This window comes from Saccharopolyspora taberi (genome assembly GCF_039534165.1).
Classification (GTDB): domain Bacteria; phylum Actinomycetota; class Actinomycetes; order Mycobacteriales; family Pseudonocardiaceae; genus Saccharopolyspora_D; species Saccharopolyspora_D taberi.
This window is the reverse complement of sequence record NZ_BAAAUX010000011.1, coordinates 541,439-599,109: the sequence shown is the minus strand read 5'-3', so window position 1 is coordinate 599,109 and position 57,671 is coordinate 541,439. Positions and strand designations below refer to the sequence as shown.

General features: G+C 68.4%; 48 protein-coding genes and 1 pseudogene (1 of these 49 cut by a window edge). 26 read left to right on the top strand and 23 right to left on the bottom strand.

What is annotated here, in order from left to right; genetic code table 11:
* The first annotated feature begins 529 nt into the window (after positions 1-529).
* Entirely contained in the window at positions 530-1,435 is a 906-nt protein-coding gene (locus ABD691_RS11820) for an RHS repeat domain-containing protein (RefSeq protein WP_344679625.1), read from the top strand.
* Between the two features lie 398 nt (positions 1,436-1,833).
* On the opposite strand, the gene ABD691_RS11815 is transcribed toward ABD691_RS11820, so the two are convergent.
* Positions 1,834-3,876, bottom strand: coding sequence for an NACHT domain-containing protein (locus ABD691_RS11815; protein WP_344679624.1), 2,043 nt, complete (start codon positions 3,874-3,876; stop codon positions 1,834-1,836).
* Between the two features lie 329 nt (positions 3,877-4,205).
* On the opposite strand from ABD691_RS11815, the gene ABD691_RS11810 reads away from it, so the two are divergent.
* From ABD691_RS11810 to ABD691_RS11800, 3 genes are all read left to right on the top strand, one after another.
* Positions 4,206-4,415, top strand: coding sequence for a hypothetical protein (locus ABD691_RS11810; RefSeq protein ID WP_344679623.1), 210 nt, complete (start codon positions 4,206-4,208; stop codon positions 4,413-4,415).
* 217 nt (positions 4,416-4,632) lie between these two features.
* Positions 4,633-5,502, top strand: a complete 870-nt coding sequence (locus tag ABD691_RS11805; protein ID WP_344679622.1) for an SGNH/GDSL hydrolase family protein — start codon at positions 4,633-4,635, stop codon at positions 5,500-5,502.
* 254 nt (positions 5,503-5,756) lie between these two features.
* A complete protein-coding gene (locus ABD691_RS11800; protein ID WP_344679621.1) occupies positions 5,757-8,045 on the top strand; it encodes an ATP-binding protein in 2,289 nt (762 codons plus the stop codon).
* A gap of 126 nt (positions 8,046-8,171) precedes the next feature.
* Here ABD691_RS11800 and ABD691_RS11795 read toward each other — a convergent pair whose 3' ends face one another.
* The 3 genes from ABD691_RS11795 to ABD691_RS11785 all read right to left on the bottom strand — a co-directional run bounded on the left by ABD691_RS11795 (position 8,172) and on the right by ABD691_RS11785 (position 11,340).
* Positions 8,172-8,867: a cutinase family protein gene (locus ABD691_RS11795; RefSeq protein WP_344679620.1), complete on the bottom strand. Its 696-nt coding sequence runs from the start codon at positions 8,865-8,867 to the stop codon at positions 8,172-8,174.
* Positions 8,868-9,002: 135 nt separating this feature from the next.
* Complete coding sequence (locus tag ABD691_RS11790; RefSeq protein ID WP_344679619.1) at positions 9,003-10,394, bottom strand: APC family permease; 1,392 nt, start codon at positions 10,392-10,394, stop codon at positions 9,003-9,005.
* Positions 10,395-10,404: 10 nt separating this feature from the next.
* Positions 10,405-11,340, bottom strand: a complete 936-nt coding sequence (locus tag ABD691_RS11785; RefSeq protein WP_344679618.1) for a carbon-nitrogen hydrolase family protein — start codon at positions 11,338-11,340, stop codon at positions 10,405-10,407.
* Positions 11,341-11,477: 137 nt separating this feature from the next.
* Between ABD691_RS11785 and ABD691_RS11780 the strand changes: the two genes are divergently transcribed.
* Positions 11,478-12,221, top strand: a complete 744-nt coding sequence (locus ABD691_RS11780; RefSeq protein ID WP_344679617.1) for a FadR/GntR family transcriptional regulator — start codon at positions 11,478-11,480, stop codon at positions 12,219-12,221.
* A gap of 391 nt (positions 12,222-12,612) precedes the next feature.
* Here the strand turns inward: ABD691_RS11780 and ABD691_RS11775 are convergent, their stop codons facing one another.
* The 4 genes from ABD691_RS11775 to ABD691_RS11760 all read right to left on the bottom strand — a co-directional run bounded on the left by ABD691_RS11775 (position 12,613) and on the right by ABD691_RS11760 (position 19,305).
* Positions 12,613-13,029, bottom strand: a complete 417-nt coding sequence (locus ABD691_RS11775; RefSeq protein WP_344679779.1) for a pentapeptide repeat-containing protein — start codon at positions 13,027-13,029, stop codon at positions 12,613-12,615.
* Between the two features lie 104 nt (positions 13,030-13,133).
* Positions 13,134-13,490: a hypothetical protein gene (locus ABD691_RS11770; protein ID WP_344679616.1), complete on the bottom strand. Its 357-nt coding sequence runs from the start codon at positions 13,488-13,490 to the stop codon at positions 13,134-13,136.
* A 236-nt stretch (positions 13,491-13,726) separates the two neighbouring features.
* Positions 13,727-14,824: an integrase core domain-containing protein gene (locus tag ABD691_RS11765; protein ID WP_344679615.1), complete on the bottom strand. Its 1,098-nt coding sequence runs from the start codon at positions 14,822-14,824 to the stop codon at positions 13,727-13,729.
* A 1,013-nt stretch (positions 14,825-15,837) separates the two neighbouring features.
* Positions 15,838-19,305 (bottom strand): NACHT domain-containing protein, encoded by a 3,468-nt coding sequence (locus ABD691_RS11760; protein ID WP_344679614.1) that lies wholly within the window; start codon positions 19,303-19,305, stop codon positions 15,838-15,840.
* Positions 19,306-19,455: 150 nt separating this feature from the next.
* Here ABD691_RS11760 and ABD691_RS11755 point away from each other — a divergent pair, with 150 nt between their 5' ends.
* A complete protein-coding gene (locus ABD691_RS11755) occupies positions 19,456-19,746 on the top strand; it encodes a hypothetical protein (protein WP_344679613.1) in 291 nt (96 codons plus the stop codon).
* A gap of 23 nt (positions 19,747-19,769) precedes the next feature.
* On the opposite strand, the gene ABD691_RS11750 is transcribed toward ABD691_RS11755, so the two are convergent.
* The 7 genes from ABD691_RS11750 to ABD691_RS11720 form a co-directional block, all read right to left on the bottom strand.
* The gene (locus ABD691_RS11750; RefSeq protein ID WP_344679612.1) at positions 19,770-20,171 is read right to left on the bottom strand and encodes a VOC family protein; all 402 of its coding nucleotides are present in this window, start codon (positions 20,169-20,171) and stop codon (positions 19,770-19,772) included.
* Between the two features lie 64 nt (positions 20,172-20,235).
* On the bottom strand, positions 20,236-21,222 hold the full coding sequence (locus ABD691_RS11745; protein WP_344679611.1) for a glycerate kinase family protein: 987 nt from the start codon (positions 21,220-21,222) through the stop codon (positions 20,236-20,238).
* Positions 21,219-22,202 (bottom strand): 2-hydroxyacid dehydrogenase, encoded by a 984-nt coding sequence (locus ABD691_RS11740; protein WP_344679610.1) that lies wholly within the window; start codon positions 22,200-22,202, stop codon positions 21,219-21,221. The genes ABD691_RS11745 and ABD691_RS11740 overlap by 4 nt, the downstream gene beginning before the upstream one ends.
* The gene (locus tag ABD691_RS11735; RefSeq protein WP_344679609.1) at positions 22,199-23,140 is read right to left on the bottom strand and encodes a beta/alpha barrel domain-containing protein; all 942 of its coding nucleotides are present in this window, start codon (positions 23,138-23,140) and stop codon (positions 22,199-22,201) included. The genes ABD691_RS11740 and ABD691_RS11735 overlap by 4 nt, the downstream gene beginning before the upstream one ends.
* The gene (locus tag ABD691_RS11730) at positions 23,137-24,369 is read right to left on the bottom strand and encodes a CaiB/BaiF CoA transferase family protein (RefSeq protein ID WP_344679608.1); all 1,233 of its coding nucleotides are present in this window, start codon (positions 24,367-24,369) and stop codon (positions 23,137-23,139) included. The genes ABD691_RS11735 and ABD691_RS11730 overlap by 4 nt, the downstream gene beginning before the upstream one ends.
* Before the next feature lie 29 nt (positions 24,370-24,398).
* Complete coding sequence (locus ABD691_RS11725; RefSeq protein ID WP_344679607.1) at positions 24,399-25,745, bottom strand: GntP family permease; 1,347 nt, start codon at positions 25,743-25,745, stop codon at positions 24,399-24,401.
* Positions 25,746-25,863: 118 nt separating this feature from the next.
* Positions 25,864-26,676 (bottom strand): IclR family transcriptional regulator, encoded by an 813-nt coding sequence (locus ABD691_RS11720; protein ID WP_344679606.1) that lies wholly within the window; start codon positions 26,674-26,676, stop codon positions 25,864-25,866.
* A gap of 265 nt (positions 26,677-26,941) precedes the next feature.
* On the opposite strand from ABD691_RS11720, the gene ABD691_RS11715 reads away from it, so the two are divergent.
* From ABD691_RS11715 to ABD691_RS11670, 10 genes and pseudogenes are all read left to right on the top strand, one after another.
* Positions 26,942-28,033 (top strand): serine hydrolase domain-containing protein, encoded by a 1,092-nt coding sequence (locus ABD691_RS11715; RefSeq protein ID WP_344679605.1) that lies wholly within the window; start codon positions 26,942-26,944, stop codon positions 28,031-28,033.
* Positions 28,034-28,178: 145 nt separating this feature from the next.
* Positions 28,179-28,310, top strand: coding sequence for a hypothetical protein (locus ABD691_RS11710; RefSeq protein WP_344679604.1), 132 nt, complete (start codon positions 28,179-28,181; stop codon positions 28,308-28,310).
* 18 nt (positions 28,311-28,328) lie between these two features.
* Entirely contained in the window at positions 28,329-29,081 is a 753-nt protein-coding gene (locus ABD691_RS11705) for a lipase family protein (RefSeq protein WP_344679603.1), read from the top strand.
* 240 nt (positions 29,082-29,321) lie between these two features.
* Entirely contained in the window at positions 29,322-29,558 is a 237-nt protein-coding gene (locus ABD691_RS11700; protein ID WP_344679602.1) for a hypothetical protein, read from the top strand.
* 56 nt (positions 29,559-29,614) lie between these two features.
* Positions 29,615-29,824: pseudogene (locus tag ABD691_RS11695) on the top strand (helix-turn-helix domain-containing protein); the annotation flags it as partial.
* Between the two features lie 255 nt (positions 29,825-30,079).
* Complete coding sequence (locus tag ABD691_RS11690; protein WP_344679601.1) at positions 30,080-31,042, top strand: iron-siderophore ABC transporter substrate-binding protein; 963 nt, start codon at positions 30,080-30,082, stop codon at positions 31,040-31,042.
* A gap of 326 nt (positions 31,043-31,368) precedes the next feature.
* Positions 31,369-33,813, top strand: a complete 2,445-nt coding sequence (locus tag ABD691_RS11685; RefSeq protein ID WP_344679600.1) for a PEP/pyruvate-binding domain-containing protein — start codon at positions 31,369-31,371, stop codon at positions 33,811-33,813.
* A gap of 362 nt (positions 33,814-34,175) precedes the next feature.
* On the top strand, positions 34,176-35,582 hold the full coding sequence (locus tag ABD691_RS11680; protein ID WP_425565045.1) for a TrkH family potassium uptake protein: 1,407 nt from the start codon (positions 34,176-34,178) through the stop codon (positions 35,580-35,582).
* A complete protein-coding gene (locus ABD691_RS11675; protein WP_344679599.1) occupies positions 35,575-36,249 on the top strand; it encodes a potassium channel family protein in 675 nt (224 codons plus the stop codon). The genes ABD691_RS11680 and ABD691_RS11675 overlap by 8 nt, the downstream gene beginning before the upstream one ends.
* A 242-nt stretch (positions 36,250-36,491) precedes the next feature.
* Positions 36,492-38,504, top strand: a complete 2,013-nt coding sequence (locus ABD691_RS11670; protein ID WP_344679598.1) for an oxygenase MpaB family protein — start codon at positions 36,492-36,494, stop codon at positions 38,502-38,504.
* 127 nt (positions 38,505-38,631) lie between these two features.
* Here ABD691_RS11670 and ABD691_RS11665 read toward each other — a convergent pair whose 3' ends face one another.
* From ABD691_RS11665 to ABD691_RS11655, 3 genes are all read right to left on the bottom strand, one after another.
* The gene (locus ABD691_RS11665; protein ID WP_344679597.1) at positions 38,632-39,600 is read right to left on the bottom strand and encodes a hypothetical protein; all 969 of its coding nucleotides are present in this window, start codon (positions 39,598-39,600) and stop codon (positions 38,632-38,634) included.
* An 85-nt stretch (positions 39,601-39,685) separates the two neighbouring features.
* Positions 39,686-40,576 (bottom strand): helix-turn-helix transcriptional regulator, encoded by an 891-nt coding sequence (locus tag ABD691_RS11660; RefSeq protein WP_344679596.1) that lies wholly within the window; start codon positions 40,574-40,576, stop codon positions 39,686-39,688.
* A gap of 156 nt (positions 40,577-40,732) precedes the next feature.
* Positions 40,733-41,428 (bottom strand): SDR family NAD(P)-dependent oxidoreductase, encoded by a 696-nt coding sequence (locus ABD691_RS11655; protein ID WP_344679595.1) that lies wholly within the window; start codon positions 41,426-41,428, stop codon positions 40,733-40,735.
* Positions 41,429-41,530: 102 nt separating this feature from the next.
* Between ABD691_RS11655 and ABD691_RS11650 the strand changes: the two genes are divergently transcribed.
* Positions 41,531-42,409: a helix-turn-helix domain-containing protein gene (locus ABD691_RS11650; RefSeq protein WP_344679594.1), complete on the top strand. Its 879-nt coding sequence runs from the start codon at positions 41,531-41,533 to the stop codon at positions 42,407-42,409.
* Between the two features lie 119 nt (positions 42,410-42,528).
* Here the strand turns inward: ABD691_RS11650 and ABD691_RS11645 are convergent, their stop codons facing one another.
* From ABD691_RS11645 to ABD691_RS11635, 3 genes are all read right to left on the bottom strand, one after another.
* Positions 42,529-43,071: an SMI1/KNR4 family protein gene (locus tag ABD691_RS11645; protein WP_344679593.1), complete on the bottom strand. Its 543-nt coding sequence runs from the start codon at positions 43,069-43,071 to the stop codon at positions 42,529-42,531.
* Positions 43,071-43,901 carry a poly(ethylene terephthalate) hydrolase family protein gene (locus ABD691_RS11640; protein WP_344679592.1) on the bottom strand — a complete coding sequence of 277 codons (831 nt, stop codon included), beginning with the start codon at positions 43,899-43,901 and terminating at the stop codon, positions 43,071-43,073. The genes ABD691_RS11645 and ABD691_RS11640 overlap by 1 nt, the downstream gene beginning before the upstream one ends.
* A gap of 210 nt (positions 43,902-44,111) precedes the next feature.
* Positions 44,112-45,512 (bottom strand): MFS transporter, encoded by a 1,401-nt coding sequence (locus ABD691_RS11635; protein WP_344679591.1) that lies wholly within the window; start codon positions 45,510-45,512, stop codon positions 44,112-44,114.
* A 261-nt stretch (positions 45,513-45,773) separates the two neighbouring features.
* On the opposite strand from ABD691_RS11635, the gene ABD691_RS11630 reads away from it, so the two are divergent.
* Positions 45,774-46,811, top strand: a complete 1,038-nt coding sequence (locus tag ABD691_RS11630) for a nucleoside hydrolase (protein WP_344679590.1) — start codon at positions 45,774-45,776, stop codon at positions 46,809-46,811.
* A 34-nt stretch (positions 46,812-46,845) separates the two neighbouring features.
* On the top strand, positions 46,846-47,805 hold the full coding sequence (locus tag ABD691_RS11625) for a ribokinase (protein ID WP_344679589.1): 960 nt from the start codon (positions 46,846-46,848) through the stop codon (positions 47,803-47,805).
* A gap of 114 nt (positions 47,806-47,919) precedes the next feature.
* Here ABD691_RS11625 and ABD691_RS11620 read toward each other — a convergent pair whose 3' ends face one another.
* Positions 47,920-48,237, bottom strand: a complete 318-nt coding sequence (locus ABD691_RS11620) for a LysR family transcriptional regulator (protein ID WP_344679588.1) — start codon at positions 48,235-48,237, stop codon at positions 47,920-47,922.
* 225 nt (positions 48,238-48,462) lie between these two features.
* Positions 48,463-48,972, bottom strand: a complete 510-nt coding sequence (locus ABD691_RS11615; protein ID WP_344679587.1) for a MarR family winged helix-turn-helix transcriptional regulator — start codon at positions 48,970-48,972, stop codon at positions 48,463-48,465.
* A 258-nt stretch (positions 48,973-49,230) separates the two neighbouring features.
* On the opposite strand from ABD691_RS11615, the gene ABD691_RS11610 reads away from it, so the two are divergent.
* The 7 genes from ABD691_RS11610 to ABD691_RS11580 form a co-directional block, all read left to right on the top strand.
* A complete protein-coding gene (locus ABD691_RS11610) occupies positions 49,231-50,277 on the top strand; it encodes a 2,5-dihydroxypyridine 5,6-dioxygenase NicX family protein (RefSeq protein WP_344679586.1) in 1,047 nt (348 codons plus the stop codon).
* The gene (locus tag ABD691_RS11605; protein WP_344679585.1) at positions 50,274-51,080 is read left to right on the top strand and encodes a maleate cis-trans isomerase family protein; all 807 of its coding nucleotides are present in this window, start codon (positions 50,274-50,276) and stop codon (positions 51,078-51,080) included. The genes ABD691_RS11610 and ABD691_RS11605 overlap by 4 nt, the downstream gene beginning before the upstream one ends.
* Before the next feature lie 231 nt (positions 51,081-51,311).
* Positions 51,312-52,583, top strand: coding sequence for an FAD-dependent oxidoreductase (locus ABD691_RS11600; RefSeq protein ID WP_344679584.1), 1,272 nt, complete (start codon positions 51,312-51,314; stop codon positions 52,581-52,583).
* A 37-nt stretch (positions 52,584-52,620) separates the two neighbouring features.
* The gene (locus ABD691_RS11595) at positions 52,621-54,042 is read left to right on the top strand and encodes an MFS transporter (RefSeq protein ID WP_344679583.1); all 1,422 of its coding nucleotides are present in this window, start codon (positions 52,621-52,623) and stop codon (positions 54,040-54,042) included.
* Between the two features lie 49 nt (positions 54,043-54,091).
* Positions 54,092-54,991, top strand: coding sequence for an FAD binding domain-containing protein (locus ABD691_RS11590; RefSeq protein WP_344679582.1), 900 nt, complete (start codon positions 54,092-54,094; stop codon positions 54,989-54,991).
* On the top strand, positions 54,991-57,453 hold the full coding sequence (locus ABD691_RS11585) for a xanthine dehydrogenase family protein molybdopterin-binding subunit (RefSeq protein WP_344679581.1): 2,463 nt from the start codon (positions 54,991-54,993) through the stop codon (positions 57,451-57,453). The genes ABD691_RS11590 and ABD691_RS11585 overlap by 1 nt, the downstream gene beginning before the upstream one ends.
* A protein-coding gene (locus tag ABD691_RS11580) for a (2Fe-2S)-binding protein (RefSeq protein WP_344679580.1) crosses the window boundary here: on the top strand, positions 57,450-57,671 show its beginning. Its footprint extends 327 nt past the window's final position; 222 of the gene's 549 nt are visible here — the first part of the coding sequence; it begins with the start codon at positions 57,450-57,452; the stop codon falls past the right edge of the window. Before ABD691_RS11585 ends, ABD691_RS11580 begins: the two co-directional genes overlap by 4 nt.

The following is a 57,671-nucleotide window of genomic DNA, read 5'->3' as shown; positions in this document are numbered from 1 at the left end:
TTCATCGCACATGCGTCCACTCGCCCCCCTGCGCAAGCTGCTCAGGATCGCTAACAGCGGTTGATTGACTGAGCATTCGACTTGCCGTCCGCCCTAGCGGAAGAAACCCCCTGGGAACATGCTGCGCAACGGAAACGCGGGCCGCTCGTCGAGAAGACCTGCTTCGGGCCGTCGTCAGCTATTGGTGTGACGTGAAGGGCACGCGCCGCGCAAGCAACGGCATGCGGTCACCGCGCCGGTGGAGACGTTCGTGCTCAGCCCCACCAGCCCGGTATGGTGGCCTTCTTCGAAGGCCACGTCCATGCACTGGCTCTGGGCGGGGTTCCGCTGTTACGACAACCCCAAGGCCGCCGTCGCCCTTGCTAGGGCCGAGCCGGGCGAGGGTAGAGACCGACCGGTGGATCGTGTTCAGGTGGCACTTCGGGATCGAAAGCTTCTATTGCCGGCCCGGTGTTGGCGGCGCTCACGAGAAGGGCGAGGTCGAAGGCCAGATCGGCTACTTCCGCAGCAACCACTTTGTCGCGCCAGATTGCCGCGGATCGCCGCGGCGCGCGAGACCTCCGCAGCGTCGGGATGGACCGAGCGCTATGCCAGGCTGCTGGAGCAGATCGAGTTCATCTGGGACGGCCCGGTCCTCGCAGAGCAGGCCCACACCGACGGAGCCCCAACGGCCCCCACTTCAGCGGAACTGATCAACGATCAAGGCGGAATCGTCTGGTGCCACCGCACCACTCTCTGGGGAGTCACAACACACCAAAGCCGAGCAGGCGCCTCCACGCCGCTGCGCTTCGCTGGCCAGTACGCAGACCCCGAAACCGGATTCCACTACAATTTCCGTCGCCGGAGCCAACGGAAAGAGCCCGGCCGAACTGGCGTCGAGAATCCACGTAGGCGATCTGAAGATGGCGAGCACAATCCTTCACTTCAATTTCGTCAGGTAGATATGGTGCACAAGTTTCTGGTGAAGCCGGCGAGCAGCCTCGCCGGCACCCTCACCTACTCCGAGTCCGACCACGGGTTCGCATTCCGCCCCGAAAATGTCGAGGACCTCGTTGAACGAGTGGGCGCGGAGGGGCGGACCAGCCTTGTCGCCGACACCCTGCAGCTGGAAGTCGCCGTGGGAACCGGACGTGCCCTCTACGTGTGGGGCTACCTGCCGAAGACCTCCTGGAATCCGGCGAACCTGAAACTTCCCGAGTCCAAACCCGCCGAGGTCATTGTTCAGATTGACGACCCTCCGCTTGAAGAGTCCATTTCTGTATCCATCGCACGGGTGAACTGGGATGCCTTCTTTGACAAGAGAACTGGACTGGTTCGCGTCACGCGTAACCACATTTGCTCGGAGGAACTGGTTGAGATCGCCGAAGGTGTCCATCTCGGTCTGAGCGGCACAGATTTGAACTCGTTCTGGCTCAAGCCGGAATTCATCGCATAGATCGAAGAGGTTGCAGGATCCGTGAGTGTTTGCCGTGTCGTGGCTACGCGGGGCGGTGCTGGTGGTCTCCCGGGCGGCGCAGGTGCTGCCAACCGTCGAAGTCGACCGCGACGTTGAGCTGTGCTTGCGATGGCAGAAGCGACTGTTCCCAGAGGAGTCGTTTGTCCGGATTGGCGAAAGCTTGCATTGAGTTCCTCAACCAGGCCCACGAGCAGAACCCTGTCGCAGTCAAATCTGCCGGGAGTCAGTTCACCGGCGAGGCGAGAACTTCCCTGAAGCTCTCCAACATCCGCCCCTATGCCCGCTGCCGGAATCCGCGAACACCGCATCGATTGGGACGAACCGATCAAGGTGTGGGCCTGAGATGGTCATGTGGCGATCCACGATGCGCTGCAGGGCTAGCTTTGGCCTTGAGCGGCGAGGTGGTCGCGGAGTCGTGCGTGGCGGAATTGGTAGGCCGAGCCCGCTCGGCGCAGCACGCCGCGGTCATAGGCGTCTACGAGGAATCGTTTTAGGCGCCACGGTAGGCGGCAGGTCAGCGGTAGCCAGAGGCGTGTGAACAGCAGCCAGCTTCCCCATGCCGAGAATGCCAAGCGAACTGGTGCGATGACGAGCCCGAACCCGAGTCCGAACAGGAGTCCGCGCGCTGTCTCGAGCCCGATCCCGGTCGCGATCCCGACCACGAGCGCCATCGTGAGCACCGCCGCCGCGGCCGTTCGGGCGAGTGTGATCGTTCGGTCACGGTTCAAGAGTGTCCACGGATCAGTGGCGTGGAGGTCGTAGGCATCTCCGAAAGCTGACACGACAACTCCTGCGAGCCCGTTCGCGATCCCAATCGCGATCCCGATCGTGATCCCAAACGTGAGCGCGATCGCGATTCCGATCCCGATCTCGCCCCCGAGCGCGAGCGCGAGTCCGAACGCGAGCCCGTATCCGAGCCCGAGCCCGACCCCGACCGCCACACCGCTGGTGAACTCGGACACGGATCTTTTGCGGGGCAACCAGGAGAGTGACTTCGGGGCTCTCCGGCGCAAACTCAGGCGTAGTCGTTCCGGTTCCCGCCCTGTAGGCCCGCGGGAGAATCCCACTTCGTTGGTGAGTCCGACCGCGAGCCCGCCCACGGGCCCGACCGCGATCCCCACCGTGATTCCTGCCGTGAGTCCGACCAAGGGCCCGATCGCGGGCCTGACGGCGAGGCCGTAGACGATCCCTACCGCGAGCCCGACCACAACTGTGGTGATGAGGATGCGGGAGCGCCTGTGCAGGGTCGCGGGCAGATTCCACCAGGTGAGGTCGTGCGTGTCGCGTTGGGTGAGGTGGGTGGCGATGTAGCCGAGCCAGCGACGTGCTTGGTCGGAGTCCCAGTTCGTACGTCGTGTTCGGCGCGTGTAGACGGTCGTGAGGTAGGCGTCCAGGAGGTGGTCTTCCAGGGCCATGGCGGTGGGGAAGCGTTCGATGTTGAGGAGCTCGCCGGGGTCAAGGCCCTGGTTGTCGTTGTAGACGGTGCGGGCGAGCATGACCATCAGCGGCATGGTCAGCATGGCGGTGAGATTCCGGTTCGCGGGCTCATCGGGCGCGGTGCGCAGCTGGTTGAACACCGCATCCCAGGCAGGGCCACGGCGTTTGCCTGTGCTCTGGCGCAGGTATTGGTGGGTCTCGTCGAGGGTGAGGTCTTCGAGCGTGATGGCCGCGGCGCCGCCGATCGCTTTGATCTCGTGGGCGGCGCGGGAGTATTCGCCGGGGCGGCTGGTGAGAATCAGCGGCAGGTCGAGAGTGCTGATCTGGCGGATCGCGCTGGGGTGGTGGTCTGCGGGGATCTCGTCGAAGCCGTCGAGGACGGGCAGGATGAGCCCGCGTTCGACGAAGACCTCGGCCAGCTTCTTCCCGGCTACGTCCGGGGTGTCCAGGAACAGGAAGTCACGGGCGAGGTGCTCGGCAAGCCACGCCCGCAGCTCAGTTGCGGGGTTCCAGTCGCCGAGGCTGAACAACACCGGCACCGGGCCGGTGGGGTTGTTGGTGAGCAGGTCGAGGATGAGGCGGTGGGCGAGCACGGTCTTGCCGGCACCGGCCCGCCCGAGGATCACCAGCCGCCGGGATTCGACCGTCTCGTAGGTGTGCCGGATCGTGGTGAACCGCCCGTCCAGCGATACCGGTGCCCCGTCGTCCTGGATCTTCGTCCAGTGGTCGAACAGGTCGTCCGTGGCGGTGTGCCAGCGCACCGGCAACGCGTCCCGGTCACGGAGTCCCCACTTCTCCAGTTCCCGATCGCAGGCCGAGCGCACCTCAGCGGCGAGGTCCCGCAACCGTCCTTCCCTCGCGTCCTCGGCACTCGACCGCGCCGGTGAACCGACGAACCAGATGGTGCCCTTGTTGACGCCGAACTGAACGTTGGTCCCGGCCGGGCCACTGGAGTGGTTGTGGATCTCGTACTCCGCTGCCACGCCGCACAGTGTGCCGCACACGCTGATGCACCTGTGCGTGATCCAGCCGATCTTCGACGAGCAGCCGGGTCCTCTCTGCCTTCGTGCCACGCGCAGCGAAGGCAACCTTGGTGGTACGGGTGCTCTACGGCCTTCGTGCCGACGAGCCGGAAGACTCCGGACTCCGCCGCGTGCGCGGCATCGCCGCCACCAACAGCGCTGGCGCTGGAACAGGCAGGGCAGGGAACGATCCCGCAGGTCTCGGCCGAAGCGATCAGCGCAGCGTGCCACGTCGACCGTCTGGACCTGGCGCCCGGGTACGGGACGGAATCCGACGACGCAGCCACCCGTTGACCCCGCTGATCGAGGAACTGGCCCGCGTGGCCGGAGACGACCACGGGCGCTGGGTGCACTGGGGCGTGACCACGCAGAACGTCACGCAGACCGGCGACGTCCTCGTGCTTGGCGAAGTCCATCGACGGCTCACACGGCTAATGGGCGAGATCCTCACCGGTCTGGCTGATCAGGCACGTCGGACGGCCACCCGGATCCTGAAATGATTCCGGCAAGACCTGTCGAAACCTGTGCGGCTGGCTGGTCGTTCAGCACCAACGCCTACTCATGAGGCGTTCGTGGGGCTGCTCGCGCTGCCGGTAGCGGCTGAATCGGGCCGGACCATGATTTTGCGAAATCTACGCCGTATCACGGATGCCGTACGTACTGGCATTGCGCGAGGCTCCAGGTCGTCGTTTTGCCGCCCCGACTGAGGAGTAAGCCGTGCGCCGAGCACTGCCCAGCCTTGCCGCGATCACCCTGCTGACCACCGCGTTGACCGCAGGGTCCGCCGCCGCGAGCCGTACCGGCTCCTATGATTCCTATGTCGCGCTCGGCGACTCGTACACCTCGGGCACGCTGATCCCGAACGTGATCAACCTGCCGTGCTTCCGCTCCGACCACAACTACCCGTCCCTGGTCACCGCGAAACTCGCACCGCGTTCGTTCACCGACGTCAGCTGCGGTGGCGCGGCGACTCCGGATATGACCAGCAGCCAGCTGCAGTCCGGGAACCCGCCCCAGTTCAACGCGTTGAAGCCGGACACCGACCTGGTCACCGTCGGAATCGGCGGCAACGACATCCCCTTCGGCGAGATAGTGAACAACTGCGGAGCCCGCGGCGCATTCGTGCCACACGGCTCGCCGTGCAAGGACTTCTACACCGGCGGCGGCAAGGACGAACTGGCCGCCAAGGTGCGCGCGGTCGGCCCGAAGGTCGGCAAGGTGCTCGACGGAATCCGTCAGCGCTCCCCGCAGGCCGAGATCGTGCTCGTGGGCTACCCCGCGGTGATGCCCGACTCCGGCGCCAACTGCTGGCCGCTCATCCCTATCTCCGATGGGGATGCGCCCTACCTGCGCGACATCACCAAGCTGCTCAACACGGTCCTGGCCGAGCAGGCCGCCGCACACGACGCGACCTTCGCCGACACCTACACCAGCAGCATCGGCCACGACATCTGCCAGCCCCCGGGCATCAAATGGATCGAGGGCATCCTGCCCACCTCGCCTGCCGGCCCGGTGCATCCGAACGCCGCCGGCACGGACGACCAGGCCCGCCAGGTGCTCGCCGCGCTCACGGCGGCCCGCTCGTAGTCGGCCGCCACCCAGCCACAGCCGGAATCCGCCCGACCCCGTCCGGGGAGCGCGGGTTCCGGCTGGCTTGTGACTCCCGCCGCAGCTTCTTGCCTCCTCAGCGACGCGCTTCGCCCCGGTATGACACGGAATCCTTTGTGGGCTGTTTGGGAACCGCCGCCAAACAGCGTGTCTTGATCGTCCAGGGACTTCGGGCTCGGCTAGATTGGGCGCGTTTCCTAGGGAGCGAGGTGGGAATTCTGTCGTCCGGTCCCGTGAGTTCTGTCGACCGTGCCGGTGAAGCCCGCGTCGCGGCCTCGCCACCGACGGAGCTGACCAGCTACGTCGGGCGAAGTGACGAGGAAGGCGAGGTGCGCCGGTTACTGGGCTCGACGCGGCTGGTGACGTTGACCGGTCCCGGTGGGGTGGGCAAGACCCGGCTGGCGGCCCGGGCGATGCGGGACACGGCTTGCGCGTTCCCGGACGGCGTCGTGTTCGTCGAACTCGCGCAGGTCCGCAACGGTGAGCTGGTGCCGAACCTGGTCGCGGACCGGCTCGGCCTGCACGATCTGCCGGATATCTCGGCGAGGCAGCATGTGATCGATCATCTGCGGGGTCGTGTGCTGTTGCTGGTGCTGGACAACTGCGAGCACCTCATCGACGTCTGTGCCGGGTTCACCGCCGAGCTGCTGGCCGAGTGCCCGCGGGTCAGTGTGCTGACCACCAGCCGCCAGTCGCTCGCGGTGCCCGGCGAGCAGGTGGTGCCGGTATCGCCCTTGCCGATGCCGCAGGCAGTGGAGTTGTTCCTGGATCGCGCCAGGGCAGTCTGGCCGACGGCGGTGGACGACGACCAGAACACTCGCGCCACGCTGACTGAGCTGTGTCAGCGACTGGACGGGCTGCCGTTGGCGATCGAGCTGGCGGCAGCCCGGATTCGTTCACTGTCGCCGGCGCAGATCCTGGACCGCTTGGGCAGCCGTTTCGGCCTGCTGACCTCCGCTCCGCGCACCGCCCCGCAACGGCAGCAGACGCTGCGGGCCACCCTCGACTGGAGCTATGAGCTTTGCACACCGGCCGAACGAGCGGTGTGGACGCGGACGGCGGTGTTCGCCGGATCCTTCGATCTGGACGCCGCCACTTACGTGTGCGGCGACGCCGCCATCGACCCGAGCAGCGTGCTGGAGCTGATCGACAGCCTGCTGGACAAGTCCATCCTGGTCCGCCGGGATCACGGCGACGTGGTCCGCTACCAGATGCTGGAGACACTGCGCGAGTACGGCCAGGAACGTTTGGACCAGGCGGGGGATCGCGACCGGGTGGCTCGATTGCACCGGAACTGGTTCGCCCGGCTGACCGCACAGGCCGACGCGGAATGGTTCAGCGACCGGCAAGCCCACTGGATCACCCGGCTGAGCCGGGACCACGCGAACCTGCGCGCCGCCCTGGACTGGTCACTGTCCACACCGGACGAGGCGGGTGGGGCGCTGTCCATGGCCGGCAACCCGTTCGAGTACTGGCTGCTGCGCGGGCTTCCCGGCGAGGCCCGGACCTGGCTCGATCGAGCCCTCGCCGCCGCACCGCCAGCACACCCCGACCGCGTGCCCGCGTTGTGCATCTGCGCCCTGCACACCCTCTGGCTCGGCGATCTGAACGGTATGGCCCGGCGAATCGACGAAGCCGAATCCCTGACCGCAACCCTCGACGACGAACTGCTCAGGGCCCGCATCCTGCACGTACGCAGCTTCGCAGCCATGCTCACCGTACAACCGGAAACGGTCGATCTGGCCGCCGAAACCTGCGCCGTCCTCCGCGCGCACGGCGACCTGCGAGCCGAAATGCACCCACTGTTCATCCACGGAGTCGCCATCGCCTACCGCGACGGCGACCTCCCAGCGGCACGCCGATCGCTGCGCCGCATGTACGAGCTGTCCACCGAGCGCGGAGAGACCTTCTACCGGGCGATGTCGCTGTTCGGGCAGGCCATGGTCGAGGTCGAGTTCGGCGAGGTCCGTACCGCCACCGACGCGGCTACCGAGGCCCTCCGGCTTGACCTGCACGACAGTGCTCTGCACGGCCGCGCCTACCGGGTCGAAACCCTGGCCTGGATCTCCGACCGCCAAGGTGACCACCTCCGTGCCGCCACCCTGTTCGGCATCGCCGACACCTTCTGGAACCGGATCGGGACCGCGCCGGATTTTGCCGTGTCCGTCCCCCATCGCAAACACATCGAGAACACCCGCAGCTCACTTGGTGATACCCGGTTCGACGAGGCGTTCGCCGCGGGACGCGCACTGCCGGATGCCGACGCGATCCGGTACGCCCTCGGCGAACCGGCCACCGAACCCCTGCCGGCCGCTGCCGCGCCACCAAGCCCGCTCACCCGCCGTGAATCGGAAGTCGCGAAGCTCGTGGCCGAGGGCCTGACCAATCGCGACATCGCCGATGAGCTGGTGATCGCCCTGCGCACCGTCGACACCCACGTCCAGCACATCCTGACCAAACTGGACTTCAAAACGCGAGCCCAAATCGCCGCCTGGATCGCATCCCATTCACGTACCCCGTAGGCCAAAGGCACGGCGTGCCAGCGGATCCGGCATCCCATCAGTCCATTGCGGACCCGCCACCCGGCTCGATCACTGGTACCGCACCGCGGACAGGCTGCTAGCCGCGGTCGTCACCTCGACAGAGTGCTACCCACTCACTCGCTGTGCCTGCACAAAGCGCTGGGCGGCGAAGCGCGCCGCCTGGTCGACGCTTCCGTCGAACGGATACGAGAAGTGACCGAGGCCCGGCCCCAAAGTCCCCTGCCCACCGCACACAAGGTCTGTGGCGTTGCAGATTTCCAGAGCCTTCGGGCCGTAATCCGGGCTGCTGCCCGTGATCGTCTTCTGATACAGACCGCCGAGTGGATTGCCGAAGGCCGCGATCGCGACGACACGGCCGACGAGATTGCTCGGGATTTCCCGGCCGATGCCCAGTCCGGGGATGCCGACAGCGATGTCGGTGACGCTGGCTCCCTGGGAGAAGCCGCCGAGCACGAACTTCGTGTCCGGGCAGGAGGCTGCCCGCTGGGTGACGTGGTTGGTCATGTCCGTGGCACCAGGTCCTGCGCTCGTTTGGTCGAGCGAGGCTGCGTAGTTCACCGCGTATGACCCGACAGACTTCCCCGGAAGTTCCCGCTGCACTGCGGACACCAGCGGCCTGCCGACCGTGCCGAGGCCCGGCAGCTCACCGGTCGCACGCGCGAACACCACCTCCAGATCCGGACATGCAGCAGAACCGCTGAACGGGGCGGCCGAGGCGGATGCCGGCTGTGCCAGTGCGGTCCCGACCACGGCACCGGTGACCAAACCCAGTGCTGCGACAATCCTGCGCGTTCGCGTCATTGCGGCTTTCTCCCTTGCGGCTGGCAGTCTGCGGAGGCTGCCATCCTCGGCCGGTTCGACCACTCCGCTCCATCCAGGAGACTGCGTATTTCTCAGCCGGCCGAGATACGTGACTCGGACAGCACAGCCGGTGCATCAGCCGTTCGCCGGTTTGGGTTCCTCGTGATGTGTGCCAGTGCGGGTTTGTTCGTTGTCGTCGGTGGTGGACAACTCCGGTGGGGGCTTGCGGAAGAGACTGGTGCGGTACGCCAGGTAAGCAATGCCGGCGGCGAGCCAGATGGCCCCGAGTGTGAGCGCGGCGGGGTCGAGATTGATCAGCAGCCAGAGGTCGATCAGTGTTCCGGCGGCGGGGATGAGGACATGGGACCACCATGCCGGTCGGCCGCCGGTGTTGCGTTGCCGGATGAACATGGCGATGACGCTGAGGTTGACCGCGGTGAAGGCGGTGAAGGCCCCGAAGTTGATGAAGGAGGTGGAGGTGGAGACGTCCAGGGACAGGGCGACCAGTCCTACGGCTCCGGTGAGCGCGATGTTGAGTGCGGGCGTGCGGAATCGGCGGTGGAGGAAACCGAAGATCCTGCGCGGCAGGACGGTGTCACGGCCCATGGCGAACAGCAGGCGCGCGGCGCTGGCCTGCGCGGCCAGGCCGGAGGCGAACTGGGCGATGACCAACCCGGCGAGCAGGACCGCGGCGGCGAGGTCACCGGCCATGGCCGTGGCGATTTCGAAGACGGCGGAATCCGGGTCGGCGAAGGTGCTGCCGGGGTGGACCAGCTGGGCGCTGTAGGTGACCAGGACGAAGACGCCGCCGCCGATGAGGGTGATGAGCAGGATGGCCCGGGGGATGGTCTTGCGCGGATTGACGGATTCTTCCGTCAGGGTGGTGACGGCGTCGAAGCCGAGGAAGGAGTAGGCCGCCAAAGCGGCACCGGCGGAGATGCCCGCGGCGGTGGTGGCGGGATTGGCGAACGGGGCCGTGCTGACCACCCCGGCCGCGCCGTGGATGGTGCTGACGTGGCGCAGGCACAGCACGACGAAGATGGCGATCACCAGGAACTGGAAGGCCATGAGCAGGAAGTTGGCCTTGTCGGCGACCTTGATTCCCAGCACGTTCAGGCACGAGGTGAGCGTGATGAACGCGACGATCCAGCACCAGAACGGGACGGAAGGGAACTGCGCCTGCAGGTAGGTGCCGCCCAGCAGCCAGATCACCATGGGCAGGAAGAAGTAGTCCAGCAGCACGGCCCAGCCGACGAGGAAACCCACGCGCGAGTCCAGTGCCCTGCGGGCGTAGGTGTAGGCGGATCCGGCGACCGGGTAGGTGGCAGCCATCTTGCCGTAGCTGAAGGCAGTGAACAGCATCGCGACCAGGGCCAGCAGGTAAGCGGTGGGAACCGCGCCGTGAGTCTCCTCGGCGACGACTCCGAATGTGCCCAGGGCGATCAGCGGGGTCATGTAGGCCAGTCCGAACAGGACGACCGATCTCACGGTCAGCGTCCGTCGCAGCGACGGCGGTACTTCGGGCATGGAAGGGCTCCTAGAAGCTGGCCGCGTCGTTGCGGCGGGAAACCAGCCGAGCGGCTGTGGAGGCAGAGCGCCCGCCCGGGGGCGCCGGATGCCAGGTGCGGGGGTCGATACGCCCCTGGTAAAGCGGTAGCTCGATAGGTGAGTCGGTGTCGCTGAACTGCGACCACATGCGGTTCAGGCCCGCGGTACCGAACGTCCGGACCCGGGCCACGTCATCGAGGTCGACCACGTCGGTGAGCACCTCGGCTCCGCTGCCGGCGGCGTGCTGCCGCAGGCGACCTTCGGGGTCGGCGATCAGGCTGCCGCCGGTACCTACAGGTGCGGCGGCGTTGACGCTGGCAACGAAGACCTGGTTCGCGATCGCGTGCGCCCGGGCGAGCACGATCTCCTGCTCACGGTCGTTGGTCGTGGTCTGCACCGGGTTGATGATCACTTCGGCGCCCATCCACGCCAGATGGCGGGCGACTTCGGGAAACCACGAGTCGTAGCAGATCGAAAGGCCAAGCCGCCCGAATCCGGGCGCATCGAAGACAACGAAACGATCCCCCGGGTCATACGGCTCGTACGGCCGCCACGGGAAGATCTTGCGGTACCAGGCCGCCAAGTCGCCACCAGGCGAAAACGCCAGGGCGGTGTTGAACAGCTGTCCCTTCTCCCCGCGTTCACACACGGTGCCCGGCACCAGCCAAATCCCCAGATCGCCCGCGAGCTCAGCCAGCTGCCGCGTCCGAGGACCCCGTAACGGCTGGGCCGTCTCCTGTAACTGGGCGGTCCGCGCCGGGCCTGTGTCCTCGACACCGCACAGGTGCAACTCCGGATACACAACCAGCCGCGTCTGCGGGTAGCGGGCAACGAGCCGCTGCACCTCGGCGGCGAATGCCGACACCGGTGCGGTCGCCTCCTGCGGCGGCACCTGCGCCAGCGTCAGCGGTAACAGTCGGGACATCCTTACTCGCTTCCTCCTGATTTCGCAGGTCAGAGCGGCGCCTGCCATCGATGGGGACAAAAATAGACCAAGATGAGCAGTTAAACAAGACTGCTCATCTTGAGCAATTTTCGGGTTGATCAGCTACCGTGGATGCCATGCCCGCGGTTCCCGACGACACGCACACCGAGCAGCTGGCGGTGCCGCTGGCTGCCTCCGCGCTTTCGGGCATCCGAAGGCTGTCGGCAGTCGACACGGTCCGCGCCCGGATCTCGTTGGCCGTGGACCTCGGACTGCTCAAGCCCGGGGAATGGCTTCCGGGCAACGACAAGATCGCCGCCGCGCTGGAGGTCTCCGAGATCACCGTGCGGCGCGCACTGATCTCCCTGTGCAAAGACGGCGTCCTGGAACGCCGTCGCGGCCGTGGTGGCGGCACCCGGGTGGTCGATGCGCCTCCGCGCAGTGCTGTCCGGGAAACCCAGGAATACCGTGCCGTCGCCGCGGAGGTGCACGGCCTCATCGACCAGCGCCTGGTCCTTGAATGCGGCATCGCCCACCTGGCCGCCCGAAACGCCGACGACACCGACATCGACCGTCTGGACCAGCTCACGCAGCGCATGGACCAAGCCGCCGACTGGGCCGAGTTCCACAGCTTGGACGAGACCTTCCACCTCACGATCGCAGCCGTAACCGGGCTTGACGCGATCCAGCAGAACTACGCGCGCCTGCTCCGGGAGCTCTACCGCTACTACCTGCCCTACCCCATGCAGTACCTACGCGGCTCCAACTGCGAGCACCACGAACTCGTCGACGCACTGCGCCGCCGCGATCCGGCCTCCGCCGCGGACATCGCCCAGAGGCATGTCGCGGTCTTGCATCAAGACATGTTCGTCGGGCTCTGATCGCCAACGCTGCGCGCGTTGCATCGCTGGCCGTGCGGCAGTGCTGTTGGCAGCCCGCTCGGGGACCTGGACGATGTGACGATGCAGGTGGGGCGTGCACGCGGCAGAGAGCGGTCCGGTGCTGTGGTCGTGAAGAGTCCTTAGCACCGGAGGCCGCCGCCCCCAAAAATGTCGATGAGTGTGGTGTGGCCGGGGGAATCGGCGCGGCTAGGAACCCATCTCGTGGGAGTGGCGTCCCGGCCGTCGGCGGTCACGCGCGTAGGCCACGGTCCGGTTGCGCGGAGGCAGGTAGGTCACGTTATGGCGGGTGTTCGAGACTGTTCAGTGTTCGCTATGGGGAGGAGTGCGGTGGACGTGGCAAGTTCCCGTGCGGCGGCCGGTCTGGCCTCCCTCACCGTGGCGGCCAGCCCGGCGGATATCCCCTGAGGCCCGTGGCCCCCGCCATAGCGCGCTGCAGCTCCTCGGGGGCAACGATGGCGCCCTCGAGGTCGGCGCCGTAGACGTTGGCGAGGGTGAAATCGACGTTGATGAGGCCGGCGCTGCGGAGGTCGGCGTCGCGGAGGGTGGCGAAGCGGAGGTTCGCGTTGGTGAGGTCGGCGTCAGAGAGGTCGGCGCCGGAGAGGTCGGCATAGGAGAGGTCGGCCTCGAGGAGGTGAGCCCAGGTGAGGTCGGCGCCGCGGAAGTCGGCCATGTGGAGTTGGGCTCCGCCGAGATCCGCGTGGTGAAGACACGTGAACGACAGATCGAGCCGAGTTCGCCAGTCCCAGGCGGCGGTGCGGCGGCCAAGGACGGCGAGTGCAGACTGCACATCGCTAGCCACAGGAAGATCTGCGGGACACGGCTTAGGTCGGTCCTCTCCAGGGAGAGGGCGGCGAGACGGGGCCGTGTCGCGGACGAAGGCGGTCAGTACCTCTACCACGACACCTCTACCACGACGGGGTGGTCTCGCTGGGAGTCGCGGGCGAGGCGCTCCAGGGCGTAGATGCCGCCCTGGCGGATCTGGGGCTTGTCCGAGCCCAGCTGCTCGACGGCCTTGCTGAACCGGTCGGTGAGCTGGCCTTGTTCGGCGAGGTGGGCCTGAGACTGGGCGGTGATGTAGCTGGGGACGGCCAGGGCCAGAGTGACCAGCACGGCTCCCAGCGTCAGTAGCTGGGTCAGGTCCACCTGGCGTCGTGGCTGCGGCCCGAGTACGGAGGCGCCGCTGCGACGGGCCGCGGCTCGGTGGCGCCGGCCCGGCCCCGCCGCCCGCGGGATGTGTGGTCGCTTCATGGTCAACACCGTGCCAGCAACCGGCCGCCACGAGGGCCGGTTTCACAACAGGCCCCGCAGTCGGGCATGACCGTTGAGCCTCGAGGGGTGGCAGGGAAGTTCGAAGATCGTCAGGCTAGCCTGCTCGGTCAGCCGCATCCCGGTGCGCACCATCAAGTCGCAGAACGCCGCGTTGCGCCCGGCCCAACGCCCCCGAAACCCGACGTTGCCCTTGCCGAAAACCTCATCCGTGCAGGTCAAGCTGCATGCTCGTACTCGTGGAGGATGCCGCCGAGGCGATCGCGTCGGCGTATGTCGAGGTGGGCGATCTTGTCCGGGTCTGCGATGGGAGTCGGCAATGGGTTCAGCGGGCGGGTGTTCGCGATGCCTTGGTGAGGCCGGTGGGAGTTGTAGAACTGTTCGAACTCACGCAGGGTGTGGAGCAGGTGCCGCTGATTCCAGATCAAAGTGCGGTCCAGCAGCTCACGTCGGCAGGTCTGTACCCACCTTTCCATGATCGAGTTCATTCTCGGCATCTGGACGCCGCTGAGCACTACCTCAATCCTCGAATCCGACAGGACAGTGTCGAATAGGGCGGGAAATTTGCCGTCGCGGTCCCGGACCAGGAACCGCGCCCGGCGGTCGGCGTCCTCGAGGTCCATGACGAGATTCTTTGCGGCTTGGGCGACCCACGCTGCGGTCGGGTGTGCGGTGGCGCCCAGGATCCGAATCTGCCTGGTGGTGTGCTCAATGACTGCGAGGACGTACATCCTCGCCCCGGACAGGGTGACGGTCTCGAAGAAGTCGCACGCCAGCAAGGCATCGGCCTGGGAGCGCAGGAAGTCGGCCCATGTGCTGGAGTTCCGCTCGGGTGCCGGGTCTATCCCTGCTGCCTGCACGATTTCCCATACGGTCGAGGCAGCCACTTTCACTCCCAGGACGAGCAATTCGCCGTGGAGTCGGCGGTATCCCCAGCTTGGGTTCTCCTTCGCCAGGCGCAGCACCAAGGCCCGGACGGACCGGACGGTGCGAGGTCGGCCAGGACGCTTTGGCTTGGAAACAGTCGCGTGGCGGCGCGTGATCAGGTCGCGGTGCCAGCGCAGCACCGTGTCCGGGCGAACCAGCAACCGCAACCTACATAGCAGATTCCGTGGCAGCCGATGCAGTAGCGCCGCCATGAACGCTCGATCCACTGGGGTGAACCGCGCCCTCCCTTGACCGAGCTGACGCTCCAGCACCGTGATCTGATGGCGCAAGGCGAGGATCTCGACGTCCTTGTCCCGGTCACTCATCGGCAGCAGGCGCAGCACGGCGAACGCATTCGCCACACCCAGGTAGGCCAGTCGCAGCAGCACGGTCGATCAGCATGTCGGGTGCTAGACAGCGGCGAAAGCGTCCGGTCGAGCGACTACGGTCGACCTACCCCTACGCCGCGCCCGCCGCGTCTCACCAGGGCGGATGAGGTTATCGGCAAGGGCAGGGTGAGGTTCTGGTGGCGGTCAAGATCGTGCACACGTTGCTGCGGCAGGAGGTGCGCTTCGGGAGCCGAGGGGCGGCAGAACGCTACGCCGCCGAGCACGGTGGCCTTGATGTCTGGTGGGTGCGGGCCGTACCGCTCGCGACGATCTCCAAAACCCCAGCGCACCGGTACCGTGAAACGACAGCCCCCTCACCAGCTCCACGAGCTGGTCACCATTACGGGACTCAGCAGTACAGCCAGGGCTCCTACCTCACCGACTACCTCTCACCAGCCCCGCGAGCTGGTCACCATCACGGGTCTTTCCCGCTCGGCTTGGTGCAGGTGATCGCTCCAGGTTGTCATAGGCGCCGGGCTCGCCCTCACCAGCTCCGCGAGCTGGTCATCCTCACGGGTGCCGCGAAGCGGTGACCCGCGCTCGCCAGCCACCGACCCCTCACCAGCTCGGCGAGCTGCTCACTGCCATGGGATCCGGGCCGTCCCCTGTCGAGCCCATGGCTGTCAGCAGGACGCGGGTTCCGCGGATCGGTGTGTGAGCTAGCCCGACTATTGGCTTACCCCAATTGTGTGGGGAAAGCCTGGGAAGTTTTGACGCTGGCAGTGGGAGGAAAGTGGGAGGATCGGGTCGGTTTGAACCGCGTTGTACTGCTCTCAGCGGTAGCGGACAACACCTAGTTTCCTGGGGTTTCTCTGTTTATGCTGGTGGCCGCCTTGTTCGGTCATAACTGGGGGTCAAGGGGTCGTGGGTTCGAACCCGCCGTCCCGGCGGTCGCAACAGCCCGGCCACCAACACCCCCGCATGCAGCCCGTCCGCTCTCGCTCCGGGGCGCGGAGCGCGATCTGCTCGGGCACCCAACACAGCACCGGGCTGCTCGCAAGGAGGAATTACGGCTAGCCGCGGACATCCCAGGTCTGTAGCACCAGATCAGTCATCATCGGACCGTCTCCTGTGCTGTGGCTGCCCCCAGTAAACGAGTAAACACCCACAAGAGTTCTTCCGTCCTGGCTGAAAGCCACCGCGCTGTACTCACCGGGAACGCCAAGCACCTTGGTGTTGCGTGGTGTTTGATCGCCGCCGAGTTCCTGCACCTCGTCCGCACCGGCCCGGGCGAGGCGAACCCGGTTCTCGGAGAAGACGGCCAGGCCGCATGGCATTGGCGACTCGGGAATGCACTCGACATCGGGGACCGTGCGCGTGAGCGTTCCGGTATGCACGTCCCGAATCTGCAGAGTCGATCCCCCGGCCTCGGTGTCACCGCCGTAGCGGGTGGTGATTGTGGCAATCGTGCGGAGATCCGGACTGAACCAGCTCCAGGACTCCTCGTCAAATTCATCCGTGCTCACCGGCGGTGCACTGTGCGGGAGGACTTGGACGGGTTGGTCGGTGTGGACGTTCCACAGGGCTACTCCGCGTTCTTCATCCCTGATCGCGAGGACTTCACCGTCCTGGCTGAATCCGATCCCTCTGATGTTTCCGGGGTAGTTCAACAGGCCTGGCGTGTGCAGTCGTTGACCGGTGCGCGTGTTCCAGAGCTCCAGCTGAGGAGCTCCGGCGTAGCCGAGCACCGCGAGCAGGTCTCCGTTCGGGCTGAGCGACAAGAACTCGCCGCTGGCCACGGGAAGAAGACGGGTCACCCGACCCTCCGACAGCACCGCTGTTGCGTCGCCAGCGATCACGACGGTGCCACCGTCACGACTGGACGCCGCCTTGTCCAGCACCCCGACATCGTAGAGCGTGAAAGCCGCCACGGTTTGTGGACCGTGAGGCGGGTAGAGGAATGTAAGGGTACCGGCGAGGACGCCGATTCCGAGGGCAGTGCTGACCACGCCTCGCCAGGACGTGCGCTGGAGTGCGGTCGAACCCGGCGCACCGCGGGAGTTCGCCGTCAGGGCGAAGCGGGGCAGGACCTTCCCTTCTGCCCCTCGTTCGGCCAAGTGCGTTCTGAGCCTGTCGTGCCGGAATTGGTACACAGCTCCGACCTGGCGCAGGAGCTCGGCCTCGTGAGCCCTGCCGAGAAACCGAAACAGACGCCAGGGCAGGCATCCCCAGGCGGCAAGCCACAGCCGAGCGATCGTGTAGGACATCCACGCGTTCCCGGAGCCGAAAAGCACAACTGCGGCGACCACGTAACCGATCCCCAGCGGGAACAGCACGTCCGGCCACTGCAACCCCTCCTCGGAAGAAACCGAGGCCAGAACCGACACGGCAAGGATCGGCGCGCTGCTGGCTCCGACCGCCCCGAACAGCGCTGCGCGATCCTTGCCGAGAACCGTGCGCGGTGAACGAGCCGCGTGCTGCACGTCGGGAGTGGTCACCCACCGCGCCACACCAAGCGGAAGCCCGATGAGCAACGCGAAAACACCACTGATCACGCCGACGCCTTCGGGTTCGGACCCAGACCCACGGACGGCACCGCTGGTTGCCTCGATCACGAAGACAAAGCTGATCACGACAACGGCTCCGACCGCCGCGCCTACGACGAGATTCGGTATCAGCGTGCGGAGCCGAGGCGTGCTGCGCTGCGGCATCCCCCCGTGGCGCACCCACAGCACGTTGGCGATCAGACTGACCGCCAACACGACGGCGCCCACTACGACCAGCGCGTCCCGCAACTGCCTCGTCTGCCACGAAACCGCGAGAGAGACCACGGTGCCCTCTGCCGCCTGCGGATCAGCTGTGTAAGAGATCAGCAGGGCGCCAGTGGCGATCACGCAGAACGCCGTGACAAAAGCAGCAAGATCCCGCAATACGCCACCGAGCACCGCCCGCACAGGCCGTTCGGAGGGCCCCACGGCGTACGCTGAACGCCCCAAATTCAGGCCGATCATTCCGGCCACCGCCAGGCAAGTCACCAGCAGAACGGGGAACTCGATCTGATATCCGAGGTCGGTGACGATGCCCAGCACGAGGACTGGCGTAGCCGCGACGCCCGTCAGGACTGCCGCCAGTAGCGCGATCACCCACCGGGGAACGGCGCGGGCGAGCTGCCACCACTCGAAGTTGGTCGTCCGAATCCGATCGTGGAGATGGTGCGAGAGGAAAACAAGCCACCGCCGCGCCTGCTTCCACTCCCGTTCGTCCTCGTAGGTGCTGGGAATGAGTTCGTCCAGCAGGTGCCGCTCGGCGGCCGCGAGGGTGGCGAACTCGGTGAGCCGCTGCGGTCTGCTTTCGGTTCGCCGGTAGACGCGGCGCGCCAGGCTGAGCATCAGCGGGGTGGACAGCAGACTCGCGGTGTTGCCGTCCGGATCGTTCTCCATCGCCGTGATGACGGAGGCCCAGCGGTTCGAGTCCTCGATCTCAGCCTGCTCCAGGTAGATCTTCGCGCTGTCGACGTCGATGGGGTCGATCTCGACGACCGCCGCGTGCGACAGCGCCCCGTTCTTCCGTACGGCGCGCTCGAACTCGTTGCTGCGGCAGGTGATCACCATCTGGAGACCTGTGGCGGCGGACCGGTCGAGGTCGGGCAGCGCCTCGTCCAGCCGCTGCGCGTGGATCTCGTCGAGACCGTCCAGCACCGGGAGGATCCGGCCCTCGTCGAGCAGGAGCCGCGCCTGCCTCCGGGACAGCACCGGGTAGTCTTCGCTGATCCTCCTGGCGATCCATTTTTCGACAGGTTCACGGCTGTTCCAGTCGGCCGCCGTAAGCAGCACTGGGACCGGAGCCGAGGATTCCAGTTTCTCGATGAAGGCGAGGGTGAACAGTAGTGCCAGGGTGCTCTTGCCGGCGCCCGGTTCACCGAGCACGACCAATTGCTCGCCTTCAGTCCGGCGAAACGCCTCCACCAGGGCATGGGCGGCGGGGCGACGATCTCCGGTGTCCTGCACAAGTTCACCCCGCTGAAACGCAAGCCCGGCATCGCCGTCGGACGCCGCCACCCGCACCCGGCGAGACGTCGGCCGCCACCGCAAGCGCAGCGGCCGAGGTTGCTGCAACCTCCGCCTTCCCAGCTCGTCCAACCACTGACGGCGAACCTGGCTTCGGAGTGAGGACAACGCTTCTTCCGGCACACGGCCCTGAAATCCCGCGCGACGGGCACGACGGAACAGCCACCAAAACGCCGGCAATCCCACCGTGAACACGGGCCCGGCCAGCAAAACGACCTGCCACCACCCAGGCGCCCGCTCACCGGAAAGCACGACCAGCAGCAGGCATGCCAACAAGATCAGCCACACCACGACCGCACCGGCCCACCACTGCCAACCGACCGTGTAGTGCTGGTGGACCCCGCCCTCGATGCGGCCGGCTTGCACCACCGGTCCGTGTACCTTTCCCCCGACCGCGTTGTGCACCTCTGGCCTGGCGGAGCTGCTGTCATACCGCCCCTGCACCGCTTCGCCCCCATCGCCACTGCCCGTCATGAGGCCACCATGATAGGGATCACGCCCCTGCGCCGGGAGCACAATCACTGCCAAATCGGCCAACCGACGGAGAAGCGGGCGGCGGCCGTGGATGAGAGTCCTTTCACCGGGGTCTCACGGTGTGCTCACGGCCACAGCAGAACGTGGTGGGTGGAGTTGGAGCGGCTTCGCCTGGCGTTCTCGGAGGTTTTGTTGCATACCTTGCGGATTCTGTCCTTCCTGTCGATCCTCGGTGGTGTTGTGTCGGCGGTTCTTGTGTGGTCGCACGGTCATCCGCACGAGTGGTGGTCACTGTGGACACTCACCGACCTCTTCGTGGTGATTCTGGTGCTTCTCGGCTTGCGATACGTGAACCGCCGGGTCAACGGGGTATCGCCTGCAACCCGCCTGAGGCCGATCCTGGCGGAGCCGTGGAAGTGTGCCCGTGCGCATCGGCGTTAAGTGCGTCGGTCGGCCCTGAGCCATCATGAGTGCGGCGGCGTGGTCGACGTGTAGTTGCTGATCTCGATCAGGTTGTCGTCCGGGTCGCGCACGTAGACGCTGACGATTGTGCCCACTGCGCCGGTTCTTGTCACGGGGCCTTCTTCGATGGGTACGCCCGCGCTCTCTAGTTCCGTGACGATCTGGTCGAGTGGGTCGTCGGCGACGAAGCAGAGGTCGGCCGATCCCGGTGTGGGACGGTGCGCTTTCGGCTCGAACTCGTTGCCCGCCTGGTGCAGGTTGATCTTGGAGGTTCCGAAGCTCAGGGCCTTCCGGCCACCGTTGAAGGTGGTTTCCTCCATGCCGAGGACTTGGGTGTAGAAGGCGATGGTCCTGGCCGGGTCGGCCACCGTCAGGACGAGGTGATCAAGGTGGTTGATTCGCATTGGGCATCCTCCTTGTGGCCTGGCATCCACAGCCAGGCGGTGCTCTGGCGCAAGTCGGTGCGGATCACCCGGGCTCGTCGCCCGAGCCGACCAGTTCCCGGCCGATCGTCCGCCCCGCCGCCCGCATCGCGGGCTCGTCCCCGGCGATCAGGATCTGCCGGAACTCCTCGTGGAGGCCGCCGAGATCGGCGCCGACCGAGCCCACCACGGCGAATCGCGGAACTGATCGGGAACGTGCGAGCAACGCGGAGACGATCTTGCCCTGGCCGCTCTGGGAGTCGATCCGGCCCTCACCGAGCACGACCGCGTCGGCTTGCGCGAGGTGCTCGTGGGCGGTGAGGGCGTCGAGGACGAAGTCGGCGCCTGAGACGAGTTCGGCGTCGTGCTCGGCCCACATTGCGCCCGCGAAACCGCCGGCCGCACCGGTGGCGGGCACGTGCGAGGGGTCTCGGCGCAACAGGGTCGCCGTCTCGCGCAGCCGTTGCTCCAGCACCGCGACCTGAGCCGGGCTCGCTCCTTTCTGCGGGCCGAACACGCGTGCCGCGTCGGTGTAGGACGTGGTCACGTCGGTCAAGATCGTGAGCGACGTGCCACCCAGACCGCCGCGTTCCTCCAGCGCGCGAAGCGCTCCGACCCCGCCGTCGGTGGTGGCCGATCCGCCAGTGGCCACCACGATCCGTTCGGCGCCGTGCCGCACAGCCGCGGACATGAGCATCCCGACGCCGTAGGTGTCCGCAGCGATCGGATCGCGGAAGCCGTCGTGGGGTGCATCGATACCGCAGACGCTGGCCAGTTCGACGAAGGCCGTTCCGGAGGCCGTGACGGCAAAGGCGCCCTCGCAGGCCGCACCCCACGGGTTTCGGGCCGTAGCGGGGACGAATCGCAGGCCCAGCGGTTCTGCGAGCACGTCGAGAGTGCCCTCGCCGCCATCGGCGACCGGCATCAGCACCGGATCGGTACCCGAATCGGCCAGGCCGCGACCGACCGCTTCGGCAACCTGGCGCGCTGTGTAGGTGCCCTTGAAGCTGTCCGGGGCGATCAGAACCTTCACGCTCCCCACACCTCCGGGTTCACCGCATGCTCGGGCATGTCACCGCGCGCCATGGCGATCGCGTTGGCGGCGCACAGGCGCGCCATCGTGGCGCGCACCGAGCGAGTGGCGCTGCCCAGATGCGGAAGCAAGGTGGTGTTCGGAAGTTCCGCGAGACCTTCGGCCACTTCGGGTTCCTGCTCGTAGACGTCGAGACCGGCACCCGCGATCTCGCCGTCGCGCAGCGCGGTGACCAGCGCCCGCTCGTCCACGATCGGCCCGCGCGCGGTGTTGATCAGATAAGCCGTGGGCTTCATCGCGCGCAGGGTGTCGGTGTTGACGAGGTGGTGGGTGTCCGCGGTCAGCGGGACGTGCAAGGAGAGGAAGTCGCTGGTGCGCACGATTTCGTCCAACTCGGCGAACCGCACCCGCCCGGCGAGCGGACCGAGATCGTCGTGGGGAACCGGATGGCGGGCGGTGTAGTGCACGGTCATGCCGAACCCGAGGGCGCGTTCGGCCGTTGCCCTGGCGATCCGGCCGAAGCCGACCAGGCCCAGTGCGGCGCCGGTGACGTCGGAGCCGAGGAGCAGTTCCGGTTGCCAGCCTCGGAACTGGCCGCTTCGCAGGTATCCGTCGGCTTCCACGCAGCGTCGGGCGGTCGACAGGATCAACAGCATCGTCACGTCCGCGGTCGCGGCGGTGAGGACACCAGGTGTGTTGCAGACGAGGATGCCTCGGTCGGTCGCCGCGGTGATGTCGACGTTGTCGTAACCGACGGCGAAGTTGGAGATGCCGCGAACCGTGGCGGTCGCGAGGGTGGCCTTGTCGAGCACGTCGGTCAGCTGTGCGACGACGATGTCGTGGCCACCGGAGGAGCATGCGGTGGTGAGCTCGTCCGCAGTGAGCTGCCGCTCTGGCACCACGACCTTGCCCGCCGCCCGCAGCATGTGCATGCCGGGCTCGGGCAGTGGCGTGGTCACGAGGAACGTCGGGTCGGTCATCGGCATGCCTCCTTCTCGTGCGCGAGCGCCCACGGGAAGGCGGTGGCGCTGGAACGGGCTCCTTGCGCGGCGCGGGATCTGTTCGGTTCGCCGAGTTCGTCGAGGAGTTCGCCGGAGAGCTCGACTATCCGGGCGAAGGTGTCCGGCGTGAGCCAGTCCGGGCGAAGCGCGAACAGCAGGTCTTCGGTTGCCGCGTTGCCGCTCGCGCCGGGAGCGAACGGGCATCCGCCGAGACCGCCGAGCGCGCCGTCGACCTCGCCGGCTCCGGCTGCGGCGGCGGCCAGGGAGTTGGCCACGCCGAGCCCCCAGGTGTCGTGTCCGTGGTAGACGATCCGGCGTGGCGGCGTGTGCTGGACGATTCTGGTGATCAGGTTGCTGACCTGTGTTGGGACGGCTTGGCCGAGGGTGTCGCAGACGACGATGTCGGCGGCGCCGCTCGTGCGGGGGTCGGCGGCGATGTCGAGAACTCGCTGCTCGGGAACGAATCCGTCGAAGGGGCAGGTGAAGGCGGTGGCAATGCACAGCTGGATGCGTCCACCCGCCGCATGAGCGTGCTCGACCGCCTGTGGCATGGCAGCCAGGCTGTCCTCTGTGGAGCGTCCGATGTTGGCCTTGTTGTGGTTGTCGGAGGCCGACAGGCAGTACTGGAAGTTGACCGCTCCGGCCTGGACCGCGCGTTGCACGTGGCGCGGGGTGGCCACCCACACCCAGCAGCGGGCGCGTTCGTCGGGGGTCAGCTCCTCGATGACTTCGAGCGTGTTGGCCATGGAGGGCACGAGGTCGGCGCGCGCCAGCGAACCGACCTCGATGCTGGGGACGCCGAGCCGCAGCAGCTCCCGGACGACCGCCACCTTGCGCTCGGAGGACAACTGCTTCCCGGTTAGCTGCAGGCCATCGCGCAACGTCACGTCGCGGAGGGTGGTCTCGGGCTTCGTCACTTCCGTGCCTCCTCGATCTGGTCGGGGCTCATCCCCAGCAGCGAGCCGAGCACCTCGTCGGTGTGCTCGCCGAGCGCGGGCCCGGGCGAGCGCAGTGGCAGCGACGTCGGGCCGATGACCGGTACGACACCGGGGAATCCGACCTCGACGGGCTGTCCCGCGCCGGTGTCGACCGCGAGTTGCTGGATCATCCCGCGTGCCTGGTACTGCTGGTCGGCGCAGATGTCGGCGGCCGTGTAGATCGGCCCCGCCGGCACCCCCGCGGACTCCAGGGCCTCCAGCACGTCCGCGCGGGTGCGCGCGCTCGTCCACTCCTCGATGGCGCCGTCGAGCTCGTCGCGTCGGGCCCATCGCCCGGCGTTGGTCTGCAGACGCGGGTCGTCGGCGAGGTCGGGTCGGCCGATGGCTTGCATGTACCGGCGGAAGATCGAGTCCCCGTTGCCTGCGATGACCACGCTGCTGCCGTCGCGGCAGGCGTAGGCGTTGGTGGGGGCGATGCCTTCCATCCGGCCGCCGACGCGCCGGCGCCGCACGCCGTGGGCGAGGTAGTCGGGTACCAGGGACTCCATCATGGAGAAAACCGCTTCGTACAGCGCGATGTCGACGATGCGGTCGGTCAGCGGTGGGCGCGGCTGGTCAGCGTTGCGCATCGTCGCGCGTTGCAGGAGCGACACGACGATGCCGAAGGCGGCGTGCAGGCCCGCGATGGAGTCTCCTATGGACACTCCGACGCGCGAGGGCGGACGGTCGGCTTCGCCCACCAGATCTCGAAGCCCGCCCATCGCTTCGGCCACCGCGGCGAAACCGGGACGGTCGGCCAGCGGACCGGTCTGGCCGAAACCCGAGATGCGCGCCAGAACCACATCCGGGTTGGCGGATTCCAACGCCTCGGGTCCCAGGCCCCACCGTTCCAGCGTTCCGGGGCGGAAGTTCTCGATGACGACGTCGCAGTGGCGCACCAGATCCAGCACGACGGCGCGTCCCCGGTCGGTCTTCAGGTCCAGCACGACGGATTTCTTGTTGCGGTTGATGGTGTGGAACAGCATTGACACCGAACCGGCGTAGAGCCGCCAGTTCCTCAGCTCGTCACCGGTGCCCGGGCGTTCCACCTTGACCACCTCGGCACCGAAGTCGGCCAGCATCCTCCCGGCGGTCGGAGCGGCGATGTAGTTGCCGAGTTCGAGAACGCGCACGCCTTCCAACGGGAACCTGGTGCTGTCGTCGCGCATTTCTTCCCTTCCGCGATCGGGTTTCGGCGTCACAGGACGATGCTCAGCGCGAGGATCGGGCCCATCGCCACGACGGAGGCGACGGAGACGCCGACCGAGCACGTCTTGAGAGTCCCGCGAGTGGTTTGCCCCAGCAGTGACTGCAGGAGCCAGAACGTGTTGCTGGTCAGGTGGACCATGAACAGGGATCCGGCGCCCGCGGCCAGCGCGATCAGCACCGGGTTGAGGCCGAGCACCGGTGCGACCGGTGCGAGGAGCCCGGCCGAAGTGATCGCCGAGATCGTCACCGACCCGACCGCGACGTGCAGGACTGCCGCCATCAACCAGACCAGGAGCAGCGGTGCCCAGGTGTTGGCGGAGAAGTACCTGCCGAGGATGTCGCCGAGCCCCGTCAGCGCGATGACCCCGGCGAGGCAGCCACCGACGCCGTTGAGCAACAGGATCTGACCGCTGTCGCGCAGGCCGCGTCCGAGCGAGGCTTCCACAGTGGACTGTCCGATGAGTCTCCGGCCGATGAAGCAGGTCCCGATCAGGCCGAGCATCAGGGCCACGACGGGGTTCGACAGGAAGGACACCACCGGGTTCTTCCACTCGAGCACGTCGGCCAACGCTCCGCCGGCGATCAGGAGCAGGGAGACGAGCAGCGGCGTGAACAGCACCAGGAGCGGCGCCGTCCGCGGCGCACCCGGGTCATCGCTGCGGGTCGCGGGGGCCGGCTCGGCGTCTGGTTGCGGCAGTTCGTCGACTTCCGGCTTCCACCAGCCGCGGGTGAACACGAACGTCATCAGGGAGATCGAGATCGCCACGGTCGGGATGACCACGATGAGGCCGTAGAACAGGTAGGTGCCGAGCGGGACGTGGAGCAGTGCGGCCAGCGCCAGGGCGCCGACGCCGGGCACGGTGAACACGATTCCGCATTCCAGGCCGATGGCCAGGGCGGTGGCCATCCGCGCGGTGCCGAAGCGCCCCAGCTTCGGCGCGATCGCCTTCGCCAGCGGTGCGGAGATCACCAGCAGCACGTCGAGGAAGATCGACTGCAGGAAGGTGGCGATCGTCAGGGCCATGGCGTGCGGGATGCGCTGCGGACCTGCGGCTCGCAGCAGCGCTTCCACCAGCCGTTCGATGGCGCGCAGGTCGCGCAGGACGGCGCCGATGAGCACGCCGAAGGCGATGAGGAGGCCGATCTCGGCCATGATGTCGCCGAAGCCGTCGGTGATCGCGGTCATCGTCTTCTCGACGCCGAGCCCGGCGGAGAGCCCCAGGTAGCAGGAGCCCAGGACGAGGGCGACGACCGGGTTGAACTTGAACCTGATGATCAGCACCACGATGGCCGCTACCGCGACCGCGGTGTTGATCAGAATTGCCGTGTCAGACATGAGCGCGTCCGTTCGTCGGTGCGTCGTTGCACCCCCCTGCGCGGACTGAGCAGGTGGATCGGTGGCTCATATTATGAACATGAGCCCACAATGCGAGTCAACGCTTGGACGGACAGACTCAGGACGGGTAGCGGCCACCGACGGCGCGGGTGATCTCCTCGGCGTGCTCGACCAGCAGGTCGACCCATTCGACGCATTTCTCGTAGGGCATGCGCAGGGTCGGCCCGTGGATCATGAGCGCCCCGATCAGGTCGCCCGCGGAGTCGAACACGGGTGCCGCGAGCCCGGAAGCGCCGTCGATTCGCTCGCCGACGGTGATGGCGTAGCCCTCGGACCTGGTGTCCTTGATCAGCCGTCGCAGTTCGTCGGGGTCGGTGACGGTGCTGTCGGTCAGCTGCGGAAGCTCCGCCTCCAGAACCCGCTTGGCCAGGTCGGGGTTCCACGCCAGCAGCACGCGCCCGGCGGAGCCGACGGTGAGCGGTGCGATTTTGCCGACCGACATCGCCCGGCGCAGGGCGTGGTGGGTCTCGGCGACGGCGATGCACACCCGCTGGGTGCCTTCCACCCGGAAGAGGCACGCGGTCTCGCCGGTGGCATCGCGGAGGTTCTTCAGCGCGGGGTTGACGACTTCGAGCACATCGATGTCCTTGGCCGCGGCGCCCGCCCAGTAGGCCATCCTGGCTCCGATCCGGATCTTGTCCTCGGCGCGGTCGAGGAACCCGTGGGCGACCATGTTCGTGACCAGGCGCTGCACGGTGGACGTGGGAAGTCCGGTCCGCTGCTGGATCTCGCGCAGGGTCATCGACGGCCGGGCGAGGGTGAACGCGTTGAGGATTTCCGCGATCTTGCTCAGGACCAGCAGCGGAGCCTGCCTCCCGCCGTTGTGCGCCTCGGCGGCGTTCGGCGCGGACTTGTCTCGGGCAGCAGCCATGTCCTGAAGGTACGACAGGGCCTCCGCGTGTGTGGAGCGTACGTCCGGATCGCCCTCCTCATCCGCTGTCAGATCCGGGAACTCCGCGCGCTCACGACGATGACAAATTGATTCCTCGGGTGGACGGTTTCCGCTTGTGGTGTTGACACGGATTTCCGGGCGAGCCCACCCTTTTTCCTGAATTCTCGGATTTGACCGGACCGGAGGGACAGTTGTGCCTTTTTCCGCTCGTCGTAGGGTTGCGTCCGTACTCGCCGCCGTGGTGATGACAGCCAGTGCGGCTGTCGCGTCGAGCGGTTCCGCCTTCGCCGGACCGGTGGGCGATGACCCGTATCCGGGTGCGGAATGGGAACGCGGCGATCCCGTCGCGGCCGGGTTCGATCCGGCGAAGCTGGCCCGGATCGCCGAGGAATTGAAGGCGGACAAGTCGAACTGCCTTGCGGTCGTCCGGCACGGGCGGCTGGTCGCCGACTGGTATTGGAACGGCACCGGTCCGGAATCCGCCCAGGAAGTCTGGTCGGCGACCAAGTCGGTGACGAGCACCCTGGTCGGCATCGCCGAGGCCGAGCACAGGCTCGGCATCGAGGACAAGGCGTCGAAATACGTTCCCGCCTGGGCCGGAACCCCGTCGGCCGAGGTCACGGTCAAGGATCTGCTGAGCAACGACTCCGGCAGGCACTGGAGGAGTGCCTTCGACGACGCCGTGGCGGTCTTCGCCGCACAGGACCGGACCGCGTTCGCCGTCTCCCAGCCCCAGGATGTCGCTCCCGGCCAGTTCTGGGCCTACAACAACACCGCCATCCAGACCCTCGACGCCGTGCTCCAGAAAGCCACCGGGGACAAACCGATCGACTACGCCCGGAAAAAGCTCCTCGAACCGCTGGGCATGAGGCACTCGGAGATGACCCGGGACCAGGCAGGCAACACCAACACGTTCATGGGCCTGCAGTCGACCTGCCAGGACATGGCCCGGTTCGGCTACCTCTTCCTGCGCAACGGGCACTGGGACGGCACCCAGCCCGTGCCCGAGCAATGGGTCGTCGACGCCACTGGAAAGCCGTCGCAGGACATCAGCGCCGCGTACGGGTACCTCTGGTGGCTCAACCGGCTCGGCCCAGTGGCCACCGTGCAGAATCCCATGACCCGCGAGGAAAGCGCCCAGGCTCCGCACACCCAACTCGTCCCATCGGCTCCGCAGGACATGTACTGGGCCCTCGGCCTCGGCGGCCAGATCGTCCAGGTCGACCCCGGCTCCGACACCGTCGTCGTCCGGCTCGGCCCCGCAAGCCTGAACAGTCCGTCCGCCAGCCCGGCGAAAACCGCCAGGATCGTCACCGAAGCGCTTGTCCGGCCATGAAACATTCGCAACGGCACCACCTGTCAATAATCCGGAGGCGCATTCTCGCTGGCGTTTTCCGTGGCGAGATGGGTGGTGTCCCGGAAATGGTTGGTCAACATCGATTTGTAGTGCCCCACGCCGTCAGGGGAATGGGAGGGCGCTCATGCGTAGTTCGTATCGGTACGTGCTCGCCGTGGTGGTCGCATTGCTGACCGCGGTGTCGCTGGTTCCCTCGGCCGCAGCGTCCGTGCGGCGGCGGAGCAGTGGCCGCCGGGTACCGGTGCGGCGCAGCTGATCGACTATTGGTCCACCGGTGCGGGTGGGGCGCCCACGCCGGTCAGCGGTGCGGTGTACGTGCCCTCGGGCCAGGCCCCGCCGGCGGGTCGCGGGCCACGGCGTGACCGACATGGTCCGTGCCGCCCGGGCTGTTGTTCCGGCGTTGTCGAAGCGCTGGTTCGTCGCCGGCCAGTCCCAAGGCGGGCACGCCGCGTTGTTCACCGCGAACCTGGCCACGGAGTACGCGCCGGAACTGGACTTCCGCGGCGCGGTGGCGCACGGGGCGCCGGCCAATCTCGCCGGACTGGTCTCGGTGATCGGACCCTCGTTCCCGCCCGTCCTGGGCGCGGAGATGAAGACCTACGTCGCCTACATCCTCGCCGGGTTGCAGGCGTCGCGACCGGACTTCGACCTGCAGTCCTATCTCACCCCGCTCGGCCGGTCCGTGGTCGCCGACGCCGCCGAACTCTGCTACGACGACATGGCAACGCGGATGAACAACATCGAACTCGGCGAGATGTTCACCAAACAGCTCGGCGAGCCGTTCCGCCAGGCGTGGGACGCGATCTACTCGATACCGACCACCGGCTACCACCGGCCGTTGTTCATCGCCCAGGGCGAGAACGACACGACTTCGCTGCCGGCCCTGACGGACAAGCTGGTCGAAGACCTCGCCGCGAACGGGCAACCCCACACCTACCGGACCTATCCCACCGGCCACCTCGGTACCCCGGAGGCCGCGCTGTCCGACACCACCGCGTTCGCCCGCCAGCTGTTCGCCGGGCGATGACCGGGCGGCGCGGGCGATTGCGGGGTGAGGACAGTAGTGGCGGCCCGTGACTGGGTGATCTCCTCGTGCTGAGCGGCCAGGCGGGACAGCGCCTGGGTGCTTCGCGAAACCCGGCGCGCCGCCTCGACGATCGCCCGGCGCTGGTCCGCTGTGCCTGGTCTCCGCAGGTTGTTCCGTCCGGCGGCTTGTCGTGGTGGTTCGTGCGTGCCAATGTCGATCGGGGCTTGCGTTGGGGGATCGATGGATGTGGGCGGATTACTTCTGGTGTTGTGGCTGATCGTCGTTGTCAGCCTTCCGTTCTGGCTGGTGTGGCTCCTAAAGCGTGACCTGCGCGATATTCGGCGACCTCGCAGGAAGAAGAGGCGCTCGTCCGGCGCGGAAAACGACATCACGTGGAATGCCTTGACCATCGATGGCGGATGGAGCGGCAGCAGCAGCGACTCCGGCGGCGGAGACTCCGGAGGTGGCGGAGACTGACCGGTCTTACATCCCAGCTGATCGCGGGGCCGTAGGAGTTGGAGGGAGTGCGTTGCTGGATTCGGCAACGCCGCCTGGAACGCTGTCGGCGTGACCTGACCAACCCGCACCTGCGCCAGCGGCCCGTACACGCGATCGCGGCCCGCTGGGGATTCACCGACCCGGCTCACTTCAGCCGAATCTTCCGCGCGGCGTATGGACTTTCGCCCAGCGACTACCGCCACAACGCCTTCTCGCGCGAACAGACAAGCACACCGCGCGAATAGCGCCATCACGGTGACCGCGCGCTCGCCTGACGGCGCAGTCGAAGCGATGTGCGATCGAGCGGGGCTCTGGTGAGCCTGACCTGCTCCGAGCTGATCCGTTCGATGCCACCCCGGGAGGTCGCGGCCACCATCCAGACCTGGCGCCTTACGGACCTGCCCTTGATCAACAACCCAGGGGAGGGGCTCGTTCCCGTCCAACCTCCACGTGGTTAGCTTAGGCTAAGCACACAAAACGTCCGCCCAGGAGGTCCTGCGTTGACGACTCGGCAAGGCGGCTTCGCGGCGGCGGTCCTCGGCCTGCTCCTGCTGGTCACCTCGTGCGCGAGCCCCGGCGGGCCCACCGGGGCGGACGGGCCTTCCGTGGAGACCATGTTCGGCCGGGTGACCGTGCCCGCGAGGCCGCAGCGGGTGGTCGCGCTCGGCTGGTCCGACGCCGAGACCGCGCTCGCGCTCGGGGTGGAGCCGGTCGGAGCCAGCGACTGGCAGGGCTTCGGTGGCGAGGGCGTGGGGCCGTGGGCCGCGGGCCGCTACACCCGGCCGCCGGTCCAGCTCGGCACGTCGGAACCCAACTACGAGACCATCGCCGCGCTCAAGCCGGACCTGATCCTGAACACCCGGTCCTCCGGATCACCGGGGCAGAACGAGATCCTGTCCAAGATCGCCCCGACCGTCGGCCCGCCACCCGGCACCGTCGCCTACGGCACCGGGTGGCGCGAGCAGATGCGGCTGGTGTCCCAGGCGCTCGGCAGGCCCGAGCAGGGCGCGGACCGCATCGCGGAACTGGACCGCCGGTTCCGGGACGCGACCCGCGCCCACCCCGAACTGGCGGACCGGACGGTGGCGGTGGCCGCCTACTACGGAAGCAAGTGGGGCGCCTACCTCACCGGCGATCCCCGCGTGGGGTTTATGACCGACCTGGGCATGCGCAACAAACCCGAGATCGACGCGCTGGCCAACGGCAACTTCTACGTCGACGTCTCGCCCGAGCGGCTGAGCCTGCTCGACGCCGACCTCACCGTCGCCTTCCCGATCAGCGCCGACGCCCAGCGGCTGCGCGAGGACCCGCTGCTCAACCAGATCCCCTCGGCCCGCGACGGCCGACTGGTGGTCCTCGACGACCACACCCTGGCCATGGCGTTCTCGTCCGGCTCCACGCTCGGCATCGGCTACGCCGTCGAGCACGCCGCACCGCTGTTCGCCGCCGCCCTGCGGCGGTGATCCGCCGTCGATGGTGCCGGTGACCGGGTCTGCATTGGACGAATTGGCGAACACGAGGAACTGAGCTGGAAGGGGAAGGCCGAAGCCTGCGAGCCCGGCGATGATCAACGCGGCCCCGCTCAGTAGCCCGCGTGCGGTGGTCAGGGTGAAGGTCTTCGCGGCGTCACGGTGACGGCGCCCTTCGACGAACGTCTTCTGAGAACTCTGAAGGTGGGCTATGGTTTCCTGACCGGCCTGTAGGGCCGGTGGTGTGCCGGGAAGCCTGGTCGGCGTGGCGGAACAACCCAGCTCCGAAGGGGTCTGTCATGTCGATGGGTGGGCGTTTGGTGATCGCTTTGTCCGAGGTCGATGCGACGAAGGTCGATCTGGTGGGCGGCAAGGCCGCCGGGCTCGGTGAGCTGATCAGGGCGGGCGAACGGGTGCCGGATGGCTTCTGCCTGACCACGGAAGTCTCCCGGGCCGGAACCGTTCCCGAAGCCGAACTCGTCGACGCCTACCGCAGGCTGTGCGGTGGTGCCAATGGTCGGGTGGCGGTGCGTTCCAGTGCCACCGCGGAAGATCTGCCCGGGGCCAGCTTTGCCGGACAGCAGGACACGTACCTCAACGTGTCCAGTGCGGCGGAGCTGATCGAGGCGGTTGGCAAGTGCTGGGAGTCGCTGCGCTCGGAGCGCGCCATCGCTTACCGGGAAGCCAACGATATCGATCACGACGCCGCCAGCATGGCGGTCGTCGTGCAACGCATGATCGACCCGGTGGCGGCAGGGGTGATGTTCACCGCGAACCCGATCACCGGCACGCGCACCGAGACGGTGGTCGACGCCGTTGCCGGGCTCGGCACGGCCGTGGTCGATGGCAGCGCGGCGGTCGACCACTACGTGCTGGGCGAGCGCACTTCGGTCGCCCCGCACGGTTGCCTCGACCGGCCACGCCTCGACGCGTTGCGCGCGGCGGGTCAGCGGGTGCAGAAGCATTTCGGTTCGCCTCAAGACGTGGAGTGGGCCATCGACGCCGAGGGCGTGCTGTGGCTGCTGCAATCGCGCCCGGTCACCACGCTCTTCCCGCAGCCGCCGGACACCGGTCTTCCGCAGCCGCGGGTGCTGATGGAAGTCGGCCACATGCAGGGCATGCTCCGACCGTTCACCCCGATGGGGATGTCGGCGATGAAAGTGGCCACGGCGATCGCCTTGGAATCCTATGGCGTCAAGGTCGATCCGGCCGACGGGCTCAAGAGGATCGTCGATGTCGGTGGCCGGATGTACATCGACTTCACCGATCTTGTGCGCAGCAGGCTGCTTCGCAAGCGGTTGCCGGAGGCGATGAAGGTCTATGGCTACCGGGTGTCGGCCGCGGTCGAGCGGGTCCTGGAGGATCCGCGCTTCGCGGCCCAGCCGGGCCTTCCGTTCCGGGTGCGTTCGGTGGTCGCAGTGCTGGCGCGGGTGGTCCCCGGATCCGTCGCCGGGTTGGTGTGGGCGCTGGCCCGCCCGTCCCGGGCGGGGGAGAAGATGTTCGTCCTGGCAGCGGAGAGCGAACGCTTGGCCGCGACGCCGGCCGGAGTGACTTCTGCGGCCGAGCGGCTGCGCTGGAGTGCGGAGCTGCAATCTCCGGTCATGAGCGGGGCCATGCTGAAGGCGCTGCCCGCGCTGTGGGCGGGCATGCTCGCCAGCCGGGCGCCGACCGTGCTGCTCAAAGGCATTGCCACCGACGGCGAGATCGCCTCGGTGCTCAGCGGAATGCCGCACAACGTCACCACCGAGATGGATCTGGCCCTGTGGCGGCTGGCTTCGGCGGTGGGCCCGCACCGCGAGCTGCTGCTGAACACCGCACCGGATGAACTGGCGGCGCGGTACCGGCAGGGGACGCTGCCCGACATCGGCCTGGGTGCGTTCCTGGCGACCTACGGGCACCGCGCCGCCGCCGAAGTCGACATCGGTGTGCCGCGCTGGGCCGAGGACCCCACGCTGGTGTTCGCCACGATCGCCAACTACCTGCGGGTCACCGACCCCGAGCAGGCCCCGGACCGGAAGTTCGAGCAGGCGGCGGAGAGAGCCGAGGCGACCATCGACGAGCTGATCGCGCGGGCGCGTCGCAGCCGCCCGGTCCGGGCCCGCCTCGCCGGGTTCCTCATGCGCCGAGCTCGTGCCCTCGCAGGGCTGCGGGAACTGCCCAAGTTCATCTGGCTGTACTCGCTCGCCGAGATGCGCAGGCAGATCCTGCTGGCCGGAGCGGAGCTGGCCGGACGCGGACTCCTGGATCGTGCCGAGGACATCGTGTTCCTCGATCTCCGGGAGGCGGAGGCGGTTGCTGGGGGAGAGGATCTCCGGGAGCTGGTCGCCTCGCGGCGCGCGTCCTATGCGCGGGAGACGAAGCGGCGCAACGTTCCCGGTGTGCTGCTTTCCGACGGCACGATCCCGGAAGCCCTGGCACCACCGGTCACCGCCGAGGACGGGACGCTGGTCGGGATGCCGGCCGCACCGGGCCGCGCGACAGGGCGGGCGCGCGTGATCCACGATCCCGCCGGTGCCTATCTGGAACCCGGCGAGATCCTCGTCGCGGCGACCACCGATCCCGGCTGGACACCGCTGTTCATGACAGCGGGCGGACTGGTGACCGAGACCGGTGCGCCGATGGCCCACGGCCCGACCGTCGCCCGCGAGTACGGCATACCGGCCGTCATCTGCGTTCGCGACGCCACCGAGACGATCCGAACAGGAGAGTTGATCACAATCGACGGGGCTGCGGGAACGGTACGACGCGACGCCGACGTCGCCTGAATTTCCGGGCCGCAAGTGGTCGGTAGACCTGGCCCACGATTCACCACGCGCAGCTCGATCTTCCCGGCGTACTCACGTCGTTCATCGGGACCCATCCGATCGGGTACTTCGTTGACCTCGCCGACCAGACTTCCCGGCACACCTGTACGAGAACTTTGCGCACGACGCTCCGCGCATTTCTCCAGTGCGCCACGGAATCTCCGCACCGGCGGCGCTCAGGTGTCGCCGACGCCGCGGGCGACGATCTGAGCGGCCCCGCGTCCTGGCGCCGAACCCGGCTTGGCTCCGCTGACCTCGGCCGATGGTGCATGGCATAGTTGCTCGCCGCAGCTGTCGCTTGCCCGACTGGAGCACTGGAGATTGTGATCGTTCGCCTGGGATCGCGTTGGAGGCCGGTCGCGTCGGCTCGCGACCTGCTGTCAACGCGCCGTCAGCACCGGCCCGGGGCGAAGCACCCGGCCCGCCTGATCGTCGCGGGCTTCGGTGTGGTGCTGCTGGTGGGCACGGTGCTGCTGATGCTTCCGGTCGCTGCGGAAAGCGGTGAGGCCACTTCGTTCGTCGCGGCGTTGTTCACCGCGACCTCGGCGGTGTGCGTCACCGGCCTCGTCGTGGTCGACACGCCGACGTACTGGTCGGCCTTCGGGGAAGCCGTCCTGCTCGCCCTCATCCAGGTGGGCGGGCTCGGCATCATGACGCTGGCCTCGCTTCTCGGGCTGCTGGTCGCCCGGCGCCTGGGCTTGCGGTTGCAGCGCGGCGCGCAGGAGGAGACGAAGAGCGTCGGTCTGGGCAGTGTGCGGCGCGTCGTCGTCGGCGTCATCGCGACCAGCTTCGTGGTCGAGATCGCCACGGCGGCTGCGCTGACGGCCCGCTTCGCCATCGGTTACCACGAGCCTGCGGGCAGGGCCGTCTACCTCGGTGTCTTCCACGCGGTGTCGGCGTTCAACAACGCCGGATTCGCTCTGTACACCGACAACCTCGTTCGGTTCGCTGCGGACCCGTGGATCAACGTCCCCATCATGGGAGCTTTCGTACTCGGTGGTCTCGGTTTCCCGGTGTTGTTCGAGATCGTCCGCCACGTCCGTGGGAGAGCCCACCGGTGGTCGATGCACGCGCGCATCACGTTGACCACCTACGCCGCGTTGTCGTTCGTCGGCGTGGTTGCCATCACCGCGATCGAGTGGAGCAATCCGGACACGCTCGGGACTCTCGGCGTCGGCGGCAGGCTCGTGGCCGGGATCTTTCACGGAATGACACCGCGCACGGCGGGTTTCAACTCGGTCGACGTCGGCGAGATGCACCCGGCCAGCCTGATGATCACCGACATCCTGATGTTCGTCGGCGGAGGCAGCGCAGGCACGGCCGGTGGCATCAAGGTCACGACCTTCGCGCTGCTGGCCGCTGTCATGCTGACCGAGGTCCGCGGCGACACCCACGTGCACGTCGCCGGGCGCAAGCTGCCCGCCGCTGTGCACCGCCAGGCGCTGACCGTGGCACTGGCGGGTGTCGGCCTCGTGTTCGTGGCGACCGTCGTGCTTCTGCTGATCAGCCCGTTCGGGCTGGATGCCGTCCTGTTCGAGTCGGTCTCGGCTTTCGGCACGGTGGGAATGTCCACCGGTATCACCGCCGACCTCCCCGAGGCAGCGCAGCTCGTGATCATCGTGCTGATGTTCGCCGGTCGGGTCGGCCCCATCACCTTCGCTTCCGCGCTCGCCCTCCGCGAGCGCGAGCGCCGCTACGACCTCCCGGAGGAGCGACCCATTGTTGGCTAAGAAGGATTCGCCCAAGCGGGATTCGCGCGTTGTCGTGATCGGGCTCGGCCGGTTCGGCAGCTCGTTGGCGATGAAGCTCGTCGAGCAGGGGTGCGAGGTGCTGGCACTGGACAGCAGGCCGCACATCGTCCAGCAGCTTTCCGACGACCTCACCCACACCGCCGTCGCCGACAGCACCGATCCGCAGGCCCTCCGACAACTCGGCGTGCTCGACTTCGGGCGCGCGGTGGTGGCGATCGGCACCGATCTCGAAGCCAGCATCCTGACCACCTCGCTGCTGTCTGACTTCGGCATCCCGAACATCTGGGCCAAGGCGGTCAGCCGGCAGCACGGCCGCATCCTCGAACGCGTCGGTGCGCACCGGGTCGTGCTACCGGAACACGACATGGGCGAACGCGTGGCGCACCTGGTGACCGGGCGCATGCTGGACTACATCGAGTTCGAGGACAACTACGCCCTGGTCAAGACCCGGGTGCCGATGCTGGCAGTGAACCGGCCCTTGGGCGAAACCAAGGTCAGGAGCCAGTACGGGGTCACCGTCGTCGGGGTGAAGCGCCCCGGCGAGGAATTCACCTACGCCACGGCCGAAACCGTGCTCAACGAAGGCGACATCATCATCGTCTCCGGCCGGGACCGCGACGTCGAACACTTCGCGAACCTGGAATAGCGGCCTTCCGCTCAACCCCGTGGTGTTCCCCGAGCACCAGACCCACCAGCTGATCAAGATGATCTACGCCCGCCATACGCGCAGTTTTCTGAAACGAGTTGGAAATCTGCTATGGCGGATTTCTTGTCACGACGTTGATACTCCGCTGAAGGCCAATTCTATTGCGTGGTCGGAATTCTGCCGTTGACTTTCGGCATTGCGCGGGTGCGTGGAACACTCGGCCCAATCTGTTGGGAGGTACCATGAACGTGCCGGAAACGACAACGGAGCACTCCGACAGGCGACTGCGCGTACCGCAGGCACCGGGCAAGGCGTTGCATCCCGCGGTGCGCGATGGCCTCTTCGTTCCACTCGCGCTGATGTGCGCGTTGGTGTTCCTCGTGCTGTACGTGGGCAGCGGCGCGACGGATGTCTGGTTCGCGTGGACCATGGCGAGCCCGCTCACGGCGGCCACGGTAGGCGCCGGTTTCGGCGCTGCTGTCGTGCTGCTCGTGCTGGCCGCGCTGGAGCCGGGCTGGACCAACGCCCGGATCGCCGGCGTCGCCCCGCCCGTCCTGGCCGGTGGCAGCCTGCTCGCCACCACGCTGGGCGACGGAAACCTCAACCCACCTCGCGACATCGCCGTCGCCGGCATCTCCGTCACGGTGTCCGTCAGCGACGTGTGGCTGCTCGGTCTCGGGCTCGCCCTGCTGCTGACGGTGGTAACGGTGCCGGCGCAGCTCACCCGCCGGGTCGAGGTCGAAGGTGCGCGCACCGCGCCGATCCCGGTATGGGCGCGCATCATCGCCGCTCTGGAGGGGATCGGGCTGGTGGGCGCCGGAGTGGCTTTCTTCGCCCACCCCGAGGCATTCGGAGCCTGGTGGCCCTGGCAGGTGAACGTGCTCGACCTCCGGGAACTCGCTGCGTGGATGGTCACGATCGGTGCGCTGATCCTGTACGCCACGGCGGAGGGCGACCTGCGCCGCTCCTCGGCCGGCCTGGCCGCGCTGGTCGCGTTCGGGGCTCTCGCACTGATCGCCGTGCTCCGCTATTCCGGTGACCTGCGCTGGGAATCGCCGTCGTCCTGGATCTTCGTCGCGGTCGCGGTACTCCTGCTCGGCACCGGCGCCCTCGGCTTGGCACTGCTTGCCCTGCTGCGGGGCCTGTTGCCGATGCTGACCGCGGTGACCGGCGCCGAGGACGCGAGCCCGCTGAAGCTCGCGCGCGGCGCCCGCTCGACGATCGAGCCGCACGCCGACAACGGCTTCTTCGGTCCCGATTCGGTGACCTGGAAGGTCTGGACGTACCCGACCTCGCTGACAGTGGGTTTCCAGCGCGCGGTCGTCGTCGAGGAGCTCGACCCCGCACTGCTGGCCGCCGTCGACGCGACCAAGCAGCTCCGCACCCGCCCGCGTACCCGCTACGACCGCACGCTGCGGTACTTCGCGATGGTCGCCTTCGGCAGCACCCGCGACACCATGAAAGCCGCCGACGTGCTGGTCAAGGTCCACTCCGCGGCAATCGGCACCGAGCCGGGCAGCGGCGCCCGCTACGACGCCAACGACCCCCAGTCGCAGTTGTGGATCCACCTGACCGCCTGGCACTCGATCCTGTACGCCTACGAGAAGTACGGCCCCGGCAAGCTCAGCCCGCGGGAGGAGGCCCGGTACTGGGCGGACTGCGCCGCCGCGGCGGAGCTGCAGACGTGCGACCCCGCTGACATCCCCCGCGACCGCGACGGTGTCCGCGCCTATTTCGAGCGGATGCGCCCCCACCTGGTCGGCTCCCCGGTCGCACGTTCCACAATGGACCACCTGCTGCACGCCGAAGTGATGCTGCCGCCGATACCCCCGGTGCACTGGCCGGCCACGCTGGTCGTCACCACCGCCCTGCGCATCGCCACCATCGCGACCATGCCGCGCTGGATGCGCGAACTGTCCGGTATCCGCCAGAACCGCTTGCTGGACCTGCTGATCGTGCCGGTCATGCGAATCTCCTTCCGCCTGATCCGGATCAGCCGCTGGCTCCAACTGGGCGCGCTGCACGTGCTGTCCCCGTCGACCACCCGCGTCGTGGCCCCGATCCTGCTCGGCATCCCGGCCGCCACCGACGAGACGCTCACCCCCGCCGAGGCACGCGAACGCTACGGATACCCCATGCCCGCACAAGCCCATCTCGAGCTTCGAGCCAGGCAGTACAAGCGCGTGTTCGCCGACCGCAGCACGCCCAGCGACGTCGGCCTGGTCGAATCCGAACAGATCCTCGGCACCCGCTGAGCCTGTGCAGGCCAGGAAAACGGGTTCCCCACGGCACGACGCGGTCGCCGCCGTTGGGAATGCCGCGACAGCCGAGGGTCGAAGACGCAACCCGCCACGCTCTTCGGCCCGGTGCCGCGGAGGCGTCTCAGCCTCGCCGCAGTTCCGCGAGCATCAGGGTCGGGTCGTTCCCGGCCAGGTTGGCGCCGTTGGTCACGTAGGCCCGATTTCCTCGAACGGCGACGGCCGTGGTCCCCTGCAGGCCGTCCTCGGCGTCGAGCAGGGTCTCTTGGGTGCCGTCCGCGCCCACCCGCACGAGTTTGCTGGTCTGGTTGATCGCGGCGAGGATCTCGGTGTCCCGGCCGGTGAAGTCGAAGTCGTCGATGCCCTCCAGGCCGGTGGCCCGGACCTCGGCGCGCCCGGAGCCGCCGCCCTCGGTCACCGGGATGCGGACGATGGTGCCGTGGTCGGAGTTGCTCGCCCACACGGCGCCGTCGTGGATCTTCAGGCCGTTGGCGCCGAAGAAACCAGCGGGTGCCAGGGCCGGGTCCGCCGACCACACGGAGGCCTCGCCGCCGCGCAGCGGGGCCTGCCAGATGCGCCCGCCGGTGGAGTCGGTGACCAGGAAGCGGTCCCGCCTGCCGTCGATGACCAGTGCGTTCGGCATGGTGTCGGCAGGCAGCGGCACGACGAGCCGGGGCTCACCGCAGCGGCGGATCTGCCAGATCCCGGTCAGCCCGCCCTGCCCGGAGGAGTAGAGGAAGTACAAGGCGCCGCTGTCCGACCGGGCGACCCCGGTGACCACGGGGATCCCGATGACCGGGGTGGTGTCGCCGCGGGGAGGTAGTGGCATGGTGGTGAGTACCTGGACGACCCCGTCCGGCGCGACCCGCACCACCTGGCGGGCGGGGATCATGCCGATGACCACGCCTCCGTCGGGCTCCAGGGCGATGCTCTCGGCGACCTGGCCCACGGCCCGGTCGAAGTGGGCGAGGACGCGCACGTCGTCGAGGCGAGTGCCGGAGGCGTGCTCGGGGTGCGTCGGGGCCGCGACAAGCAGGGCGGCGAGGCCGAGCGTGGCGCGCCGCCACAGTCCGGTGGGTCGGTGGCCGGGCATGGTTCTCCTTCGGTCGTGCGGGATGGAGCCCTGGGCAGGACGGGGTGCCCGCCGGGGCCGTCGGGAGCGTGCCGGTGGTGCCGGGCTAGCCCGGGAGGTGCCGGTCCGTCCGCGCTTCGCCGCGCGGGTCGGTCCCGGGAGGGGTGAAGCGTTGCTGGCCGAGCACGGCAAGCAGCTCCAGCTGCGAGACCGCGGCGCTGCCCGGCGCGGGTGAGTACACGATCAGGCGCTGGTCCTGCCGGGCCGTCGCCAGGATGTCGAAATCCAGCTCGATGAGCCCGACCGCGGGATGCAGGATGCGCTTGCGGTCGCTGCGACGGACCGCAACGTCGTGCTGGGCCCAGAGCTCGGCGAACTCGGCGCTCTCCGCGCGCAACGCCCCGACCAGCTTGCCCGCCACGGGATCAGCCGGGCGCGCCGCGAGGGTCGCCCGCAGATCTTCCACCTGCGCACGGCTCTCGTGCTCGTGGTCCTCGGCGGGATAAAGCCCGCGCATCTCCGAGCCGGTGAACCACCGGTAGGTGCAGCTGCGGGCGAGGCCGCGGAAATGGGTCTGCTGCCCCACCAGCGCATCCGCCATCGGGTTCTGGGCGAGCACGATGTTCAGGTCGGAGGCGATCAGGGCGGGCAGGCCACGCAATCCGTCCAACAGCCGGAGGAGACCGCGGCTGACGTGCTCGTCACCACCGATGCGAGGCGGAGCGTGGTGACCGGCGAGGCGGAAGAGATGGTCGCGTTCGTCGATCGTCAGCCGCAGCGCACGGGCCAACGCGGTGAGCATCGCGACCGACGGCTGCGGGCCGCGTCCCTGCTCAAGCCTCGCGTAGTAGTCCGGTGACATGCCGGCGAGCTGGGCGACCTCGAAGCGTCGAAGCCCCGGCGCACGACGCCGCCCCCCGGCCGGAAAACCGACGGTCTCCGGCTGAAGCAGCGCACGTCGGCGTCGGAGGAAGTGCGCGAGTTCGTTCCGTTCCACGCTCTCAGGATGATCCTCGGGCGGAAGGACAACCAGGACTCGTCGATACCACCTTCACCGGGAGCGCCGAGCATGCGGGACACGCGGGCCTCGCGCCTCCAACAACACCCCGGAATCCTCGTCCGTTCCCGGCACGGACGAGGATTCCGAGGTGGATCACCAGGCCACCGGACCCTGACGGTCGCGGAAGGTCCCGGTCGGTCCGTCCGCCCCGATGGTGGCGAGTTCGACGATCGCGTCGGTCCCCTCGGTCACTGTCTGCGGGCCGCTGTGCCCGTTGAAGTCGGTCGCGGTATAGCCCGGGTCGGCCGCGTTCACCTTCACGTCCGTCCAGGCCTTCGCGTACTGCGTGGTCAGCATGGTCACGGCGGCCTTCGACGATGTGTAGAGCGGCGCGACAGCCCTCGACTCGACGCGCTCGGCGTCGTGGGTCAGCGCGAACGACCCCATGCCGCTCGACACGTTGACGATGACCGGGCTCGCGGACGTGCGCAGCAGAGGCAGGAACGCGTGCGTCACCCGGACGATCCCCACGACATTGACCTCGAACACCGCGCTGGCGTCAGCAGCCGTTATCTGATCGGCGGGGTTGTGCGTCCCGAGGACACCAGCGTTGTTGATCAGGACGTCGATGCCCCCCTCGCGAGCCTCGACGTCGGCGGCGGCCGCAGCCACCGACGCGTCGTCCGTCACGTCGATTTGGACGAAACGGGCACCGAGTGCGTGGGCGGCTGCCTGGCCGCGCTCCGGATCGCGAGCACCGACGAGGACGGTGTGGCCGGCCTCGATCAATCGGCGGGCGGTCTCGTACCCGAGGGATTTGTTGGCTCCTGTGATGAACGTTGTTGTCACGTGCTCACTCTCGGTCGGCGGCGAGCGGACAACCAGTGCCCTCTGCGACGGTAGGACTGCCAGTACCAGGCAGAACGGCAATCCAGCGAACACAATGGCCGAGTGGACGAGACTCTTGGCACGGCACTGCGCCGCTGGCGCGACCGGCTTTCTCCCATCGACATCGGGCGGAGTTCGCGGCCCGGACGACGTGCGGTGGGGTTGCGACGCGAGGAACTGGCCGAACTCGCGGGGCTGTCGGTCGACTACGTGGTGCGGCTGGAGCAGGGGCGCGCCACGAACCCTTCGGCGCAGGTCGTCGCGAGCCTGGCCAGGGCACTGCAACTGGAACCCAGAGAGCGCGACTACGCCTACCGGCTGGCCGGTCTCCTCCCTCCGCAGGAGGGCACGATCTCCACGCATGTTCCAGCGGGGGTCCAACGAATGCTGGCTCGCCTCGGGGAGTTCCCCGTGGGCGTGTTCAGTGCCGACTGGACCTTGCTGTCCTGGACTCCCGCATGGGCTGTGCTGCTGGGCGACCCCAGTGCACGGACACACGTCGAGCGGAACCTGGTGCGGTCGGTCTTCGCCGAAGGGCCCAGAGGGCTCGCGGCCTGGCCCGTGCTCCAGGACGACGACGCCCTGAACCCCGCCCTCGTCGCCGACCTGCGCACGGCTCTCGTCGACTACCCCCACGACCGCGGACTGATCGACCTTGTCGCGGAACTGCGCTCCACCAGCGCGGAGTTCGCCCGGCTGTGGGACGAGGGTGCGGTGGGTCCGCACGTATCGGCTCGCAAGATCATCGTGCACCCCGAGGTCGGTGAGGTGACGTGCGACTGCGACGTGCTCACCGTCCCAGGCTGCGACATCCGGCTCGTCGTCTACACGGTGGCCGCGGGTTCCGCCGATGCGGAAAAGCTGGAGTTCCTGCGGGTCACGAACGGCGCCCGCGCCGACGGCTCATCGTCTCCGGGGTCCGGTCTGTTCTCCACGCCGTAACAATCGGGCGTGCGGACCTCGTCCAGCCAGCAGAGGTCATCACACCCGTGATCTACCAAACGGGACCTGATCAACATCCACGGGACATGCCCTAGCGCCACCCCTTCGCCGGGATCGGGTCAGCCTTGGAGCATCTTTTCGTATTGCCGGTGGATATCGCGGAAGAGGCCGAAGAAGTTGTCCGTGTGGGGATCGCCGGATTCCGGCCATGGGAACCAGAGGACGGGGAGACCGCCGTCGGTGACAGGGCCGTCTTTCCAGATGGCGAAGACGCTTGTGCTGCCTTCGTCGAAGGTGATGGGGTAGATCTGGTCACGCGGAGGTATGAACCCTGCTTCCGGCGGCAGGGCTTCGTAGTAGGGGTTCAGGATGTTGTTGTCGATCTCGTCCCATGCGGGGCCTTGGCCGAGTTCTTCGGTGCTGAGGAGGCTGCCGCCGAGATGGAAATCGGGCCATCCGTTGCCGTAGCCGAGGAACGCGCGATGTTGGGGGTCGAGGGGGTGTCCGAGGCGCGCTTCGGCCGCGGTCAGCTGCTCCTCGGTGGCCGGCGGGTGCGGGATCGTCCACGGGAAGAGGTCGTCGACTTCGGCGACCCGCTGCCGCAGCAGGACCATTTCGGCGATGAGATCGGGCCAGGGCGGGATGTCGTCACTCGAGCCCATCAGGTGTGCGGGCAGTTTCCTCGGAAATCGGAGGTCGTGGGGTCCTTCGGGATGGGGCATAGGAACTGCTCGTAGCGGGTGTCGTTGTCCACGAAGCGTTTGAACCAGGAGATGCTGTATTTGAAGGTGGTTACGTTCGGTAAGGCCGGTCCGGCATGGCCTCCGCCGGCGATCTCGACATATGCCTTGTTCAGGTCCGGGGACAGCTTGTCGTAGAACGCCTTCGCATGCGTCTGAGGCGGCGCGATGAGATCGCCCTGGCCGGCGACGATGAGCGTCGGCGTGCGGATGCTTGAGTAACCACCGCCGAGGTTCCACGGGACCACCGGGACGGCCGCCTTGAGATCGTGGTAGCGAGCGGCCGCCTCCAGCGATCCGCCGCCTCCCATCGAAATGCCCATCACCGCCAGCCGGGAACCGTCGATCCGGTCCTTGGCCGGGCTTTTTTCCACCATGTACTTCAGAGCGGCCAGCAGCTGGTCGGCCCGGGCGGCGGGGTGGTCGAAAAGCCCGTTGGTTTCGATGGTGAGCACGACGAACCCCTGCGACGCCAGCCGGGGACCGGCCCAGCGCAGGGACAGTTCCGATTGGGTGAAGCCGGGTGCGACAGCGATCGCACCGAAGGTGCCCTGGCTGGTGTCGTTCGGGAAGTGCAACGTGCCGCCGCCGAATCCGTTCCCGCGCGGCACCGGAACCTCCGTGACGGCGAAGGCGCCCCGTTCCGCCTCGATGCTCGCCATCGTGGGTTCCGGGCCCCGTTGATAGGGGTTCTCGGCGCTGACCGCGGGGCCGGCGGATGCCAGCCCCGCGGTCAGGAACAGGGTGGCCACGGAGACCACAGTGGACATTGTTCGGCGCCATTTTCGCATGCTCACCGGCCTCCTCGGTGCGGTATCCGGGAGAAGTGAAACGCACCCCTAATGGCCGGTCAACGGTTTTGCGGATTACCGGGGAACAATTGTCACACCGCTTCGAATTCAAGCCTCGGCGACGCTCATATTCTGGCGCAACTCTGCCATTTCCCTTGTCGGAGGGGAACATCAGCCGTTCTGGTCGTCCGGGGTCTTGATGAGCAGTGCGGCCACCAAGGCGAGGGCGACGAAGCCGCCCGAGGACCACAGCGCGGCGTGGAGGGCGTCGAACGTCGGCGCCCCGTCACCACTGACCGCGGTCACGACGCTCGCGGAGACCGCGATGCCCAGCGAGGCGCCGATGCCGAAGCACGCCCCGTTCAACCCTGGCAGCGAACCGGGTTTGTCCGCCGGTGCGGAATCGACGGCGAGACCGTTGAGCGAGGTCAGCAGGTAGCCGGTGTAGGTCACGCCGAGCACGGCCAGCGCCGCGAACGTGATCCAGGACGACTGCGGGAACAGCACCAGCGGCACGAAGGCCGCGGCGGTGCCGACCGAGCCGACCAGCACCGATCGCCGCCAGCCGATGCGGGGACCGAAGTGCCCGGCCAGCGGGGCCGCGACGGCGCCGAGCGCGGAGGCCGGGACGAGGAACAGCAGCGCGGACATGGTGGCCGACAGTCCGTACCCCTCGCCCTCGGCCTGGGTCAGCAGCGGGATGGTGAAGTTCAGCATCCCGAAGACCCCGGCCAGGGTGAACACCGTGCACAACAGCAGCGGCCAGCCCCGCCGCGAGGCCAGGACCGAGGTGTCGATGATCGCGTCCCGCGCGGACCGTTCGGCCACGGCGAACAGCACGAGGGCCAGCACTCCGCCGACGAGCAGCACGAGCGTTGCGGGGGAGGTCCAGCCCCAGCTGCCGCCTTGGTTGAGCGCCAGCAGGACTCCGGTCAGCCCGATGCCCAGGAGCGCGGCGCCCTTCCAGTCCATCCGCCCGGTCGAGACCTCGGTGGCGGGCACCCGGAAGTACACCACGACGATGGCGACCAGCGTGATCACCAGCGTGATCAGGAAGATGCCGCGGAATCCCACGCTGTCGGCCACCGAACCGCCGATGAGGGTGTCGACGCCCGCGATGCCGCCGTTGACCGCGGTGATGATCCCCATCGCCCCGCCGAACTTCCGCGGCGAAAGGGTTTCGTGCAAGGTCAGGTAGGCGAGGGTGAACGCCGCCGCGGAAACTCCCTGCAGGATCCGGCCGACGATGAAGATCTCGATGGTCGGCGCGAAGACGCAGGCGGCCTCGCCCAGCACCGCCACCGCCAGGGTGGCCAGCAGCATGCGCCGCCGGCCGACGTAATCGCTGAGCCGCCCCAACGTCACCTGGCCGATCGCGGCGAACAGGAAGAACAGCGTCTGCGCGAGCCCGGCGGCATCGCTGTCGGTGTGCAGGCGCCGGATCACGTCCGGCAGTGCGGGGGCGAGCATCGTGGCGTTGATCTGGTACCCGGCCACGGCCAGCACCAAAGCCGTGAGCAGCGCGGCGTAGCGGACCGCTGGTGCGGACGACTGGTCGCGAACCGTCGTCATATGAGCCTCCATCGTGGAGAAGACGTGCGAGGGGACAGCCGCTGGCGGATGAATGCCGGTGGTGCGGTGGAGACGGCGGCGTTGTGGGCCGCTTGTCTGACATCTCGACTTACGCTTGACGGAAGGGTCTACCCGTCCCGGCTGCCCGCGTCAAGACGTCACCCCTGGTTTTCCTGGGATGATCTCCACGATTCCCGATCGGCTGGTGTTGACTGGGCGTCGACTTGTCCTTAGCTTGTCTGACATCTGACTCGAGGCGGAGTGCTGACTCGGTCAGCCCGCATCACGGACACGTTCAAGGAGAAGGGCACGCATCCGATGGCGTCCAAGGAAACCCTGATCGTCGACTGCGACACCGGCATCGACGACGCGCTGGCGCTGCTGTACCTGCTCCACGACCCCGAGGTGGAAATCCGGGCGGTGACCACGGTTTTCGGCAACGTCGACGCCACCGTGGCCGCAGGCAACACGCTGCGGGTGCTGGAACTGGTGGGGCGGGAGGACATTCCAGTGGCGATCGGTGCCCGCAGCAACTGGCGTGGGACCGCCGACCTGGCGCCGTTCGTGCACGGAGACGACGGACTCGGCAACACGGGCCTGCCCGCACCGGCAGCCGCGCCGACCAGCGAGCCCGCCGCCGAGATGATCGTGCGGCTGGCCAGGGAGAACCCCGGCCGGCTGCACGTGCTCGCCCTCGGCCCGCTGACGAACCTGGCCACCGCGCTCCTGCTCGAACCGGACCTGCCGCGGCTGGTCAAGCACGTCACGATCATGGGGGGCGCGGTCCGGCATCCCGGCAATTCCACGCCGGCGGCCGAGGCCAACATCCACAACGATCCCGAAGCGGCCCGGATGGTGCTGCGCGCGGGCTGGCCGGTCACCCTGGTTCCGCTGGACGTGACCATGACCGAGGTGTTCACCGAGGACCACGTGGACCGGCTCCGCGGGGCCGGCACCCCGGTCACGAGGTTCGTGGCCACGATCTTGGCGCACTACCTCGACTTCTACGAGCAGAACGTGTTCGGAGCCCGGGGTGCGGCCTGCCATGATCCGCTGGCCGCCGCCATCGCCGTCGGTGACGTGTCACCGGTGCTGGCCCCCGTCGTCGCGGTCGACGTCGACACCGGGGACGGGCCGGGGCGCGGCGCGACTGTCGCCGACATCCGCGGGCAGTACCGGGACTTCCCGGCCCAGCGCGGGGCGGCCGTCCGCGTCGTGCTCGGTACCGAACGCACCTTCCCGGAGCTGCTGGCCGACCGGTTGTGCGGCCGCGCCGGAACCCGTCGACGAGTCGCATGACCGCGGCTGATCGCCGAGCGAGAAAGGACGTGCGATGCCGCGCGCCTCGGAAATCCCCAGCCGCCCCAAGGTGTCCACTGTGGATGTCGTGGTGGTCGGCTCCCTGAACATCGACATGACCGCACGGGTGTCCCGCCATCCGCTGCCGGGCGAAACGGTGCAGTCGACCACCGCGTTGACCACCAGCGCGGGCGGCAAGGGCGCGAACCAGGCGGTGGCCGCCGCGCGGCTCGGCGCCCGCACGGCGCTGGTCGGCCGGGTCGGCGCGGACGCCCACGGCGACAGCCTGTTGGAGGCGTTGCGGGCCGATGGTGTCGACACCGCCCGCATCGGCCGCGACGACGAGGTCGCCACCGGCACGGCTCTGATCAGCGTCGCTGCGACCGGGGAGAACAGCATCATCGTGTCGGCGGCGGCCAACGCGCGGCTGTCCCCGGACGACATCGCGGGCGCCGGGCCTTTGATCGCTGCGGCGCGCGTGGTGTCACTCGTCCTGGAGGTCCCGGTCGAGACCGTGACCGCTGCCGCCCGCACCGCGCATGCCGCCGGCGCTCGGCTGGTGCTGAACCTGTCCCCGGTGACCGACCTGCCCGCCGAGGTGCTGGCGTTGGCCGACCCGCTGATCGTCAACGAGCACGAGGCGCGGGAAATCCTGCAACGCAAGGGATTCCCGGTTCCTCGCGATGCTGTCGAGCACGCGGTGGCACTACTCGGGGTTGGCGCGCGATCAGTGGTGGTCACCTTCGGCGAGAGCGGCGCGGTGGTCGCCGAATCCGGCCGCGCTGAACACATCCCCGGAGTGCCGGCCGAAGCCGTCGACACCACCGGAGCCGGGGATGCCTTCGCCGCAACCATGGCCTGGCGGCTGAGCCAGGGCGACGCGCTGGCCGCCGCCGCGAGATGGGCCACCCGGGTGGGAGCCCGCAGCGTCCAGCACCCCGGCGCACAACCGTCCTACCCCACGCTCGACCACGTGCTCAGCGGCTCGGCGTGAGTGCGCAACCGGGCTCGGGCCCTGCGAGCGCCCAGGTGGGTCGCGGTCGGTACGGGGCCTGGCTTCGAACGCGTCATCCCTGGGCTGGGGTTCGGGTCGCCGTCCGGGTGGCGATCATGACCTTGCTGGCGGGCGCACCGTCGACCGGGACGGTGGCCAGGCCGGCGGCGCAGGCCGCGGACGGCCGGGGTGATGACCAGGTCCTCGACGTACCCGATGATGACCTTGCCTGCCGACGCGTAGGCGCGCGGTGACCGCTGCCTGGCGAGCGGCGTGCAGGAGCGCCTCCGCCTGTGGAAGGAACGCCGCGCCGGCCTCGGTCAGCTGGCTGCCCTGCGGCGTGCGGTCGAACAGGCGGACCCTGGGACGGCTCTCCGGGCGCTGGATCTGGCGGCTCAGCGACGGTTGTGCCAGGTGCAGCTCGGCGGCCACTCGGCCCGAGTTTCGCCTGGGCTGCGACGTTCGCGGCCTTCGACGCGACGTTCACGACCGGGGCCGAACTGGCGGTTGAGGCGGCCCTTCCCAGCTCTGAGGGGCGCCGCCGGGCGTGCATCGTCGCCGGAACCCGGATCGCGCTGGGGATCGTGGCGCGGGCAGCAAGCCGCCGCCCCGGAGGGGACTCCGCTCAGCGCAGCGGAAGACCGGCGACGTTCGCGCTCAGTTCCACTCGTCCGATGCGGCGACACCTTCCCATCGAGCGCCGAGGGCGTTGAGCAGTGCTGCGACATCGATGTCGCCTGCGAGGTCGTCACCGGCAAGCAGTGCCTTGTCGAGTCGGCGGGCTCGGCGGTTCACTTCGGCGAACACCGCCTCGCCCGCATCGGTGAGGGACAGCAGCTTGCGCCGGGCGTCGTGCGGCGACTCGACGCGCTGGATGAGGCCCCGCCGCTCGAGCCTGCGGCACAAGTCGGCCATCGTCGACGTGTCGAGGGCGACGGCGCCGGCCAGCGAGCTCTGGTCGTTGCCCGGATAAGCGCGGACAGCGGAGAGCACCGCGAACTGCGGACCGGTCAGCACCGGGTCGACGTGGCGGTTCCAGGCGGCCAGATAAGCCTGGTACAGGCGGCGGGCGCCGTAGCCGGGGGCGGCCAGCAGGTCGGCGGGTGGCGCCGGGACGTCGGCAGACGCATCCGCGACGCGTCGACCCCTGCGCGCTGGCTCCCCCATTGCGTTCCTCCCATGCGGCTCGGGACCCGTGCTCAGTTCTCCGGGAAATAATACGTGCTCGGACTGATGCGGGGCTGAGGGTGTGGCCGGCGGCGGATGCCGGGCGCTTTGACTCGCCGGGTGCCAGGGTGGGCCGGACTCACCTGCGACGGCGTGGATCTTGCTCGCGGGCGCGCGCGGTAGTCGCAGGTCTCCCGAAAAGCAACTCTTGCGTGCCCGGATAGTACGTGCTCGGATTATATGTGGAGGTGGTCAACGGTGGACCAGAACCTGTTCAACGACATCTGCCTGCAGCAGCTGCGCCTGTCCGGGGTGCACGAGGGTGAGACGGTGGTCGTGCTGACCCGTGGCGGGGAGCGTGCGGAGTACGCCGACGCTTTCCTCTGGGCCGCTCAGCAGTTGGGAGCCGCGGCGTTCCACATGCGGTTGCCCGCGCCGGCGAGTGCCTCGGGGGCGTGGGCCGTGGGCGACTCCGGCCTCGGGAACATTCCCCGCGCGGTGGAAGCCCTCAAGAGCGTCGACATGGTCGTGGACTGCACGTTCCTGCTGTTCAGCAAGGAGCAGTTCGCCATCCAGGACGCCGGTGTCCGGATCCTCACCGCCGTCGAGCCGCCGGAGCTGCTGGCTCGGCTGATGCCGACGAAGGAGCTGCGCGAGCGGGTGGAGACCGGCGCCGAGCTGCTGGCCAAGGCGAGCACGATGCGGATCACCAGCCCAGGCGGTACCGACGTCACCTACCGCCTCGGCGTGTACCCGACGCTGTCCGAGTACGGCTACACCGACACCCCCGGCCGGTGGGACCACTGGCCTGCCGCGTTCGTGTTCACCGGCGGAGCCGACGACGGCGTCGACGGGAAGATCGTGCTCTCGCCGGGCGACGTGCTCCTGCCGTTCAACACCTACGTGCGGACCCCGGTGGAGATCACCATCGAGGAAGGCTTCATCCGGGACATCCGCGGCGGCGCCGGATCGTCCGGGTTGGACGCGGACCTGCTGCGCTCGTACATCGAAAGCTTCGACGACCCGCGCGGTTACGGGATGAGCCACGTCGGGTGGGGCCTCGACGAGCGCGCCCACTGGCACGGCCTGACCCAGTTCCCCGGGGGGATGGGCATGGAGCTGCGCAGCTTCTACGGCAACGTGATGTTCTCCATCGGGCCCAACAACGAGCTGGGCGGTCCGAACGACACCGCCTGCCACTTCGACATCCCGATGCGCGGCAACTCGCTGTACCTGGACGACGAGTTGATCGTCGACGCGGGTGAGCTGACCGTCCCCGAGATGCGCCCGGTCGGCCGTCGATGAGCGCGGACGTGGAAGCGGCGGCGCGCGATCACCACATCGGGATGATCGTGCCCAGCTCGAACCTCACCATGGAGACCGAGCTGCCGCGGATGCTGCGCGCGCGGGAGGAGGCCGAACCGGGGGACCGGTTCGTCTTCCACTCCGCGAGGGCGCGGATGCAGCACGTGACCCCGGAGCAGCTGCGGGCGATGAACGCCCAGGCCGTGCGGGCGGCGGCGGAACTGGCCGACGCCCGTCCGGATGTGGTGGCCACCGCCTGCCTGGTGGCCATCATGGCCCAGGGGCCCGGTTACCACTGCACCGCCGAGGACGACATCACCGGCGCGTTGCGCGCCGAGGGTTGCCCTGCGCCGGTCGTCTCCAGTGCTGGTGCTCTGCTGTCCGGGATCGCCGCGCTGGGCGCTCGCAAGGTCGCGATCCTTGCGCCGTACCTGAAGCCGCTGACCAAGGCGGTGGCGGACTACCTGGAGGACGCCGGAGTCGAGGTGGTGGACGCGTTGTCGCTGGAGGTGCCGGACAACCTCGCCGTCGCGCGGCTGGACCCGGCCGACCTGCGCGAGCACCACCGCAGGCTCGACCTGTCCGACGCCGATGCGCTGGTCCTGTCGGCCTGCGTGCAGATGCCGTCCCTGCCCTCGATCCAGCCGGTGGAGGACGAGGTGGGGATCCCGGTGCTCTCGGCCGCGACCGCCACCACGTTCCGGATCCTGTCCGAACTCGGACTCGATCCCCGCGTGCCCGGCGCAGGCAGGCTGCTCAGCGGAGCTGTCGTCACCCCGGGGTCGCCGACCCACGCGGCCTGACGATCCAGCGCGCGGGGTGCGGGGCCGATCCGCGGTCGGGCCTGGCGCTTCGAAGCCCGGCCGCGATCGGCGCGCCTCGCCCGGCGGCGAGAGCGGATGCGCAGCATCGGCCAGCAGCACCTCGGGCGGAATCCACCTTCAACCAAAACCTTGCACATCCAGGTAGTACGTGTTCGGATCAGCCGATCCGGCGCGGCCGATGGGCGTATCTGCGAAGACGAGGAGGTCGGCGTGGCTGCGAGCCAGTCGTTCGAAGTCGTTGTTGTCGGTGCCGGTTTGGGCGGCCTTTGCACCGCGCTTTCGCTGCGGCAGCGGGGCCTGCGGGTCACGGTGGTCGAGGCGGCACCGCGGCTGGGGGAGATCGGCGCGGGTATCCAGACCGCGCCGAACGCCAGCCGGATCCTCATCGGGCTCGGCCTCCGCGCTCAGCTGGAGCGGGTCCGGACCGAGCCCCAGGACCAGGTCCGCAGGCGCTGGGCGGACGGGAGCATCATCGCCCAGCTGCCGCTCGGGCAGCGGGTGACCGATCACTACGGGGCGCCCTACTGGCACTACCACCGCGCCGACCTGCACGGGGTCCTGCTCGAAGCCTGCCTGTCCCCGGAAGGTCACGGTCCGGTGGTCCAGGTCGCGACCTCGGCGCGAGTGGTCGAGCTCGACCGCGCCGATCCGGTGCGCCCGGCTGTGGTGACCGCCGACGGGCGCCGGTTTTCCGGGGACCTCGTGATCGGGGCGGACGGCATCCGGTCCGCGGTGCGCGATCTGGCCGGGTTCGACGACACCCTGGCGTTCTCCGGGGAAATGGCCTACCGCGCGCTGATCTCCGGCGACCTCGTGGCCGCGGACCCGGCGACCCGGTTCCTCCTGGACCGCTACCACTCCACGATCTGGTACGGCCCGGACAAGCACCTGGTGCATTACGTGATCCGCGGCGGTCAGTACCTCAACGTCGTCGCGATCGTCCCGTGCAGCGAGGCGATCGCCCGGGAGTGGAGCGGCCCGGCAACCGCGGCCGAGCTCGCCGCGGAGTACGCGGACTGGGACGACCGCGTTCCGACCATGCTGGCCAAGGCCAAGGACGAGGACGTTTCGGTTTGGGCGATGTACCGCCGACGTCGCGACCCCGTCTGGGTCGACGGCCGGATCGCCCTGCTCGGCGACGCATGCCATGCGATGCTGCCCTACCAGGCGCAGGGCGCCTCCCAGGCGATGGAGGACGCCGCGGTGCTCGCCGAGGAGCTCGGCAGGGTCACCCGCGACGGGATCGACACGGCCCTGGTCCGCTACGTCGATCGGCGGGCCAAGCATGCGGGCATGGTCCAGGACGCGTCCCTGCGGAACATGGACTTCTACCACCTGCCCGACGGCCCGGAGCAGCGCGAGCGCGACGAGAAGCTGCGCCGCTTCGACGGTGAGTCGGACCTTTCCTACGACTGGCTCTGGAACGGCAGTCCGCTCACGGACCCGGACACCGAGTCCATCCACTACCAGTTCGCACGCTGACGCGTAGCGCCGCCGAGACACCACAACGGAGCGACTCATGCGTACCGGAGACCAAATCGTCCAGGACCTGCCCTGGCGATGGAACGTGCAAGGCAAGATCTTCCTGATCGGCGGCCTGGGCTACATGTTCGACGCCTGGGACGTCGCCCTGAACGGTTTCCTCACCCCGCTGGTCGGGACCGAGTTCGGGTTGTCGCCGGGGCAGAAGGGATTGGTTGCCACCGCCAACCTGATCGGCATGGCGGTCGGCGCGATCGCCTGGGGCACGGTGGCCGATCGCATCGGCCGCAAGCGGGCTTTCAGCATCACGCTGCTGGTGTTCGCCCTCTTCTCCGCGCTCGGGGCGCTCTCGCCGAACCTGGAGACGTTCCTGCTGCTGCGCTTCCTGGCCGGGGTCGGCCTCGGCGGGTGCATCCCGGTCGACTACGCGATCGTCAGCGAGTTCTCCCCCCGCCGCCAACGGGGACGGGTGCTCTCGGCGATGGACGGCTGGTGGCCGATCGGTACCACGCTCGCAGGTGTCTCGGCGACGTTGCTGGTCGCGGTGCCGGGGAACTGGCGCTGGATGCTGGTGCTGATGATCCTGCCCGCGGTCCTGCTGTTCTGGGTGCGACGCGGCGTTCCGGAGTCTCCGCTGTACCTGGTCCGCAAGGGGCGGGAGGCGGATGCCCGCGCGGTCATCGACGACCTCGTCACTCGCACCGGAGCGACGCCGGAGCCCTACGCGATCCCGCAGGCGGTCGCGGAAGACACCCGCGGTGGGGCAGTCGCGGCAACCTTCGACCAGCTGCGGCGGGTGTGGGCCTTCAACCCGCGGATCACGGCGGTGGCGTGGTCGCTGTTCATCAGCGTGATGCTGGTCTACTACGCCGCGTTGAGCTGGATGCCGTCGATCCTGCGAACTCAGGGCTTCGGCGAGATCGCGGCCTTCGCTTCGACCGCGCTGATGAACGCGGTCGGCATCGTCGGCGTCGCGCTGGCCGTGCTCGTCGTGGACAAGATCGGCCGCAAGCGGGTCATCGCCGCCGCCGGGCCGATCACGGCGGTGCTGCTGGTGGTGTTCTCGCTGCTGCTGGGATCGCCCGCCGGGGCGGTGGTGGCGCTAGGCGGCTTCGGCCTGTTCGCCCTGGTCGTCATCCCGGTCATGTACGCCTACGTCTCCGAGCTCTACCCGACGGAGCTGCGCGCTTCCGGTTTCGGCTGGGCATCGTCGTCGAGCCGCGCCGTCACGGGCTTCGCTCCGCTGCTGTTCGGCGGCGTGCTGTGGCCGGTGCTCGGCCTGCCGCTGACCTTCGCCGTGCTCGGTGCGCTCGTGCTGGCCGCGGTCGTGTTCATGATGGTCGCGGCACCGGAGACCAGCGGCCGCGAACTAGACCGGATCGCTGATCCCGCCGCACCGGCGCCCACCACGCCGACGGCCGCCAAAACCGTTGCGACGACGGAGATCTCGGAGCCCTGACGGCGAGATCCGCGGCAGGAAACGAACAACGGATGAGGAGGTCCACCGCGTGAAGCCCGCAGCGTTCGCCTACCACCGGGCGCATGACGTCGCCGATGCCGTCGGCCTGCTCGGAGAGCTCGCCGCGGCGGGCGAGGAGCCGAAGCTCATCGCCGGCGGCCAGAGCCTGGTACCGATGATGAGCTTCCGGCTCGCTCGGCCGACGGTTCTGGTCGACCTGGGGCCGCTGCGCCGTGATCCTGCGATGAGCTCGATTCGGCGGGACGGCTCGGGGCTTCGGATCGGGGCGCTGACCACCCATCGCGCGGTGGAGACCTCCGCTCGCCTGCTGCGGCCGGAGTACGACGTGATCTCCCGGGCCATGCGGTGGGTGGGCCACCTGCCGATCCGATCCCGGGGCACCGTCGCAGGCAGCATCGTGCATGGCGACGCCACCGCCGAGTGGTGTCTGCTGTCCTTGCTGCTCGACGCCGTGATCGTCGCCGAAGGCCCGGACGGGCAACGGGAGATTCCCGCCGCGGAAATGTTCCACGGGTTCTACGCCACGGCCGTCGAACCTGACGAGGTCGTCACGGAAGTGCGCTTCACCCGCCCGGCGCCGCGGGCCGCGCTCACCGAATTCGCCCGCCGTCACGGGGACTTCGCGATCGTCGACGTGGCGGTCGCGCTGGACGTGGGTCCCGCAGCCGCCGGCGAGCCAGCTCCGCTGACCGGCGGCCGGGTGGTTCTCGGCGGTGTGGCTCCGGCGCCCGTCCGGGTTCCCGAGGCCGAGGCCGTCCTGGCCGGCGGCATCCCAGGGCCGGAACTGTTCACCGCGTGCGGCGAGGCAGCCGCCGCGGCCATCGATCCACCCGACGACGCGGCGGGTACCGGCGCCTACCGCCGCCGGCTCACCCGGACGCTCGTCGCCCAGGCCCTGCACCAGGCATGGGAGAAAGGAGTGAGGTGATGACCGCCTCTTCGAGCAGTGGACGCGGTCCCGCGCGGTTCGACGGGAGCCGCGGACGCTGGATCGGGGCATCCGTCCCCCGGCGCGAGGACCCCCGCCTGCTGCGCGGCCGGGGACGGTTCGTCGACGACATCCGGCTGAGCGGGATGCTGCACGCGGGTTTCGTCCGCTCCACCGTCGCGCACGGCAGGATCGTCGGGATCGACCTGTCCGCTGTCCGCGAGGTCGAGGGCGTTGTCGCCGCCTACGCGGCGGAGGACCTCGACCTCGGCGACATCGTGGCGCTCCTCGATCGCCCTCCCGAGGAATTCGCCCCGACCGCGATGCCCGTCCTCGCCCGGGAGAAGGTGCGTTTCGTCGGCGAGCCGGTGGCCGTGGTCGTTGCCCGTGACCCGTACAGCGTCGAAGACGGCATCGAAGCCGCGGTCGTGACCTACGAGCCCTTGGACGCGGTCGTCTCGGAAGAGACCGCGTTCGCCGAGAACGCTCCACTCGTGCACGACGAAGCTCCCGGAAACGTGCTCCTGGACGTGTCGATGTTCGACACGCCCGGCGTCGACACGGCGTTAGAGGCCGCCGGATCCGGACGGGGCTGCGTGGTCGAGGTCGTCACGCGGAGCGGACGGCAGAACGCGCTGCCGCTGGAAACACGTGGTGTGGTCGCCTCCTGGGACGACCGCGACGACCAGCTGCTGGTGCAGACCTGCACGCAGGTCCCGCACCAGGTGCGCACGGTGCTGGCCCGCTCGTTGCGCGTCCCGGAGCGCACCGTGCGGGTCACCGTCCCCGACATGGGCGGCGGATTCGGCCAGAAGTGCGTGGTCGGCCGGGAGGAGATCGCGGTGGCGGCGGCTGCCCGCAAGCTGGACCGGCCGGTGAAGTGGATAGAAGACCGCCGGGAGGCGCTGACCGCCGGATTCCTGGCCCGGGAGCAGCGCTACCGCACCCGCGCGGCGTTCGACCCCGAGGGCCGGATCACCGCCCTGGACGTCGACGTCGTCTGCGACATGGGCGCCTACTCCTGCTACCCGTTCACCGCCGGTATCGAACCGCTGATGGCCTCCGCCGAGATGCCCAGCGTCTACCAGGTGCCCGCCTACAGGGTCCGCGCCCGCGCCATCACCAGCAACAAGGCGCCCACCGCGCCCTACCGCGGGGTCAGCAGACCCCAGTACGTCCTGGCGATGGAACGCGTGATGGAGCGCGCCGCCCGCGAACTCGGCCTCGACCCGGTCGAGATCCGCAGGCGCAACGTGATCACCGAGTTTCCCCACACCGGCATCAACAACGTCACCTACGACCCCGGCACCTACCGGGAATCGCTCGACCTCGCCGAGGCCACCCTCCGCGACGAGGGCTGGTACGAACTCCGCGAGAAGGCCGCCGCCGAGGGCCGGCACCTCGGCATCGGCTACTGCTGCTTCTCCGAGCGAACCGGCTACGGTTCCGAGGCCTTCGCCAAGCGCAGGATGAGGGTGGTCCCCGGCTTCGACATCTCCGAAATCCGGATGGACACCACGGGGTCGGTCGTGGTCACCAGCGGCACGATGAACCACGGGCAGTCGCACGAGACGACCCTGGCCCAGATCGTGGCCGAGCGGCTGGGACTGGACCTCGGCAAGGTCAAGCTGCGCCAGGGCGACACCGAGCGCATCGCCTACGGGTGGGGAACCTTCGCCTCGCGGTCGGCGACCATCGGCGGCTCTGCCGTGGCCATCGCGGCCGGGCGTCTCGGCGAGCTGCTGTGCACCATCGCCGCGCACCTGCTCGAAACCCGCCTCGACAACGTCGGCCTGGACGGCGATGGCGGCGTCGTCCAGATCGACGATCCCGCCCGGCGGCTGTCCTTCGAGGACATCGCCGACGTGGCCCACCTGCGCAGCCACCTGTTGCCCAAGGACGTCGAACCGACGTTGACGGCGACCGCGAGCTTCGACGCCCCCGGCGACGGCACGTTCTCCAACGCCACCCACGCCGTGGTCGTCGAGGCCGATCCGGGCACGGGCCAGGTCCGGATCCTGCGCTACGCCTGCGTGGAGGACTGCGGAGTGGTGATCCACCCGCAGGTCGTCGACGGGCAGTGTCGCGGCGGGATCGCCCAGGGCATCGCCGGAGCGCTGTTCGAGGAAGTCACCTACGCCGACAACGGCGAGCCGTCGGCCGCCAGCTTCATCGACTACCTCGTGCCGACCGCAACGGAGATCCCCGACATCACCGTCTCCCACCTCGAGACGCCGTGCGAATTCACCGAGAACGGCGCCAAGGGCGCCGGAGAAGGCGGCACCATCGGCGCTCCGGCCGCCGTGCTGAACGCGATCAACGACGCACTGCGGCACACCGGCGTCGAACTCGACACCACTCCCGTGCACCCGCAGACCGTGCTCGCCGCGCTGGACGCTGCCCGCACGGACGCGAACTCCCCGCAGTCCCGCAGCAGTGAGGAGGCGAGCACCCCGTCATGAGCGATCGACACCTGATCGGGCTGAACGTCAACGGCGCGGAGCACGAGGCCATCGTCGAACCGCGGAAAACCCTGCTCGACGTCCTGCGCCACGATCTCGGCCACACCGGTACCCACGTCGGATGCGAGCACGGAGTGTGCGGGGCGTGCACCGTCCTCGTCGACGGCGAACCGGTGCGGGCCTGCCTGATGTTCGCCGTACAAGCCGAGAACTGCGAC

Excerpts from the sequence above, each read along its gene's own strand:
- ABD691_RS11795 (WP_344679620.1), bottom strand. The coding sequence starts at position 8,867 with ATGACGCGAACGCGCAGGATTGTCGCAGCACTGGGTTTGGTCACCGGT.
- ABD691_RS11790 (WP_344679619.1), bottom strand. The coding sequence starts at position 10,394 with ATGCCCGAAGTACCGCCGTCGCTGCGACGGACGCTGACCGTGAGATCG.
- ABD691_RS11785 (WP_344679618.1), bottom strand. The coding sequence starts at position 11,340 with ATGTCCCGACTGTTACCGCTGACGCTGGCGCAGGTGCCGCCGCAGGAG.
- ABD691_RS11780 (WP_344679617.1), top strand. The coding sequence starts at position 11,478 with ATGCCCGCGGTTCCCGACGACACGCACACCGAGCAGCTGGCGGTGCCG.
- ABD691_RS11770 (WP_344679616.1), bottom strand. The coding sequence starts at position 13,490 with ATGAAGCGACCACACATCCCGCGGGCGGCGGGGCCGGGCCGGCGCCAC.
- ABD691_RS11760 (WP_344679614.1), bottom strand. The coding sequence starts at position 19,305 with ATGACGGGCAGTGGCGATGGGGGCGAAGCGGTGCAGGGGCGGTATGAC.
- ABD691_RS11750 (WP_344679612.1), bottom strand. The coding sequence starts at position 20,171 with ATGCGAATCAACCACCTTGATCACCTCGTCCTGACGGTGGCCGACCCG.
- ABD691_RS11740 (WP_344679610.1), bottom strand. The coding sequence starts at position 22,202 with ATGACCGACCCGACGTTCCTCGTGACCACGCCACTGCCCGAGCCCGGC.
- ABD691_RS11730 (WP_344679608.1), bottom strand. The coding sequence starts at position 24,369 with ATGCGCGACGACAGCACCAGGTTCCCGTTGGAAGGCGTGCGCGTTCTC.
- ABD691_RS11725 (WP_344679607.1), bottom strand. The coding sequence starts at position 25,745 with ATGTCTGACACGGCAATTCTGATCAACACCGCGGTCGCGGTAGCGGCC.
- ABD691_RS11720 (WP_344679606.1), bottom strand. The coding sequence starts at position 26,676 with ATGGCTGCTGCCCGAGACAAGTCCGCGCCGAACGCCGCCGAGGCGCAC.
- ABD691_RS11715 (WP_344679605.1), top strand. The coding sequence starts at position 26,942 with ATGACAGCCAGTGCGGCTGTCGCGTCGAGCGGTTCCGCCTTCGCCGGA.
- ABD691_RS11710 (WP_344679604.1), top strand. The coding sequence starts at position 28,179 with ATGCGTAGTTCGTATCGGTACGTGCTCGCCGTGGTGGTCGCATTGCTG.
- ABD691_RS11700 (WP_344679602.1), top strand. The coding sequence starts at position 29,322 with ATGGATGTGGGCGGATTACTTCTGGTGTTGTGGCTGATCGTCGTTGTC.
- ABD691_RS11670 (WP_344679598.1), top strand. The coding sequence starts at position 36,492 with ATGAACGTGCCGGAAACGACAACGGAGCACTCCGACAGGCGACTGCGC.
- ABD691_RS11665 (WP_344679597.1), bottom strand. The coding sequence starts at position 39,600 with ATGCCCGGCCACCGACCCACCGGACTGTGGCGGCGCGCCACGCTCGGC.
- ABD691_RS11645 (WP_344679593.1), bottom strand. The coding sequence starts at position 43,071 with ATGGGCTCGAGTGACGACATCCCGCCCTGGCCCGATCTCATCGCCGAA.
- ABD691_RS11635 (WP_344679591.1), bottom strand. The coding sequence starts at position 45,512 with ATGACGACGGTTCGCGACCAGTCGTCCGCACCAGCGGTCCGCTACGCC.
- ABD691_RS11625 (WP_344679589.1), top strand. The coding sequence starts at position 46,846 with ATGCCGCGCGCCTCGGAAATCCCCAGCCGCCCCAAGGTGTCCACTGTG.
- ABD691_RS11615 (WP_344679587.1), bottom strand. The coding sequence starts at position 48,972 with ATGGGGGAGCCAGCGCGCAGGGGTCGACGCGTCGCGGATGCGTCTGCC.
- ABD691_RS11605 (WP_344679585.1), top strand. The coding sequence starts at position 50,274 with ATGAGCGCGGACGTGGAAGCGGCGGCGCGCGATCACCACATCGGGATG.
- ABD691_RS11595 (WP_344679583.1), top strand. The coding sequence starts at position 52,621 with ATGCGTACCGGAGACCAAATCGTCCAGGACCTGCCCTGGCGATGGAAC.
- ABD691_RS11585 (WP_344679581.1), top strand. The coding sequence starts at position 54,991 with ATGACCGCCTCTTCGAGCAGTGGACGCGGTCCCGCGCGGTTCGACGGG.